The 57,671-nt window shown below is 44.5% G+C and carries 60 protein-coding genes and 1 riboswitch (2 of these 61 cut by a window edge); of the genes, 4 read left to right on the plus strand and 56 right to left on the minus strand.

Translation table 11 applies throughout. The features are described from left to right. The 10 genes from R2J37_RS09145 to R2J37_RS09190 all read right to left on the minus strand — a co-directional run. Window positions 1-129 carry the 5' end (the start) of a DUF2953 domain-containing protein gene (locus R2J37_RS09145; protein ID WP_316264659.1) on the minus strand. 855 nt of this gene lie to the left of the window's left edge, so only the first 129 of its 984 coding nucleotides appear in the window; its start codon is at window positions 127-129; the stop codon falls past the left edge of the window. 1 nt (window position 130) lies between these two features. Continuing rightward, window positions 131-454: a hypothetical protein gene (locus R2J37_RS09150; protein ID WP_230106063.1), complete on the minus strand. Its 324-nt coding sequence runs from the start codon at window positions 452-454 to the stop codon at window positions 131-133. A 14-nt stretch (window positions 455-468) separates the two neighbouring features. After that, window positions 469-1,809, minus strand: a complete 1,341-nt coding sequence (locus R2J37_RS09155) for a peptidoglycan D,D-transpeptidase FtsI family protein (protein ID WP_230107615.1) — start codon at window positions 1,807-1,809, stop codon at window positions 469-471. 37 nt (window positions 1,810-1,846) lie between these two features. Then, on the minus strand, window positions 1,847-3,322 hold the full coding sequence (locus tag R2J37_RS09160; RefSeq protein WP_230106062.1) for an FtsW/RodA/SpoVE family cell cycle protein: 1,476 nt from the start codon (window positions 3,320-3,322) through the stop codon (window positions 1,847-1,849). An 8-nt stretch (window positions 3,323-3,330) separates the two neighbouring features. Continuing rightward, entirely contained in the window at window positions 3,331-5,613 is a 2,283-nt protein-coding gene (locus R2J37_RS09165) for a U32 family peptidase (protein ID WP_316264661.1), read from the minus strand. 57 nt (window positions 5,614-5,670) lie between these two features. Then, window positions 5,671-6,084: a cell division protein ZapA gene (locus R2J37_RS09170; RefSeq protein ID WP_230106060.1), complete on the minus strand. Its 414-nt coding sequence runs from the start codon at window positions 6,082-6,084 to the stop codon at window positions 5,671-5,673. Window positions 6,085-6,149: 65 nt separating this feature from the next. Next, complete coding sequence (gene ruvB / locus R2J37_RS09175) at window positions 6,150-7,157, minus strand: Holliday junction branch migration DNA helicase RuvB (protein WP_230106059.1); 1,008 nt, start codon at window positions 7,155-7,157, stop codon at window positions 6,150-6,152. Between the two features lie 16 nt (window positions 7,158-7,173). Beyond that, a complete protein-coding gene (gene ruvA, locus R2J37_RS09180; protein WP_230106058.1) occupies window positions 7,174-7,788 on the minus strand; it encodes a Holliday junction branch migration protein RuvA in 615 nt (204 codons plus the stop codon). 1 nt (window position 7,789) lies between these two features. Next, window positions 7,790-8,278, minus strand: coding sequence for a Gx transporter family protein (locus R2J37_RS09185; RefSeq protein ID WP_230106057.1), 489 nt, complete (start codon window positions 8,276-8,278; stop codon window positions 7,790-7,792). 12 nt (window positions 8,279-8,290) lie between these two features. After that, a complete protein-coding gene (locus tag R2J37_RS09190) occupies window positions 8,291-8,662 on the minus strand; it encodes a NusG domain II-containing protein (RefSeq protein WP_230106056.1) in 372 nt (123 codons plus the stop codon). A 236-nt stretch (window positions 8,663-8,898) separates the two neighbouring features. Between R2J37_RS09190 and R2J37_RS09195 the strand changes: the two genes are divergently transcribed. Next, a complete protein-coding gene (locus R2J37_RS09195; protein WP_230106055.1) occupies window positions 8,899-9,882 on the plus strand; it encodes an FAD:protein FMN transferase in 984 nt (327 codons plus the stop codon). An 87-nt stretch (window positions 9,883-9,969) separates the two neighbouring features. On the opposite strand, the gene R2J37_RS09200 is transcribed toward R2J37_RS09195, so the two are convergent. The 24 genes from R2J37_RS09200 to R2J37_RS09315 all read right to left on the minus strand — a co-directional run bounded on the left by R2J37_RS09200 (window position 9,970) and on the right by R2J37_RS09315 (window position 32,576). Continuing rightward, on the minus strand, window positions 9,970-10,392 hold the full coding sequence (locus tag R2J37_RS09200) for a hypothetical protein (RefSeq protein ID WP_316264664.1): 423 nt from the start codon (window positions 10,390-10,392) through the stop codon (window positions 9,970-9,972). A 62-nt stretch (window positions 10,393-10,454) separates the two neighbouring features. Further along, window positions 10,455-10,910 (minus strand): DUF2752 domain-containing protein, encoded by a 456-nt coding sequence (locus tag R2J37_RS09205; protein WP_316264665.1) that lies wholly within the window; start codon window positions 10,908-10,910, stop codon window positions 10,455-10,457. A 19-nt stretch (window positions 10,911-10,929) separates the two neighbouring features. Beyond that, the gene (locus R2J37_RS09210) at window positions 10,930-11,721 is read right to left on the minus strand and encodes an RnfABCDGE type electron transport complex subunit B (protein ID WP_316264666.1); all 792 of its coding nucleotides are present in this window, start codon (window positions 11,719-11,721) and stop codon (window positions 10,930-10,932) included. A gap of 13 nt (window positions 11,722-11,734) precedes the next feature. Beyond that, complete coding sequence (locus R2J37_RS09215) at window positions 11,735-12,310, minus strand: electron transport complex protein RnfA (RefSeq protein WP_230107614.1); 576 nt, start codon at window positions 12,308-12,310, stop codon at window positions 11,735-11,737. Window positions 12,311-12,321: 11 nt separating this feature from the next. Then, on the minus strand, window positions 12,322-13,038 hold the full coding sequence (rsxE, locus tag R2J37_RS09220) for an electron transport complex subunit RsxE (protein WP_316264667.1): 717 nt from the start codon (window positions 13,036-13,038) through the stop codon (window positions 12,322-12,324). 12 nt (window positions 13,039-13,050) lie between these two features. Beyond that, complete coding sequence (locus R2J37_RS09225; protein WP_316264669.1) at window positions 13,051-13,635, minus strand: RnfABCDGE type electron transport complex subunit G; 585 nt, start codon at window positions 13,633-13,635, stop codon at window positions 13,051-13,053. After that, on the minus strand, window positions 13,635-14,522 hold the full coding sequence (locus R2J37_RS09230; protein WP_416386689.1) for an RnfABCDGE type electron transport complex subunit D: 888 nt from the start codon (window positions 14,520-14,522) through the stop codon (window positions 13,635-13,637). The genes R2J37_RS09225 and R2J37_RS09230 overlap by 1 nt, the downstream gene beginning before the upstream one ends. Window positions 14,523-14,613: 91 nt before the next feature. Beyond that, complete coding sequence (gene rsxC / locus R2J37_RS09235) at window positions 14,614-15,933, minus strand: electron transport complex subunit RsxC (protein WP_230106048.1); 1,320 nt, start codon at window positions 15,931-15,933, stop codon at window positions 14,614-14,616. A 205-nt stretch (window positions 15,934-16,138) separates the two neighbouring features. After that, window positions 16,139-17,218, minus strand: a complete 1,080-nt coding sequence (rpsA, locus tag R2J37_RS09240) for a 30S ribosomal protein S1 (RefSeq protein WP_230106047.1) — start codon at window positions 17,216-17,218, stop codon at window positions 16,139-16,141. Beyond that, entirely contained in the window at window positions 17,199-18,053 is an 855-nt protein-coding gene (gene ispH / locus R2J37_RS09245; RefSeq protein WP_230106046.1) for a 4-hydroxy-3-methylbut-2-enyl diphosphate reductase, read from the minus strand. Before ispH ends, rpsA begins: the two co-directional genes overlap by 20 nt. 15 nt (window positions 18,054-18,068) lie before the next feature. Beyond that, complete coding sequence (gene cmk, locus R2J37_RS09250; RefSeq protein WP_316264671.1) at window positions 18,069-18,725, minus strand: (d)CMP kinase; 657 nt, start codon at window positions 18,723-18,725, stop codon at window positions 18,069-18,071. 24 nt (window positions 18,726-18,749) lie between these two features. Then, on the minus strand, window positions 18,750-19,193 hold the full coding sequence (locus R2J37_RS09255) for a YcxB family protein (RefSeq protein ID WP_230106044.1): 444 nt from the start codon (window positions 19,191-19,193) through the stop codon (window positions 18,750-18,752). Between the two features lie 2 nt (window positions 19,194-19,195). Further along, window positions 19,196-20,449: a BaiN/RdsA family NAD(P)/FAD-dependent oxidoreductase gene (locus tag R2J37_RS09260; RefSeq protein ID WP_230106043.1), complete on the minus strand. Its 1,254-nt coding sequence runs from the start codon at window positions 20,447-20,449 to the stop codon at window positions 19,196-19,198. After that, window positions 20,446-21,375, minus strand: coding sequence for a MurR/RpiR family transcriptional regulator (locus R2J37_RS09265; protein WP_230106042.1), 930 nt, complete (start codon window positions 21,373-21,375; stop codon window positions 20,446-20,448). The genes R2J37_RS09260 and R2J37_RS09265 overlap by 4 nt, the downstream gene beginning before the upstream one ends. Before the next feature lie 201 nt (window positions 21,376-21,576). Further along, entirely contained in the window at window positions 21,577-22,992 is a 1,416-nt protein-coding gene (locus R2J37_RS09270) for an oxaloacetate decarboxylase subunit alpha (protein ID WP_230106041.1), read from the minus strand. Between the two features lie 23 nt (window positions 22,993-23,015). Beyond that, complete coding sequence (locus tag R2J37_RS09275) at window positions 23,016-24,167, minus strand: sodium ion-translocating decarboxylase subunit beta (protein WP_256193604.1); 1,152 nt, start codon at window positions 24,165-24,167, stop codon at window positions 23,016-23,018. Between the two features lie 55 nt (window positions 24,168-24,222). Further along, a complete protein-coding gene (locus R2J37_RS09280) occupies window positions 24,223-24,603 on the minus strand; it encodes a biotin/lipoyl-containing protein (RefSeq protein WP_230106039.1) in 381 nt (126 codons plus the stop codon). A gap of 27 nt (window positions 24,604-24,630) precedes the next feature. Next, window positions 24,631-25,431, minus strand: a complete 801-nt coding sequence (locus R2J37_RS09285; protein WP_230106038.1) for an OadG family transporter subunit — start codon at window positions 25,429-25,431, stop codon at window positions 24,631-24,633. 14 nt (window positions 25,432-25,445) lie between these two features. Then, window positions 25,446-26,885, minus strand: a complete 1,440-nt coding sequence (locus tag R2J37_RS09290) for an acyl-CoA carboxylase subunit beta (RefSeq protein ID WP_256193602.1) — start codon at window positions 26,883-26,885, stop codon at window positions 25,446-25,448. Between the two features lie 231 nt (window positions 26,886-27,116). Further along, window positions 27,117-29,105 carry a 2-isopropylmalate synthase gene (locus R2J37_RS09295; protein ID WP_256193601.1) on the minus strand — a complete coding sequence of 663 codons (1,989 nt, stop codon included), beginning with the start codon at window positions 29,103-29,105 and terminating at the stop codon, window positions 27,117-27,119. 151 nt (window positions 29,106-29,256) lie between these two features. Beyond that, the gene (locus tag R2J37_RS09300; RefSeq protein WP_316264677.1) at window positions 29,257-30,462 is read right to left on the minus strand and encodes a D-alanyl-D-alanine carboxypeptidase family protein; all 1,206 of its coding nucleotides are present in this window, start codon (window positions 30,460-30,462) and stop codon (window positions 29,257-29,259) included. Window positions 30,463-30,548: 86 nt separating this feature from the next. Beyond that, complete coding sequence (gene scpB, locus R2J37_RS09305) at window positions 30,549-31,070, minus strand: SMC-Scp complex subunit ScpB (protein ID WP_416386688.1); 522 nt, start codon at window positions 31,068-31,070, stop codon at window positions 30,549-30,551. Window positions 31,071-31,145: 75 nt separating this feature from the next. Beyond that, on the minus strand, window positions 31,146-31,898 hold the full coding sequence (locus R2J37_RS09310; RefSeq protein WP_256193600.1) for a segregation and condensation protein A: 753 nt from the start codon (window positions 31,896-31,898) through the stop codon (window positions 31,146-31,148). Window positions 31,899-31,991: 93 nt separating this feature from the next. Continuing rightward, entirely contained in the window at window positions 31,992-32,576 is a 585-nt protein-coding gene (locus R2J37_RS09315; RefSeq protein WP_230106032.1) for a TetR/AcrR family transcriptional regulator, read from the minus strand. A gap of 121 nt (window positions 32,577-32,697) precedes the next feature. Here R2J37_RS09315 and R2J37_RS09320 point away from each other — a divergent pair, with 121 nt between their 5' ends. Further along, the gene (locus R2J37_RS09320) at window positions 32,698-33,576 is read left to right on the plus strand and encodes a DegV family protein (protein WP_230106031.1); all 879 of its coding nucleotides are present in this window, start codon (window positions 32,698-32,700) and stop codon (window positions 33,574-33,576) included. Here R2J37_RS09320 and R2J37_RS09325 read toward each other — a convergent pair. The 3 genes from R2J37_RS09325 to R2J37_RS09335 form a co-directional block, all read right to left on the minus strand. Further along, window positions 33,573-34,448 carry a metallophosphoesterase gene (locus R2J37_RS09325; RefSeq protein WP_316264680.1) on the minus strand — a complete coding sequence of 292 codons (876 nt, stop codon included), beginning with the start codon at window positions 34,446-34,448 and terminating at the stop codon, window positions 33,573-33,575. The genes R2J37_RS09320 and R2J37_RS09325 overlap by 4 nt on opposite strands. Further along, window positions 34,448-35,095, minus strand: coding sequence for a deoxyribose-phosphate aldolase (deoC, locus tag R2J37_RS09330; protein ID WP_316264682.1), 648 nt, complete (start codon window positions 35,093-35,095; stop codon window positions 34,448-34,450). Before deoC ends, R2J37_RS09325 begins: the two co-directional genes overlap by 1 nt. A gap of 149 nt (window positions 35,096-35,244) precedes the next feature. Beyond that, window positions 35,245-36,462, minus strand: a complete 1,218-nt coding sequence (locus tag R2J37_RS09335; RefSeq protein WP_230106028.1) for a D-alanyl-D-alanine carboxypeptidase family protein — start codon at window positions 36,460-36,462, stop codon at window positions 35,245-35,247. A 129-nt stretch (window positions 36,463-36,591) separates the two neighbouring features. Between R2J37_RS09335 and R2J37_RS09340 the strand changes: the two genes are divergently transcribed. Next, window positions 36,592-37,719, plus strand: a complete 1,128-nt coding sequence (locus tag R2J37_RS09340; protein ID WP_316264684.1) for a DUF4317 domain-containing protein — start codon at window positions 36,592-36,594, stop codon at window positions 37,717-37,719. A gap of 102 nt (window positions 37,720-37,821) precedes the next feature. Here the strand turns inward: R2J37_RS09340 and R2J37_RS09345 are convergent, their stop codons facing one another. Continuing rightward, the gene (locus R2J37_RS09345) at window positions 37,822-38,364 is read right to left on the minus strand and encodes a prolyl-tRNA synthetase associated domain-containing protein (RefSeq protein ID WP_230106026.1); all 543 of its coding nucleotides are present in this window, start codon (window positions 38,362-38,364) and stop codon (window positions 37,822-37,824) included. A 125-nt stretch (window positions 38,365-38,489) separates the two neighbouring features. Here R2J37_RS09345 and R2J37_RS09350 point away from each other — a divergent pair, with 125 nt between their 5' ends. Beyond that, complete coding sequence (locus R2J37_RS09350; RefSeq protein WP_230107613.1) at window positions 38,490-39,071, plus strand: Maf family protein; 582 nt, start codon at window positions 38,490-38,492, stop codon at window positions 39,069-39,071. Between the two features lie 73 nt (window positions 39,072-39,144). Here the strand turns inward: R2J37_RS09350 and R2J37_RS09355 are convergent, their stop codons facing one another. The 18 genes from R2J37_RS09355 to R2J37_RS09440 form a co-directional block, all read right to left on the minus strand. Beyond that, complete coding sequence (locus R2J37_RS09355; protein WP_230106025.1) at window positions 39,145-40,002, minus strand: rhodanese-like domain-containing protein; 858 nt, start codon at window positions 40,000-40,002, stop codon at window positions 39,145-39,147. Between the two features lie 153 nt (window positions 40,003-40,155). Then, entirely contained in the window at window positions 40,156-41,622 is a 1,467-nt protein-coding gene (locus tag R2J37_RS09360) for a sulfurtransferase (protein WP_316264686.1), read from the minus strand. Further along, entirely contained in the window at window positions 41,573-42,181 is a 609-nt protein-coding gene (locus R2J37_RS09365; RefSeq protein WP_316264688.1) for a hypothetical protein, read from the minus strand. The genes R2J37_RS09360 and R2J37_RS09365 overlap by 50 nt, the downstream gene beginning before the upstream one ends. Next, complete coding sequence (locus R2J37_RS09370) at window positions 42,178-43,185, minus strand: phosphotransferase family protein (protein ID WP_316267021.1); 1,008 nt, start codon at window positions 43,183-43,185, stop codon at window positions 42,178-42,180. Before R2J37_RS09370 ends, R2J37_RS09365 begins: the two co-directional genes overlap by 4 nt. Before the next feature lie 59 nt (window positions 43,186-43,244). Further along, complete coding sequence (locus R2J37_RS09375) at window positions 43,245-44,576, minus strand: TIGR04283 family arsenosugar biosynthesis glycosyltransferase (protein WP_316264690.1); 1,332 nt, start codon at window positions 44,574-44,576, stop codon at window positions 43,245-43,247. Window positions 44,577-44,578: 2 nt separating this feature from the next. Continuing rightward, window positions 44,579-45,007, minus strand: a complete 429-nt coding sequence (locus R2J37_RS09380; RefSeq protein WP_316264691.1) for a C-GCAxxG-C-C family protein — start codon at window positions 45,005-45,007, stop codon at window positions 44,579-44,581. 34 nt (window positions 45,008-45,041) lie between these two features. Continuing rightward, on the minus strand, window positions 45,042-46,025 hold the full coding sequence (gene arsS, locus R2J37_RS09385; protein WP_316264692.1) for an arsenosugar biosynthesis radical SAM (seleno)protein ArsS: 984 nt from the start codon (window positions 46,023-46,025) through the stop codon (window positions 45,042-45,044). A gap of 4 nt (window positions 46,026-46,029) precedes the next feature. Beyond that, window positions 46,030-46,362 carry an arsenosugar biosynthesis-associated peroxidase-like protein gene (locus R2J37_RS09390; RefSeq protein ID WP_230106019.1) on the minus strand — a complete coding sequence of 111 codons (333 nt, stop codon included), beginning with the start codon at window positions 46,360-46,362 and terminating at the stop codon, window positions 46,030-46,032. Then, window positions 46,362-47,069, minus strand: coding sequence for a TVP38/TMEM64 family protein (locus R2J37_RS09395; RefSeq protein WP_316264694.1), 708 nt, complete (start codon window positions 47,067-47,069; stop codon window positions 46,362-46,364). The genes R2J37_RS09390 and R2J37_RS09395 overlap by 1 nt, the downstream gene beginning before the upstream one ends. Then, window positions 47,066-48,046: a (Fe-S)-binding protein gene (locus R2J37_RS09400; protein WP_316264696.1), complete on the minus strand. Its 981-nt coding sequence runs from the start codon at window positions 48,044-48,046 to the stop codon at window positions 47,066-47,068. The genes R2J37_RS09395 and R2J37_RS09400 overlap by 4 nt, the downstream gene beginning before the upstream one ends. Window position 48,047: 1 nt before the next feature. Beyond that, a complete protein-coding gene (locus R2J37_RS09405; RefSeq protein WP_230106016.1) occupies window positions 48,048-48,722 on the minus strand; it encodes a TVP38/TMEM64 family protein in 675 nt (224 codons plus the stop codon). Window position 48,723: 1 nt separating this feature from the next. Next, a complete protein-coding gene (locus tag R2J37_RS09410) occupies window positions 48,724-49,158 on the minus strand; it encodes a hypothetical protein (RefSeq protein ID WP_230106015.1) in 435 nt (144 codons plus the stop codon). Between the two features lie 145 nt (window positions 49,159-49,303). Continuing rightward, window positions 49,304-50,389: a sulfurtransferase gene (locus R2J37_RS09415; protein ID WP_230106014.1), complete on the minus strand. Its 1,086-nt coding sequence runs from the start codon at window positions 50,387-50,389 to the stop codon at window positions 49,304-49,306. Window positions 50,390-50,655: 266 nt separating this feature from the next. Continuing rightward, entirely contained in the window at window positions 50,656-50,832 is a 177-nt protein-coding gene (rpsU, locus tag R2J37_RS09420; protein ID WP_004054229.1) for a 30S ribosomal protein S21, read from the minus strand. Window positions 50,833-50,946: 114 nt separating this feature from the next. After that, window positions 50,947-52,290 carry an APC family permease gene (locus R2J37_RS09425; protein ID WP_230106012.1) on the minus strand — a complete coding sequence of 448 codons (1,344 nt, stop codon included), beginning with the start codon at window positions 52,288-52,290 and terminating at the stop codon, window positions 50,947-50,949. Between the two features lie 110 nt (window positions 52,291-52,400). Further along, window positions 52,401-52,499: riboswitch (glycine riboswitch) on the minus strand. Between the two features lie 201 nt (window positions 52,500-52,700). Then, the gene (gene alaS, locus R2J37_RS09430) at window positions 52,701-55,340 is read right to left on the minus strand and encodes an alanine--tRNA ligase (RefSeq protein ID WP_230106011.1); all 2,640 of its coding nucleotides are present in this window, start codon (window positions 55,338-55,340) and stop codon (window positions 52,701-52,703) included. Between the two features lie 104 nt (window positions 55,341-55,444). Next, entirely contained in the window at window positions 55,445-56,959 is a 1,515-nt protein-coding gene (locus R2J37_RS09435; protein WP_256193585.1) for a 4Fe-4S dicluster domain-containing protein, read from the minus strand. 99 nt (window positions 56,960-57,058) lie between these two features. Continuing rightward, on the minus strand, window positions 57,059-57,671 hold the final stretch of the coding sequence (locus R2J37_RS09440) for a homocysteine S-methyltransferase family protein (RefSeq protein WP_316264720.1). The gene runs 1,775 nt beyond the window's last position; the window shows 613 of its 2,388 coding nt (coding positions 1,776-2,388); the start codon falls outside the window, past its right edge; the stop codon is at window positions 57,059-57,061.

A 57,671-nucleotide genomic window follows, 5' to 3' on the forward strand; every position in this document is an offset into this window, starting at 1 on the left:
CGTTTTCCCCGACACCTGATAACAAACCGGCACAAAAAGTACAATGCAGAGCAATACTATCAGTATACCCAGTATGATCGCCAGTATGATACCTGCAATTTTTAAAATCAACAATAAAAGATGAAGCATATTATTTTTCCCGCTCCCTGTTTTCTAAGAATGCGCATATATCGTCTTCCATTTTGCTTTCATATGCATCCTGCAGGATTATTCTGACCAATTCCAGTGCATCATCATAGTTCCCTGCCATTCCCGCAATCAAAATGTTATCCTTCGGGCATCTGTACTGCATAAATTCAAGAGAGGACACGATTTCCAGCCTTCTTGTCCCATAGTCCGTCAGCACAAGAAAGTAAAGGGGCCTTGTTAATTTCCCCTCTCTGATCCGGGAGACTATCTTTTTCTCTTTTTTTTCCAGTTCCGCAGATACATACAGATACCTTGCAAATCTCATATTTTTTACCCTTTCTAGTTATAATAATAACTGTCCAGTATCTGTTTTGCAACATCAACCGCTCTTACATTTCCGTCGGCCTCCTCAATGATCACACTGATCACAAGTTCCGGGTTATCAACATTAGTAAATCCCACAAACCAGGAATGGTTTTTGGATGAATCGCCGTCGCTGTACTCAGCTGTTCCCGTTTTTCCAGCGACACTGTATCCCGATCCGGCAAAAACAGAGCCTGTTCCATAGTCTGTTACATTCTGCATATAAGCCTTAAGCTGTGCCGCTTCCTCTGAGGTCATCAGTTGCCCATAGCTTTCCGGATCAGTCTCTTCTACAATTGTGCCGGAATAGTTTGTCACTTCTTCTACAAGATAGGGTTCCATCAGCCTGCCTCCATTTGCGACCGCTGAAGTGATAAGCGCCATATGATAAGGACTTACAAGGGTTTCTCCCTGTCCCATGGCCGTCATCATCCGGTCAGAGGAAGTAGCATTATTATCCAGTGCAAAACTGCTTTTGTTATAACTGATATCTTTTCCGGGAAGAGCGCTATTGAAGAGCAGCTCTTTAGCGGTATCACTATATTTTGACAGATCAAGCTGAAGTCCGATATTGCAGAAAGACGCGTTACAGGAGTAGGCAAAGGAGCTTGCCAGATCTTCCTGCCCGTGGACCTGCCCTCCGGCACAGGGGATCGTCACACCGTCATAGGTGATAGAGCCGCTGCAATTGTAAGTATAAGAGGAATAATCGCTATGTTCCCGCATATATTCCAAGGCAGTAACAATCTTAAAAGAGGATCCCGGTGCATACTGTCCCTGAGTTGCACGGTTCAAAAGACTGCTGCTTTCATCTGTGTTCAGCCATTCCCAGTTTTCGCTTACAGTGTTGGGGTCGAAATCCGGTTTAGACAGCATCGTACGGATCTTCCCTGTGGAAGGCTCCATAATCACAACTGCCCCCCTGCTGTCCCCCATGGCGTCGGATGCCGCCTGCTGAAGCGAGGTATCCAATGTTGTCACTATGTTGTCTCCTGTATTTTTCTGATCCTGAAACTCATTGCTTAATTTTTCCAGGAAAAAAGCATTGGAAGTAAGAAGTTCAAAATTTCTTGTAGATTCCAATCCGGACTTTCCCTGGGAGGAATATCCTACTACATGTGCATACAGATTTCCGTAAGGATAAGAGCGGTATTCGCTGCCGTCTTCCGCTGTTTCTGTCTGGGCAAGAACATTTCCGTCTTTATCCAGTATTTTTCCCCGCACAACCCGGTCAGCCATAGAATCCAGACGGGGATTATAGGGACTGTTGATAATATCCTCACTCTCCACTACATTGAAATAGCCAATATACCCCATCAGCACAAGGAACAATGCAACGAATACGTAGGTTACCCTAGCGAATTCTTTGTTTACTTCTCGCTTTTTCTTTTTCTCTTTCTTTTCCAGTTTTGACTGTTCTTTTCTTTCTTTGCGGCTCATCTGCGATCTTTCCTGCTTCTTTTGCTGTCGCAATTCTTCTTTTCTTAGCTCGTAACTGTTGTTCTTTTTTCTTTCTTTCAATGCTTTCTTCCTCGTCCTCTCTTACAATATAAAGTCCCTGGATGATTGCAAACATAATTAATGTGCTGAGCAAAGAGCTTCCGCCATAGCTCACCAAAGGAAGGGTTACTCCTGTAGACGGAATAAATTTTATAACACCGCCTATATTCAGAAACACCTGGAAAATATAACAGGTTCCAAGCCCCAGCGCCACCAGTTTATAAAATTGATTGTGGAGCTGCATGGCAATGTTAAGAAACATTATATAGCAGCTGACAAATATAAGGATCAGACACAGGGCAAATATAAGTCCCAGCTCTTCGGCAATCGCCGAAAAAATAAAATCTGAATCTCTGACAGGGATACTTTCCGGCGATCCCTGGCAAAGGCCCATTCCAAACCAGCTTCCTGTCCCTATGGCAAACAGCGACTGCGCCACCTGATAGCCCCCGTTGTCGTAAGTTGCAAATGGATCCCGCCAGACATTTACTCTCGTCCGGACATGACCAAACAAATAATATCCGATCACAGACGCCCCTGCCCCTGCTCCCAGTCCGGCCAGCATATAAAGAGGCTGGCGGGTGGCAACATAGAGCATTACAAGGTACACAACAAAAATGATCAAGGCAGCTCCAAGGTCTGTGGAAACCACAAGGATCAGCACATGCAGGGCGGCGATCATCGTTGTGATCACCACGTTTTTAAAAGCAATAGATTCCTTCAGACTTGCCGCAACATAAAAGACAAAAATGATCTTCACAAGCTCGGAAGGCTGGATGCTGATACCGCCTATAGAAAATCCAAGCTTCGCTCCGTAAGATACCTGTCCCAGAACTGCTACAACTGCAAGTGATACCATTCCTGCAATGGCATAAATTCTCCTTAGCTTCGCCAGGCTTTTTACTTTTCGGATAATGACAGGAACAATCAGACTTAACACAATACCTGCTGTTGCAAAAACAAACTGTTTCATTGCCGTCTCATAATCCAGCCGCGTCAGCATAACAAGTCCGATGCAAAGAAGCATGCACATATTATTGACTACCAGTCTGGATACCTTCGGATAAATATGAGTATACAGAAGGATCGCAGCTCCAAGAAGGACAACCTGTGCAAGATAGAATGCTGCTATTTTGATATCTTCTGTCTCCAGATAGAGAATGATAAACGCGATCAGTTGGAACAGAAACATAAGCACATTCTGTCTTCGCAGCATTCCCTGCTTTTTTTCCATATCATGATACCCGAATATCGTAAAGCAAAGATACGTGTACATGATGATCAGAAGGATAATCAAATATTTTGAAATTTCTACAATAATATTTACCAAACTTTCACCTACTTCACTCCCCGCTTAAAATGTCCTCTTGTAAAGTAGCCTTCCCATGTGCCGGGATCTTTCTGCCCCTCTGTCACTTCACTGAACCATTCCAGAATACGGCTCATCTGGCGGCTGCTTTCTCTGGAAAAGGCGAAAATGAGAGCTGACGGACGAAGCTTTTTAATCTCTTCTCCTTGATCTGCCAGCAGTGTGGGCGCTGTATTATATATGACATTATAACAATAAAGACATTCGTTTTTTACGGCAAATTCTTTTTGATAGCGATCTGACATCGAAAGCCAGCCGCTTTTCTTCGTACACTTGGACGTATGACGGCGGACACAGCCGGCACTTACCATAACAGGTGCATACCCATATACAGGCAGTTCCATCCTGCTTCGATCCAATTCCTCAAGTTCAGACACATTCAGTTCCAGCGGGGCCACAAATCCATCCGCCCCGGATGTTTTCCAGAAATACTGTGATCTCCGGTTCCACTGATAGGCCGAAGAATCTGCAATAATAATCCCTTCATATCCCTCTCCTCGCAGAATGCGCAGGCTTTCCATATTGCGTATCAGCATACCATCTGCAATGGAACATAACATTTTCAAACTTTGCCTGTAGATATGTTCTGCCTCGCTCCGGAAGATTCTTGCCATAGCAAAAAAGACTTCTTTTCCTGCTGTTTGCGCCTGGCAGATCTCTGTCTTTAACTCTTCTTTTTTCTCATTTGAGACTCCCAGATAGAGCGTGTCTTCCACATAGATCCTTTCCACGAAGGATATTCGGGCCGCACATTTTAATTGCTCTTCTGTCTCCACAGATACATAGATTGGCACCCGTTCTTTGGAATTGTCATCTGACTGCTTTGAAGAGGACTCTTCTTCGCCGGATGCTGCCGAAGCACCCTCTCTTTCCTCCCGCTCTGTAATCTTCTGATCACGGCGGTATGTTCCGACAATCTCATTTTCAAGCCTTTCAAGCGCCGCTCTTCTCAGCTCATTAACACCCTGTATTGGCAGAAATACATCTCCATCCATCTCAATGGAAAGTTCCTCGAATGCAAAAGGCGTCCCACCGGTTTTTCTAAGCTGGCGCTCCAGCCTTTCTTCCGATATCGGCTGTTTCAAAGCTTTTTGCACCAATGCACCCTCGCTCACTGTCTCGATCCGTCCGTATTCTCCCTCGACAGACAAATATAGTTTAGCACTTTTCCCTTCGGAAAGTATTAATTTCCCATTAATTTTTTCCTGTAATTCTCTTTCGTTACAGGCATCTGCTTTCTTTAAGGTCTCCCTGGCATCCGGTCTGGCAAGAGAGAGCATCTCTTTTCCATTGTGACGGCGGTAGTACCCATCCGTATAGCCTCTTCTCTGGTAAGCACTCTGTAAAATATCCAGGTCATTCTTGCTCACCAAAAACTGCTTTTCAGTTCCGGAAGCCTTCTGTTCCAGATACAAATCCACATATTTTCGATACATTTCCACCACTGTTTTCACGTAAGAAGCCTGTTTCATTCTCCCTTCGATCTTGAAGGAAGTGATGCCCGCCTCTATAAGTTCCGGTATCAGATCAATGGTGCACAGATCTTTAAGGCTTAAATAATCTCCTGATTTCTCATTTGTTTTTCTACCTTCTTTTTGACTATTGTCGCTGCTCCCTTTTATCGCCCAGGGAAGTCTGCAGGGCTGAGCACACTGCCCGCGGTTTCCGCTTCGCCCTCCGATCATGCTGCTTAACAAACATTGACCAGAATAACAATAGCAGAGAGCTCCATGCACAAAACACTCGATCTCCAAATTTGTACGGTCTGCGATTTTTCGGATCTCCGTCAAAGAAAGCTCCCTGGCCGGCACGATACGAACCACGCCCAGTTCTTCTAAATACCCGGCCATAAGAGAATGGGTGACCGTCATCTGGGTACTTGCATGAATGGGAAGATCCGGGAAACGCTGACGGATCATATCCATAACTCCAAGATCCTGCACGATAACTGCATCCAATCCCTGCTTATAAAAAGGGAGAAGATAACGGAACACATTTTCCATCTCCCGTTCTTTTACCAGAGTATTGACTGTTAAATACAGTTTCTTTCCATGGAGATGCACATAATCGATAGCCTCAAGCAATTCTTTTTCCGTAAAATTCTGCGCAAATGCCCTGGCCCCGAAACAGCTGCCTCCTGCATACACTGCATCTGCTCCGGCATTGATGGCTGTTTTCAAAATATCATAGGACCCTGCCGGAGATAAGATTTCTATTCCGCCGTTTCCTGTTTTTGCAGTTGTTCCCGCCATGTTTTCCCTCCGATATCTATCCGAATCATATCATAAAATAAGCTGTCCTTGGACAGCCTATTTTTTCTGATTATTTTTCATTTCTGTTTCCAGTTTTACAATTTTCATCTGCAGTTCTCTGTTCTCTTCTTTCATTTTATCGAGAGCCTTCTCTGCATTTTCCAGTTTGATCTGAACAGAAATCAGTTCGTGCTTCAGATCATACATCTCTTTATCTTTTGCTTCAATATCACTTTCCAGGGTGCCTCCCTGCTTCTTTGCTTTAAAATAGTCATCCGCAATATTCAGCGCCAGCAGTATGCTTCTTGTTTCCGCGCTCTGTTTACGGTATCCTTCGCTGTTCGTACATTCTTCCAGTTTATGATTCAGATAGGTGGAAACCCTCTGCAGATATTCCTCGCTCTCAAATCCGCTCAGGGTAAAAACCTTTCCCCCTATGAGAACTTCTGTAAAATTTTTTGATGATGCCATAAAAGACCTCCCGCTCTTTCCTCTTATATGAGATTTATTATAAACTATTCGTCAATAAAAACCAACTATTTTTCATGATTTTGATATGAAATTCCCAAATGACTGTAGGCCAGGTCTGTCACCACGCGGCCTCTGGGCGTACGCTGTATAAATCCGTTTTTCAGAAGATACGGTTCATATACATCCTCTATCGTACCTGCATCTTCCCCTACAGATGCCGCCAGCGTATCCAGCCCCACAGGTCCTCCCTGAAACTTCTCGATCATTGTCAGAAGAAGGTTTCTGTCAATATGATCCAGCCCGTATTTATCTACATCCAAAAGATCCAGCGCATAGTCCGCCACCTCTTTTGTAATAACTCCATCATATTTCACCTGTGCAAAATCCCGGACACGCTTTAAAAGACGGTTCGCCAGACGCGGAGTTCCTCTGGAACGCCTGGCCAGCTCCGTTGCCCCCTTTTCTTCGATTTCTACACCCAAAATCTTTGCCGAATGCAGGATAATGGTCTGCAGTTCCGAAACCGTATAAAATTCCAGATGATTTACGACGCCAAATCTGTCTCTCAAAGGAGCTGTCAGCATACCCGCACGGGTAGTTGCCCCCACCAGCGTAAAGTGAGGAAGATCCAGACGGATCGACCGCGCCCCGGCTCCTTTTCCGATCACAATATCAATGGCGTAGTCTTCCATTGCCGGATAGAGCACTTCCTCTACCTGGCGGTTCAGTCGATGGATCTCGTCTACAAAAAGAACGTCCCCTTCTTTCAGATTGTTGAGGATCGCTGCCATCTCCCCCGGTTTTTCAATCGCCGGTCCGGATGTCACTTTCAAGTTCACCTGCATTTCATTGGCGATAATTCCGGCCAGTGTTGTCTTTCCAAGACCCGGAGGCCCGTAAAACAGAACATGATCCAGCGCTTCCCTCCGTCCTTTTGCTGCTTCTATATAGATTTTCAAAGTTTCTTTTGCCTTTTCCTGGCCAATGTAATCCTTTAAATACTGCGGCCGCAGACTGTTTTCTATTTTGATATCTTCTTCCAGATTCTCTGTTGTAATGATTCTTCTGCTCATATTTCTCCCCTGCTCTTTAGAACACCATCAGTTTCAGCGCCTGCTTCAGAACCTCTTCCACCTGTGTGTCCTCTGTGATCTCAATCTGCTTGACAGCACGAAGAGCCTCTGTATTTCCATATCCAAGGGCAACCAGAGCCTGCACAGCCTCGCTTTGGATATTTCCCTGTACATTCCCGTAAACCGGATCCGCTCCCTCTTTCCCGTCATTATGGTTCAGCGTATCTTCCAGCTTCAACTTGTCTTTTAATTCTAAAATCAATTTTTCCGCCGTTTTTTTCCCGATTCCCGGAGCTGCCGATATCGCTTTTACATCCCCCGACAGCACGGCAAAACGCAGGTCATCGGGCGTAAGCTGGGACAGGATGTTCAGTCCGCCTTTAGGTCCGATCCCGTTCACACCGATCACAAGCCGGAATACTTCCAGATCGTCTCTGGTGAGAAAGCCAAACAGCTGCATGCAGTCTTCTTTCACATTCAGATAAGTATGGATCTTTACCTCTGTTCCTACAGGGGGCAGCAGTCCAATGGATGCTCCCGGCATAAAAATGCCATATCCCACCCCCGCCACATCAACAATCACCCTGTCTTCTTCCACAGAAGCCAGTTCTCCCCGTATATATGCAATCATTTTATATCAGCTCCTTAATTCTTTTCAGCGTTTCATTGGCGGCAATTCCTATCAGCAGCCCTGTGATCACCCCTGCAATTAAAAGGACTGGAATATAGTACGCCACACTGAATGTTTCTACAACGATCATCGCGATGATCAGCTGTCCGATATTGTGAAATACTCCTCCGGCTATACTGACTCCCATTACACTGAATCCTCCTGCCTTCTTCAGGACTGCCATTACAGTAAGACTTAAAAGTCCCCCTGCAAGGCTGTAGAGGATAGCAAACATATTTCCGAACAGGAAGCCGGACAACACAACCCTTGTTATGGACAAAAGATAGGTCTCTTTCAGGCTCATCTTATAAAGCGCAATGACGATCATCAGATTGGCAAGTCCCAGTTTCACACCAGGGATCCCGATCTGGATAGGGATCAGTGATTCAACATAGCTGAATATCAGGGCCAGCGCTGTAAAAACACCGAAATATGCAACCCGGCTTTTCACACATATCCCTCCTTAGTTCGTCATGCCGTCCAACTCACTGTTGATATTTGATTCCACTTCCACAATAACCCGATTAGGCAGGCAGATAATATTCTCTCCGCTGGCGGACACTGCCTTCTGATGTACACAGAGCTGATCCGGACAATCCGCCTCCGTCATCTTGGCCTTTCCGTTTCTGATCTGCAGAATATTACTTCCATTATTTATGGTTATCTCCCGATCCTCATTCAAAGGATAGGTCCCTTCTATTTTTCCATCCACCTTGACCACAGCGCTTCCCGAACCGGAATCTTTCAGTACCTGATGCAGTAAAAATGCACCAGCCGCAACTACAAGGATAATAATGATCAATACAATATCTTTTTTGCTTAATGCCTTTTTCATGTTTTTGCTACCACTTTCCTACCCCGCTTTTTCTCTGTCAAAATACGTTTTCAAAAGCAGAATATCGATATTCTACCCTATTTTAGCATAACCGGCTTTTTTGTGCAATCACATGTTCGATTCCCTCCATATTGCAGGAGAATGCAATAATATGCTATAATAGCATGGTGTCCTGCCGGATACGTAATTATGGGAATAAATTGGTTTTTATCAAAGATATTTATAAGGAGAACTTTATGAAAAACAGAATAATTGCTGCTCTTACCGCGGCAGCTTTCATATGCATATCTCTGTCCGGATGTGCGGCTGCTTCAAAAGAGCCCATGACCTATACGGATACCGTATTTGACACCGTAGTTTCAATTACTGTCTATGACTCCACGGATCAGGAAATCCTGGATGAATGCAAATCGATGTGCCAGAAATATGACGCTATGTTTTCTGCCACAAATCCTGACAGCGAGATATCCAGAATTAACCAGGCAGGCGGCAATCCGGTGGAGGTGTCTTCCGAGACAGCAACCCTGATCAAAAAAGGATTGTACTATGGTAAGCTTTCTAACGGCGCCTTTGACATTACCATCGGTAAAGTTTCCAGCCTGTGGGACTTCAAGGCAGAAAATCCGTCAGTCCCCGATTCCGCTGCTATTGCTTCCGCCCTTGAGCATGTAGACTATCAAAAAGTACTGGTCAGCGGAAACACTGTCACCATGCAGGATTCTCAGGCTGCCATTGATCTGGGTGCAATAGCCAAAGGCTATATTGCAGACCGTCTTAAGGACTATTTGGAGGAAGAAGGAATACGGCATGCCAACATTAATCTCGGCGGAAATGTTCAGACAATCGGCGGAAAGCCTGATGGCTCCGCTTTCAACATCGGTATCCAGGAACCCTTTTCCGAAAGCGGGATCCCTCTTACTTCTGTTAAGATCAAAGACCAGTCCATTGTCACTTCCGGGACTTATCAGCGATATTTTGAAAAGGATGGAACCATCTATCATCATATCCTTGATCCAAAGACCGGTTATCCCTGCCAAAATGGTCTTTCCAGCGTTACGATCATCACAGACTCCTCTCTGACCGCCGACGCCCTCAGTACCACCTGCTTTGTACTGGGGCCTGAAGACGGACTGAAACTTGTCAATCAGCTGGATAATGTAGACGCCGTCTTTATAGACAGTGAAAACGAGATCACTTATTCTACCAATTTTATGAAATAGGAGAATACAGTAAAAGCTCTGCTTCAGATAGGGATTTTCCCTCTGAAGCAGAGCTTCTCTTTAGAAATTTTCTTTGTTCACCGTTGTCTAATAAACTCCATATTCCGGGATCATAGTTGCCACGGAAACTCCGAGAATAACAAAGAGTATAATACTCAGCACAAATACGACTGCATAAATGATCAGCCACGCCCGGCAGAAATTTCTTCTGTTTACATTTCCATTCTTTCCAAATGCCCACACAAGATACAGCACCAGACCGACACATGGAATCATCCACGCAAGAATTGTCAGCACCCAGTCTCCCAAAGTCATCGGACTTTGATCCATGTTAAACTGATTATCTACATGATAGTTTCCATTATCTCCCTGATAATAGTGATAACCGCTGTTATACTGATAACCTGCATTTGGATCCGTATAAGTCTGGTTCTGGCTGCTTTGCTTATTCTGATTATCTGAGTCTGTCTTTTCTAAAATATCCGGTGTATTTTCAAAATTATTATCCATTTGCAGCTCCTCCTGTTTTCTTTTATCACGCCTATTGTATCACAGGTATGGTACAAATACAATTATTGTTTCACCAGCTCCCAAATATGATACAGCAGATTGTCATAATAATAAGTCATAGGCGGGCAGTTTGGAAAATAAACATACATACGATAAATATAAAACAGGACCATACCTGCAATCAGCGCTCCTCCCGCCAATTTCAGATGAAAGGAAAGCCCGTCTCTCCCCTTTCCATATCTTTCATAAGCGGCGGCAAGCACCCAAAGGCCGATCAGAAATATAAAAGGATGCATTTCCCACGCTCTGCCAAAATCCAGATGCAGAACAGCAAGTCCTGCTCTTGTCAGTCCACAGGATGGGCAGGGAAATCCTGTCATATATACCAGCGGACATACACTTCCCAAAATTCTTCCTGACAATGCAAAATAGGCGATCACTGCAATAATCGCCCATTTTAACTCTGCAATATCTTTTTTTACCCGATAGCTTATCAGCTTCCAATTTTCTTTTTTCATAAGCTTTTGTATGAAAATTCTATAAGATAATCTTTTTCGGACATTTCTCTGCACATTTTCCGCAGTTTGTACATTTAGCCGGATCAATGTGTGCAATATTATCAACCACTTTAACAGCGTCGAATTCACAGACTTTTTCACACATCTTACATCCGATACAGCCTACAGAACATACGCTCATAACATCTTTCCCTTTATCTTTGGAGCTGCAGTTTACGAGATGCTTCTGTTCATACGGAACAAGTTCGATCAGATGTCTCGGACACGCTTCAATACATTTTCCACATGCCTTACATGCATCTTTATCTACTACTGCCACTCCGTCAACAACATGGATCGCATCAAACGGACAGGCTTTCACACAGGATCCTTCACCCAGGCAGCCATAAGCACAGGATTTCGGCCCGCCGTTCTGCATCATATTGATCATAACACAGTCATGGAGTCCGTAATACTCATAGCTCTGTTTTGCCTTTTCACATGTTCCGCCGCATTTTACAAATGCAACCTCATGTATCTGCTCTCCTGCTTCTACGCCCATAATATCCGCAATTTTAGCAGCTATCGGAGCGCCGCCTACCGGGCAGGCATTTACCGGAGCTTCCCCTGCTGCGATTGCTGCTGCAAGTCCGGAACATCCCGGATAACCGCATCCACCGCAGTTGTTTCCTGGCAGTACGCCAAGAACTGCCTCTTCTTTTTCATCCACTTCTACTGCAAACTTTTTGTCTGCAAGCCCGAGAAAGATACCAATGAATAAACCAGTACCGCCTACAATGACTGCAGCCAAAATAATTCCTGTCATACTCATGTTACTCTTCCTCCTATATCAATCCTGAGAATCCGAAGAATGCAATCGCCATCAATGTAGAAGTCAAAAGCACGATCGGCATTCCCTTAAAGGACTCCGGAATATCATTGTATTCCATTTTCTCTCTGATTCCTGCCAGAAGTACGATGGCGATCAGGTAACCAACGCCGGTGGCAAATCCGTTTACCACACTCTCGATCAGATTATAGCCGTCCTGAGCATTGTTGATCGCAACACCAAGCACTGCACAGTTTGTTGTGATCAGCGGCAGATAAACGCCCAATGCATTGTAGAGAGATTTTACAAACTTTTTCAGGAACATCTCCACGATCTGAACCAGAGCAGCGATTACAAGAATAAAGACAATTGTCTTCAGGTAATCAAATCCTAACGGTTCCAAAATAAAATCATACAGGAGGCTGGCAACCAGAGAAGCCAGCGTAATTACAAAGATAACAGCTCCGCCCATGCCGACAGCAGTCTCAGTCTTTTTGGAAACGCCGAGGAAGGAACAGATTCCAAGGAACTGGCTGAGCACGACGTTACTTACAAGTGCAGAACCTACTGCAATTAAAATCAAATTTCCCATCATTTCCCCTCCTATTCCTTATCTTTTCCGGCCGCTGACGGACATCCGCCGCATGTCTGGCAGTCCGCGCCGCATCCGGACTGGATTTTGGACGCATCTTTGCCTTTCTTTTCCATGTTGATCTTCACTTTGTTCTGGATTGCCGCAAGAAGCGCTAATACAAGGAATGCCCCAGGCGCCAGGATAAAGATCGTGATCGGTGTGTATCCTGCTGCTCCTGTCGCCTCATCTGCCAGAGGGAGGATCTGATAGCCAAAAGCCTGTCCTGCTCCGAGGATTTCCCGCACAATACCGATAGCAATAAGGGCAACTGTGAATCCAAGTCCCATTCCAAGTCCATCAAAAATGGACGGAAGGACAGGATTTTTGGATGCATAGCTTTCTGCACGTCCCAGAATAATACAGTTTACTACGATCAACGGAATATAAAGTCCCAGCGAATCGTAAAGATCCGGGGTAAATCCTTCCATCATGAAATCAACAATTGTTACAAAAGAAGCTACAACTACGATGAAAGCCGGCATCCGGACAGAATCCGGAATAATCTTGCGCAGCATGGAAATCAGCATGTTGGACATAACAAGCACGAAGGTGGTGGAAAGTCCCATACCGATACCATTCATGGCAGAAGTTGTTACAGCAAGTGTCGGACACATACCGAGCAACAACACAAAAATAGGGTTTTCATCTATAATACCATTTTTCAGTCTCTCGCCACATGTATTCATCTCAACTACCTCCTAAAATGCATTCTGGAAATAAGCGATTGCTGCGTTTACACCGCCTGTCACCGCTCTTGATGTGATAGTGGCACCGCTGATAGCATCGATAGGTTCCCCTTCTCCGCCGTCTTTGGAAACGTAGAACTGATCTGCCTGTACGCCTACATACTGTCCGTAAAAGGACTCTTCCCTTGCTTTCATACCGAGACCTGCTGTCTCAGATATTGAAAGGAAAGAAATTCCGCTGATGCTTCCATCGGCTGTGATACCCACTGTCATCTGGATATCTCCGCCGTAACCTTCCCCGTCTGTAACCGTAATGACATATCCTGCTTCACCGCCGTCCACAGCGCTTACTTCATCAATCGATCCCTCAATTCCCGCGTCGGAAATTGCCTGCTTTGCGATATCCTGATCTACATCTACTGTCTCAAACGCATCAATATCAGCGTCCGGGAATACCGCCTGCCATGCTTCCTTCTTTGCCTCCTCGTTCGCCTGAGCGATCGGATCCTTTGTCACTTCATATGCCACTCCCAGCAAAAGTCCGGAAATCAAAGTAATAACTGTAAGAATAATCGTATTTCTGATAATCTTGTTCATTATTTTTCTCCTCCTTTACCAAATGGTTTTGGAAGAGTAACCTTCTCAATCAACGGAACCAGAAGGTTACTGATGATGATTGCATAGGACACACCTTCTGCCGATCCGCCGAAAATACGGAACAGACCTGTCAAAAGACCAAGCACGATACCATAGACATACTGTCCTTTCTTCGTGATCGGTGATGTTACATAGTCTGTTGCCATGAACCATGCACCAAGCATCAGACCACCGCCGCACAGATGAGCTGTGATATACTGCGGATCAAAAAATCCAATCTCCGGATGCGCTACATGTCCGAAAATTCCTACAAAAATCACGAATGTCACAATATATGTACCTGGGATCCTAAGATCAATGACTCCCATTAAGATCAGGAAAATAGCTCCGATCACAATGGCAATCACAGAAGTCTCACCAATGGTTCCCGGAATATTTCCGATCAGCATATCCATTGTGTTGACCTGATCCAAAGCGCCCTCTTTTACATAGGCAAGTGGGGTCGGTCCGGTAATGCCGTCATAGACAAAGCTTGTCATTGGTCCGGTAAAGGAAAGCAAAAGGAAACATCTTGCTCCCAGAGCCGGGTTCATAAAGTTCTGTCCAAGTCCTCCGAAAAGCTGTTTTACAATAAGAATACCGAATACGCTTCCCAGCGCGCCCATCCAAAGCGGCGCTGTCGGAGGCATGTTAAGCCCCAGCAGAAGACCGGTCACAACAGCACTGAAATCTCCTACCGTTACTTTTTTGTGCATAAGTTTCTCATAAATAAATTCTGTTAATACTGCCGCTGCCGTTGTGCTGATCAGCATAAGCAGAGCAGGTACGCCAAAGTTATATACTCCGAAAGCAGATGCCGGAAGCAGTGCAATAACTACCATGAGCATGATATTGCCAGAAGTAACCTTGGAACGTATATGTGGTGAAGACGAAATATTTAACTGATTCTCCACTTTTGTTCACCTCTTCCTCTCTTTATTACTTTTTCTTGCGGTTCGCAAGAGCAATTTTCCTCATAGATCCTATAGACTGTTTCAGCTGGCGTTTTGCCGGACATACGTAACTGCAGCAGCCGCATTCCACACATTCCAGCCCATTCTGCTTTGTAAAGAGCTCTTCATCATGATGCTCTGCATAATCCGCAAGTCTGGAAGGGATCAGCCTGCTCGGACAGACCTCTACACACCTTCCGCAGTTAATGCAGGCTGTCGGCTCAAATTTCGCCACCTCGTCTTTTGAAAGACAAAGGATAGATGAAGATGTCTTTGTCACAGGAGTATCCAGAGTAAACATAGCAAATCCCATCATCGGACCGCCGGAGATGACCTTCTCCGGTTCACCCTTGAATCCGCCTGCAGCTTCCACAAGTTCCATCTGGTTTGTTCCAAATAAGGCCTTAAAATTGCCAGGTTCATTCACTCCATCGCCGCTGACTGTTACAACTCGCTCCATAGACGGGATACCTTTTACAACTGCCTGGTATACATTGATCATTGTCTCAACGTTGTCTACCACGCATCCTGCATCGGCCGGAAGCATAGTGGAATTAATTGCCCGTCCGGTTGTTGCATAGATGAGCTGACGCTCTGCTCCCTGGGGATACTTCGTTTTCAGAGGCATAACTTCCATGCGTTTCTCATCTTTCACAAGTTCCTGAAGCTTTGCGATACAGTCTGGTTTATTATCTTCTACAGCAAAAATACCTTTTGCATTGTCAAACAGAGATAAGATCACCTTCATTCCGCCTACAAGCAGCTCCGGCGTCTCGATCATTCTTCTGTAGTCAGCAGTGATGTACGGCTCACATTCCGCACAGTTTGCTATAATGTAGTCAATTTTATCAGGCTCTTTCGGGGACAGTTTCACTCTTGTGGGGAATCCTGCACCTCCCATACCTACAATACCGGCTTCGCCGATCGCATTTAAGATCTCTTCCTTTGTCATTTCTTCCAAAGGCTTTACAGGGCCGTATTCTACTTCTTCGTACTGTTCGTCATTTTCAACTACAATACAGTTTACTTTTGCTCCTGTAGGATTAAAATGAGGCTCGATCGCTTTCACTGTTCCGGAAACAGATGCATAGATCGGAGCTGAGACAAACCCGCCGGCCTCCGCAATTTTCTGCCCCCTGAGTACATGATCACCGACAGACACAACCGGAGCTGCCGGAGCACCGATATGCTGTGAGAGCGGATAAACCAGGTTCCCTTTTGGCTTAACTTCAGTAATCGCCTTGTCCTTGGCCAGGCGCTTACCATCATCGGGATGAATACCACCCTTAAATGTTAATAATGCCATCTCGTTTTCCTTCCTTCCTAACTTTAATCTGTATATACTATACAAGAAAACGCCGACTCTATCTAGCTTTTTTCGGCAATTTTATTGTACATTTCCAAGTACATCTTGATGTTTGTTTAACAATGTCTCACACACAAAGATAGAGACTATATTCTAGTCTCTATCCGAAAACACTTTATGATATTCCATACGGTTTATCAGTTACTTATTCATCAGATCCTTCTTCTGCTTCAGCAGGCTCCAAAGCCTTCATACTCAGACTGATCTTCTTCTCTTCCACATTGAGATCAACGATCTTTGCAGTAATCTCCTGTCCTACTGTCAGAACATCTGATGGTTTTTCAACATGCGCTCTGGAAATCTGGGATACATGAAGAAGTGCGTCCACTCCTGGTGCAAGTTCAACAAAAGCTCCGAAATCTGTCATTCTGGCAACCTTTCCTGTAATCTCCTTGCCAACCGCATAATCTTCCTGTGCATTTGCCCAAGGATTTGTCTCCGGGAATTTCAGGCTGAGCGCAATCTTTGTATCATGAATATCTTTTACAAGAACTGTCACTTTCTCGCCAACCTGGAATACCTTCTTCGGATTTTCAATTCTGCCCCATGACATTTCAGAAATATGAAGGAGTCCATCCACACCGCCAAGATCGATAAATGCTCCAAAATCTGTCACATTCTTTACTGTTCCTTCAATTCTGTCACCGATCTGCAATTTTTCAAAAAGCTCTTTTTGCTTTTCTGCCCTTTCTGCTACAAGAAGCTGTCTTCTGTCACCGATAATACGGTTGCGGCGAGGATTAAATTCACTGATCACAAATTCAATTTCCTGTCCCTGATACTTGCTCAGATCTTTTTCATATGTGTCAGAAACCAGGCTTGCAGGGATGAATACTCTGGCTTCATCAACAACCACACTGAGTCCGCCGCCCAGAATCTGTGCGACAGGTGCCTTCAGTACTTCTTTGTTTTCAAACGCTTCTTTGAGGCGCTCATTTCCTTTCTCAGCAGCAAGCCTTCTATAAGTAAGCAGCACCTGACCTTCTCCGTCATTAACCTTTAATACTTTTGCAGTCATTGTATCACCAACAGAAACAAGAGTAGTAAGGTCCACACCCGGCTCATTCGTATATTCGCTTCTTGTGATGATACCGTCTGCTTTGTAACCGATATTCAGAATGATCTCATCCGGCTTTACATCAATGACTGTACCGTCAACCACCTCTCCGTTTCGTATTGTCTTGAATGACTCGTCTAACATCTGTTCAAATGTTAATTCTGACATTATTTTGAACCTCCTCAATTATTTTGTTGGGCGTGGATGCCCCTGCTGTAATACCTACTGTTTCCACGGACCTTAATTGATTCATATCCAAATCGTCAAGTGTCTGTATGTAGTACGTATTGTTACATGCATGATTACATATTTCAAATAACTTCTGGGTGTTTGAGCTCTTTTTGTCGCCAATCACGATCATTGCATCCACCTCTTTTGCAATACGTTCCGCCTCCTCCTGACGCTCTTTTGTCGCACTGCAAATCGTATTTAAAACAGTTATATCATACCCCTTTTTCGAGATAATTTCAACTAAATCTTTGAATTTATTGTAATTATATGTCGTTTGGGCCACTACGCACACGGGTTTTCCCTCTTCTACCGTAACAGCCTGTGCATCTTCTGCTGTAAAAACAACCTTTACATCTTCTTTTGCCCATCCCTGTATCCCTTTCACCTCCGGGTGGTCGGGATTTCCGATGATAATGATATACGCGCCTCTTGCACTTTGTTCTGAAACAATCCGATGTATTTTTTTTACAAACGGACAAGTAGCATCTACATAAGGAATCCCTTTTTTTTCAAGCATACTGCAGACTCTTTTCGGAACGCCATGGGAACGTATGATAACAACACCATCTTTCACTTTCCCCAGTTCTTCTTCTGTTTCCAGGACACAGACTCCTTTTTCTTTCAGATCTCGGATCACCTCATCATTATGGATAATAGGTCCGTAAGTGTAGATTTTTTGTTCCTTTTGTTCCCGGATCTGTTCATAGACAGTCTCTACCGCCCGCTTTACACCAAAACAAAATCCTGCTGATTTTGCCAGTTTTATTTCCATCTTGTTCTTTCCTTTCTATTTGCAAAGAGAGAGTATTTTTGAAACCACTTCCGGTATGCTCATATGAGAACTGTCGATCAGCACAGCATCTTCTGCCTGCTTAAGAGGAGCAGTCTCCCGATTCATATCCCTTTCATCCCTCTCCCTGATATCCGACTCGATTTCATCCAGATTACAGGAAATTCCTTTGGCAGTAAGTTCATCATACCGTCTTTTTGCCCTTGTTCTTGCGTCAGCTGTCAAAAAGACTTTCACATCTGCCTGGGGCAACACGTTAGTGCCAATATCCCTTCCATCCATCACTACATCTTTTTCTGCTGCAAGGGTTCTTTGCAGATCCAGGAGTTTCTCTCTTACTTTGGGGACTGCCGAGCTTTTAGAGGCCATATTCCCAACCTCTTCCTGCCGAAGCCTCGAGGTAATATTTTCTCCATTCAGATAGATCTGCTGGTTTCCGTCTTCATACCCGATTGTCACTTCCGCATTCCGGCATGCTTCTTCGATTTCTTTTGTATCCTGAGGATCAATCCCACTCTGAAGAAAATGTACGGCAAGCCCGCGGTACATTGCCCCTGTATCTACGTAAATAAATCCTTTTTCTTTTGCCACCTGTTTGGCAATCGTACTCTTTCCGGCTCCGGCCGGTCCATCGATCGCTATATTATATCCCATTTTTTCTCCTCACTCACTGTATTTTTATTCCAGATATGTAATCTTCGTTATCTTCGGACATTTTTCCAAAAGGAATGCTTTGAGATCTGCAAGGCTCCTGCCTTTTACACTTCCCTTCTTCAGTCCGAGAAAAGCATCTTTCTTACGCTTTTTACCTGCTACCAGAACAAAGGTGGTATCCGTCTCGCAGATTGCCTCCAGTTCATCATATCTGTATTCCTGCTTCACATCACCAGTGACACAGGAAAAAGAATCTTCATAAAATTCCACTTGCACTGTTCTTTCTTTTCGGCTGATCATTTTAATCTCTTTCCAGTGCTTCTGGGTTTTCTCTTCCGCTTTTGCCTTTATATCGCTGATCTTAAAAGGTCCCCACGCTTTCAGATTCTGATACTTATAATAAGCAATAAACATTTCCAGCACTATTTTTCTGGATTCTTTATATTCCATATAAAATAGAGGTTCCATAACTACTCTCTCCTGTCTGTGTACTTATTTTCTAAATTTGACGCTGCCGCATATGCAGTAGACCAGGCAATCTGAAGATTAAAGCCTCCTGTCACCGCATCCAGATCCAGCACTTCTCCGACAAAATAAAGATTTTTTATTTTTCTCGATTCCATAGTTCCGGGATCAATTTCCTTCACGGATACACCACCTTTTGTAATAATGGCCTCGTTCCATCCTCTAAGATTTACTGCTGTCATTTCCAGATGTTTAATGAGATAAACCAGCCTTCCTCTTTCTTCTCTGGAAATCTCGTTAATTTTCTTTTCCGGAGGTATTTCAGATAACTTTACGATAACAGGGATCAACTTTGAAGGGAGCAGCTTTCCAAGGGAATTTTTGAACTGCTTGTTTTTCTGCTCCTGAAAATCTCTTAAGATCCGCTGGTCCAGGCGTTCTTCCGAAAGAGCCGGCTTTAAGTCCACTGAAAGTTTCAACTTCCTTTGCTCCAATCTGGCACCTACATCCGCGCTTGCACTGATAACAAGGGGCCCGCTGACTCCATAATGGGTAAAGAGCATCTCTCCCATTTCGCAAAAAAGCTGTCTTTTTCCATCTAAGACCTTAAGTTCCACATTGCGAAGGGAAAGACCCATAAGCTGGGGAACCCATTCTTCTTCTGTCTGTATCGGAACAAGAGAAGGCTTAAGTTCTGTAATGGCATGGCCCATTTCCCCTGCGAAACGGTAGCCGTCTCCGGAAGCACCTGTAGAAGGGTAGGACATTCCTCCGGTCGCCACAATACATGCATCTCCCGTTTCCATCGTACCGTCTGCAAGTAAAACTCCCGTAAACGTTCCATTTTCCTGGCAAATTTTTTCCACCCGGCAGTTCAGCCTAAGTTCTACCTTCAGACGTTTCATTTCCTGCTCCAGTGTCCGGATCACATCTGACGAGTGGTCGGAAGCCGGAAACACTCTGCCTCCCCGCTCCGTTTTTGTCTTCATACCGAGTTCTTCAAAAAAATCGATCACATCCTGATTTGTATGGGTGTAAAAGCTGCTGTACAGAAATTTAGGGTTGCTTCTTGCCGCCTCAAACAAATCCTCTACATCGCAGGCATTGGTAAGATTGCAGCGTCCCTTTCCGGTAATAAACAGTTTTTTTCCGGCTTTTTCATTTTTTTCAAACACGCACACTTCCTGTCCATTCCGTGCCGCCCATACAGCAGCATACATTCCGGCTGCTCCGGCGCCGACGATCAGAACTCTGCTCATCTTTTTTCCTCCCCGCCGCTTATATCTCCTGTAATCTCTACACTGTCTCTTACCATATTCAGCTCATCGCCGCTGTACACCTGGTACTCATCCCAGATCTGCTCCAACATTTCCAGCGTAGACACTACTTCTTTCTGCTTTTTCATACAAAGGGCAACTACAAGGGCATTTACCACACTCAAGGGCGCCACAAGGGAATCTACAATAGATGCCATATCACTTCTTGCGATCAGGTTGCAGGAAGAATAGAGATTCATCGGGGAATGGACGCTGTCTGTCAAAGTGATGACTTTAGCCTTCCGGTTGCTTGCAAATTCCAGCGCCTTCAATGTACGCATGGAATATCTTGGAAAGCTGATTCCTATGATCACATCCTTTTCTCCGATGCGGATCAACTGTTCGAATATCTCACTGGCACTGTTTGTATGAACTGCAGTTACATCCCCCCGCAGAAGATTCAGATAAAAACTTAAAAAGCTGGCAAGCGGAGCACAGCTTCGTATTCCCACTACATACACCTTTCTTGCAGAAAGAATGGTTTCTACGGCAAGCTCGAACGCTTCCTGATCAATACTTTCCATTGTCATTTTGATCTTTTCAATATCTGACTGAAGAACGGATGCCAGTATCTCTCCCTGGCTGATCCTTCCGTATGTTACTTCCATCCGCTGAATAGAATTCAGTCTTGTACGGACAAGTTCTTCCAGCGCTTTTTGAAATTCCGGATATCCCTTATATCCCAGGGCTGTAGCAAAACGCACCACTGTCGATTCACTGACGCCTACGACTTCTCCCATTTTCGCCGCTGTTAAAAAAGCAGCTTTATCGTAATTTTTGCGAATATAATCGGCAAGCTTTTTCTGTCCCTTACTGAATTTAAGATACCCCTGGTCTATCTTTCGCAGTAATTCATTATTAATTCCCATTTTATCGATCCTTTTCCTGTATTTCATCCTGTATATTATCAAACAGCAGGTCCGCTTATACAGATCCAAAGACATTCTACTATATTCGCCCCCGGATTTGCAAGGGTATGGCGTAATGACTTATTTCACCAACCAAAAAAATCCGGCGAAAGCAGCCTCCAAGAGGCATGCCTTCACCGGATTTTTTCAACATTATACCGATTATACCGGATAACTTCCGCTCTTTGTATCTGCCATATCTACATCTATCTTTGTCTGCTGTGCTTCACGGTACTTGAAGAAATCCGTTGCAACCTGCGGGAATAATGCGTAAGTCAGGACATCCTCATCCTGCTGAATCCACTGTTCACACTCTTTGCGGAGCGTATCCAGCTCATCCTCAAGAAGGTCTGCCGGACGGCAGGTAATGATCTCCGGATTATCTCCCAGAACTTTCTTTACAACATCCGGATTAAAAGGCTTAACTGTAGCGCCGTATTTTCCGCTTAGCACATCCTTTGTCTCCTTTGTTGCCATCTTATATCGTTCTCCCATCAGAACATTAAACACAGCCTGTGTTCCTACGATCTGTGAAGAAGGTGTGACAAGAGGCGGTTCTCCAAGATCCTTTCTTACTTTCGGAACTTCTTCAAGCACTTCATAGTAACGATCCTCTGCTCCCTGCTCCTTCAGCTGGGAAGTCAGATTGGAAAGCATTCCTCCAGGCACCTGATAGAGAAGTGTCTTGATATTTACTCCAAGGTTCTTCGGATTCAGAAGTCCGCTGTCCAACGCTTCGTCGCGGATCGGACGGAAGTAATCTGCAATCTCTGCAAGAAGTTTCTGATCCAGCCCGGAATCATAAGGAGTTCCGCGGAAGGTCTCTACCATAACTTCCGTAGCCGGCTGTGAAGTTCCAAGCGCAAACGGAGACATTGCAGTATCGATCACATCCACACCTGCCTCTACTGCTTTCAGATAAGTCATAGATGCTACGCCGGATGTGTAATGTGTATGCAGCTGGATCGGAAGATCAACCGCCTCTTTCAGCGCGGTAATAAGCTCTGTAGCCTCATATGGCAGAAGAAGTCCCGCCATATCCTTGATACAGATAGAATTTGCACCCATATCCTCAATTCTCTTGGCAATATCTACCCAGTATTCCAGTGTATAGGCATCCCCAAGGGTATAGGAAAGCGCAACCTGTGCATCTGCCTTTTCCTTATTTGCTGCTTTTACTGCTGTCTGCAGATTACGAAGATCGTTCAGACAGTCAAAAATGCGTATAATATCAATTCCATTTGCTACAGATTTCTGAACAAAATATTCTACAACGTCATCTGCATAAGGACGGTATCCAAGAATATTCTGTCCCCGGAAGAGCATCTGAAGCTTGGTGTTCTTAAATCCGTCACGGAATTTACGAAGACGGTCCCACGGATCTTCCTTCAGGAAACGAAGGGACGCATCAAAAGTAGCACCGCCCCAGCACTCTACAGAGTGATAGCCTACTTTATCCATTTTATCAATGATCGGCAGCATCTGTTCCGTTGTCATGCGGGTAGCGATCAGAGACTGATGGGCATCACGCAGAATGGTTTCTGTTATTTTAATTGGTTTTTTCTGAATTTCTGCCATTATTTCTTCCTCCATTTATCTTATTACATTACACCGAAAATAGCCATGAATGTTCCGGCAACAACTGCCGTACCGATTACACCTGCAACGTTTGGTCCCATAGCGTGCATCAGAAGGAAGTTTGTGGGGTCAGCCTCTGATCCGACCTTCTGTGAAACTCTGGCCGCCATAGGAACTGCCGATACTCCCGCAGAACCGATCAGCGGATTAACCTTGCCCTTTGTCAGTACGCACATCAGCTTTCCAAGAAGGACACCGGCTGCTGTACCGAAAATAAAGGCGATCAGTCCAAGGGCTACGATCTTAAGGGTATCCAGATTCAAAAATGCCTCTGCACTTGTAGTCGCTCCTACTGATGTGCCAAGCAGAATAACTACGATATACATCAGTGCATTGGATGCAGTCTCCGTAAGCTGTCTTACCACACCGGATTCGCGGAACAGGTTGCCAAGCATAAGCATACCAACCAGTGGTGCCGTTGTAGGAAGAATCATACAAACAACGATCGTTACGATGATCGGGAACAGGATTCTCTCCAGCTTGGAAACAGGACGAAGCTGCTCCATCTTAATCTTCCGCTCTTTTTCCGTTGTCAAAAGCTTCATAACAGGCGGTTGAATAATAGGAACAAGCGCCATATAGGAGTAAGCCGCTACGGCAATCGGTCCCAAAATAGCTGTTTGCTGCAATTTACCTGCAAGGAAGATAGAAGTCGGTCCGTCTGCCCCTCCGATAATTGCAATAGCCGCTGCAGCTTTGTCTGAAAAGCCCATAGCCATCGCTCCCAGATATGCTGCAAAAATACCAAACTGCGCCGCTGCCCCGAGAAGAAAACTCTTCGGATTTGCGATCAATGGTCCAAAGTCTGTCATCGCTCCGACACCCAGGAAAATCAGTGACGGAAGGATAGACCATTCATCCAACACATAGAAATAATAGAGAAGTCCACCTGTACCGTTAGCAGCCTCATCTGCATGCAGCATAATATCGGGATAGATATTAACAAGCAGCATACCAAAAGCGATCGGCACTAACAGCAGAGGTTCAAATCCATGTCTGATTGCAAGAAACAGGAAAAAACATGCAACAGCAATCATGATAAGATTTCCCCATGTCAGATTGAGGAAAGCTGTCTGCTGCACGAGGTTTCCCAATGTTGTTATAATATAATCCATTTTTTAACCTCCAGTCGTGTTTCAAAAGTACCTCTGCAGTGCTCACATATACTGCCTAGTTTAAGGTAGCCAGCACTGCTCCAGCCTCAATCGCATCACCGACAGCCACATCAATGCTTGCAACTGTTCCGTCTTCTGGTGCCACAACCGGAATTTCCATTTTCATGGCTTCAATAATGACAACAGCGTCACCTCTTTTTACATTCTGTCCGACATTTGCCTCGATTTTAAATACTTTTCCTGCCGCGCCTGCTTTTACCTGGATTGCTCCCGCTCCTGCTGGTTTTGCAGCCGGTTTCGGTGCCGGCGCCGCCTTCGGACCCGCCGGTGCTTTCGGAGCCGGCGCTGCGGCTGGTGCCGGTGCTGCTCCGCCTGCGTTTTCTTCTACAGTTACATCATATACGTTTCCATTCACAGTAATTGTATAATTTTTCATTTTTATATCCTCCTGATCCGGTTATCCTTAATTCCATTTATTTGACCTGCGGCGACGAATGCTCCGAACAACAAAGCCGTCGGTACTTGTACCTTCTGATGCCGCGATCGCTGCTGCGATGACTGCTACAAGTTCTGTGTCATCTTCCTGTGTTTCTTCTACAACAACTTCCTCCGCCACTTCAGCCGCCGGCGTTTCAGAGACTGATGCCGGTGCCACCTGCTGCGGCTCTGCTTTCTTTGTGAAAGCCGCCTGAAGTTTCGGAATATATTTCAACAGAGAAATAATAACAGAAATAATAATCAGTACAACGAATACAGTTCCCATTCCAAGAAGAGTATTCAGTCCTGCTTTCTGAAGGATTTCTCCCATGGAATATTTTCCGCTCACCGTCAGACTGTCCAGCTGAAGATTTCCCCGAAGGTCTGTCTCGTAAATGATCTCAAGATCCGCCTGCCGGTCTTCAAACTCTGCTGTCGTTGTAATTGAAAGTTCTGAATTGCCTGCCTCATAAGTCAGGTCGCCGTGCCCGATGTAAGCTCCGCACTCCTCAACTCCTGCCTGCCATGCATCCATTGAGCTAAGAAAACTTTCCGCTGTAAAAGGATATCCTGACTGCATAAGCTGATAGTTCAGCTGCTCGTCTGTCAGACTCTTCCACTGCTCAATCGTGGCGTCATCTACACTGGAACAGTAGGCGATCAGAAACTCGGTAGCTTCCTCCATCGCCGCCTGATCATATTCTACACCTGTTTCATTATTGCTACATCCGGCCAGGGTAAATACAGCAGCAAGCATACACATTAATAAGCTAATTTTCTTCTTCAATTTGTTTCACCTCACTAAACTGTTCCATGTTTCTTTGCCGGACGATCCTCTCTTTTTGTAAAAAGCATCTCAAATGCTCCAATAATATATTTTCTTGTATCTGCCGGACTGATCACTGCATCCACATAGCCGTGTCCCGCCGCTGAAGCCGGACTTGACTGAAGAGCACGGTATTCTGCCGCTTTCTCTCTTTGAGTCTGCATATCAGAATCTGCATACATAATCTTTGCAGCCAGATCTGCATCCATCATGCCGATTTCCGCATTCGGCCATGCGTAAACCATATCTGCTCCAATGGATTTGCTGTTCATCGCCACATATGCGCTTCCATAAGCCTTTCCAATGATCACGTTCACTTTCGGCACCGTCGCATCAGTAAAAGCATAGATAAGTTTTGCTGTCTGTGCAGCCAGCGCTTTTTCTCCGCATGTTGACGCATCAAATCCCGTTACATTTGTAAGAGTAAGCACAGGAATATTAAATGCATCGCAGAATCTTACAAAATCCGCCGCTTTTCCTGCTCCCGCTGCTGTCAGCGATCCGTCAAATTCAGCAGTCACTTCCGCATCCTCATTGTAGACCTTAGAACGGTTTGCCACTGCACCTACTGTCATTCCATTCAGGCGGATAAATCCTGTAACCATGTCTTTTGCGTAATCCTTTTTCACTTCAAAGAAAACACCATTGTCAGAAATAGAGGACAGAGCGACAGCCGTATCTTCTGCAGCATTTTCGATACCCTCACACAGACGGTTCAGGTCATCGGTGCATTCCTCATAAGATACATCTTCTTCATTGTTGCACGGCAGCATACAGATCAGAGCCCGGATCTTCGCCAGAATTTCCTCTTCTGTTCCTGTTTCGTCAACAAGACCGGCCTCACTGCTCTGAAACTTGGCAGAAGCCGTGTTGCATTTCTGGACAGTATTTCCCGGGATCGCATTAGGGGAATTGACAAATAATTTTGCATGCTCTGTTTCCATAAATGTGAAATCTGTCAATGCCGGAATAACAGCCAGTCCACCGCCGCAGTTTCCGAAAATCGCAGTAATCTGCGGGATCACACCCGACGCCATAGACTGTTTCAGATAAAGCTTTCCAAATCCGTCCAACGCATCTGTCGCCTCCTGAAGCCGGATTCCGGCACAGTCAACCAGTCCGATCACCGGCGCTCCCATTTTCATTGCCATGTCATAAAGCGCTGCAATCTTTTTCGCATGCATTTCTCCGATCGATCCGCCCAACACAGACGCATCCTGGCTGTATACATATACCAGATTGCCATCGATCACTCCGTAACCGGTAATGACGCCATCTCCCGGCGTTTCTGTTTTCTGCATGTTGAAATCAGTCGCTCTGGCAGTCACGCCGCCGCCGATCTCAACAAAGCTGCCTGCATCAAGTAGGGAGGCAATTCTCTGACTTGCTGCATTTTCTGTTGCCATGTTGCTCATAACCTAGCCCTCCATTTTCTTACATATTTAAATCAGGTTTTCTATTGCATATAGTTGCGTCAGAGCCGCTAACGCCAGACAATTGCAAAAAGTTAAACCAAATTTTCTGCCGATTATATTATATATTCTTTTTCTGCATTATTCAACTGTTTTTGAAAAAATCGTTAAAAAATTAGCAAAAAAGAAGACGCCAAAAATCCTTCTCTTTTCAGCATCTTCTTTCCTTTTGATCTACTTCTGATTTCTGAATTGTACCGGAGTCATATCGTATGCTTTTTTAAACAGTCTGTTAAAATGCTCCACGTTTTGATAACCCACGGACAAAGCAATATTTTCTACTGTCATACTGCTGCTTTTCAGCATTGCTCTGGCTTTTTTCATCCGAATCTTTTTCACAAGTTCTCCAAAAGTCATTCCGGATTTTTCTTTAATATATTTGGAAAGATATGGCTTGGAAAGGTAAAACTTTTCTGCCAGATCATCCAAAGTAACGTCTATATAATTTGCCTGCAGATAATTCATGATCTCAATCATTCTTGCATCTTTACACGGATCAGCATTTCCGATCTCTTCAATTTTGTTGACAGCCACGATCAGAGCTTCTATGGAAGCGCGGATGATATCAGCATCGATTCCCACTCCCCAGCATGTCTTTCCATGAGCAATGATCCCCACGTAAGCCACTGCTTTAGAAGAAGATCCTCTTGTCAGGGAATGTTCCTCATAAAACGTCAGCTCATAGCTGATATTGAAATACTGTTTAATGGCATTGCTCACTGCATCCAGCCGTCCGTTCCCCGATGCAGTTACCACTCTTTCATCCTTTCCATGATGGATGGTGGCGTCAGCGATAATACCGTCTGCCTGGTGGAAATGACATTCATCAATAGAAAATACTGTTTTAGCATTCACATAATTATCGGTAAAGATCTGATAAATCCATTCCGGAGTCAGCTCTTTATGAGCTTTGTCAGATACCCCTTTTACCAGATATCCTACTTCCTCCCTCATTTTTTCCGGAAGGTTAATGCCATAGCTTTGTTTCAGGATATAGTTTACGCCGCCCTTTCCGGACTGGCTGTTGATACGGATCACATCAGAGTCATATTTTCTTCCCACATCCTGCGGATCGATCGGAAGATAAGGTACTGTCCATGTATTGCATTTCTTCTCATCTCTCCATGCCATTCCTTTTGCGATCGCATCCTGATGTGATCCTGAAAATGCAGTAAATACAAGTTCTCCTGCATAAGGCTGCCGCACATCGACCGTCATTCTTGTCAGCCGTTCATAAGTCTCTTTGATTTCTTCCATGTTGGAAAAATCAAGCTTGGGATCAACACCGTGAGAAAACATGTTCATTCCCAATGTAATGACATCTACATTTCCGGTTCTCTCTCCATTCCCGAACAGTGTTCCTTCAATCCGGTCTGCCCCTGCCAAAATGCCAAGCTCCGCAGTTGCAACTCCGCATCCTCTGTCATTGTGAGGATGAAGAGACAGAACAACATTTTCCCGGTAAGCGAGATGCTTATGTACATATTCTAATTGAGATGCGAACACATGAGGCATGGCATTTTCCACTGTAGTCGGAATGTTAATAATGGCTTTATTGTCCGCCTGGGGATTCCAGACATCCAGTACTGCGTTACATACCTCTACAGCATAGTCAACCTCTGTTCCGGAAAAACTCTCCGGACTGTACTCGAACGTAAAATTACCTTCTGTTTCATCTGCCAGTTTTTTTAACAGCTTCGCCCCGTCAACGGCAATTTTTTTCACCTGTTCCTTATCTTTTTTAAATACCTGTTCCCTCTGCGCAACAGATGTGGAGTTGTAAAGATGGATCACAGCGTGAGGAGCTCCTTTAACGGCTTCAAATGTCTTTTTGATGATATGTTCTCTTGCCTGTGTCAGTACCTGGACTGTCACGTCATCAGGAATCATCTTCCGCTCGATCAATGCTCTCATAAAGCGGTATTCTGTCTCAGAAGCAGCCGGAAATCCCACTTCAATTTCCTTAAAACCAACTTTTACAAGCAACTCAAAAAATTCCAGTTTTTCTTCTAAGCTCATAGGTTCGATCAGCGCCTGGTTTCCGTCTCTAAGATCCACGCTGCACCAGATGGGCGGCTGATCAATGTATTCCTTCTTTACCCAGTCATATGTTACTTCCGGCGGCATAAAATACTGCCGTTCATATTTTTCACAATTTTTCATCTTGCCATCTCCCTTACTATCTTCCAAAAGTTAAATATTAATCAACTTTCTTGTCTTTTTTTAATACTTGTTTATCCTAACATACATATTCAAAAAATAGAAGTGACAAATTTAATCATTTTAATTGATTTATTTTAATATATTTTCATTTTTATATCACGAAAAACAATTCTGTTATCTTTGTAAAACACCAGAAAAAATCCCGTTTCAAAATCGGCTCTGCCGCATATATTTCATCACCGGATACCACAAAATCATCCACAATATAGCGTATCTTTCCAACTGTCTCTCCCTTTTCAACCGGGGCTTCTATATAGTCCGGAAGAGTCACAACTGTCTCCACTTTTTCGTCTTCAGCCATCAAAAACAGACGACTATTTCCCTTTACGGATAAGCTGACCCTGGAATCTCTCCCAACTCCTCTGTCCGGCACTCCGTTTCTGACCGGAAGGTCCGGCAGCGTATCTGCCCTCTCTATTTTTTCATACTGATAATTATCAATTCCGTACTGCATCAGTTTTTTTGTATCAGACCACTTATAGTTTTTATTGTTGGGCCATCCGCATGCAAGCAGGGCAACAATGAAGGTTCTATTGTCCCTCTTTAATGCCCCTACATAACAGTAGCCTGCAGCCGCGGTAAATCCTGTCTTTCCGGTAAGGGCCCCCTCCATCATATCAAGAAAGGCATTATGATTTAAACAGGAGAAGCTGCGGTTTCCTGAAACATCTGTAAACTGATAACTTTTTGTTCTGGTTATTTCGAGAAACCGTTCTCTTTCCGGCGAAATCTTAATACAATAACGCATGATGCGCGCAAGATCAGCGGCTGTTGTCCCATGAATGTCTTCTTCGTCTTTCCCGTCCAGTCCGTTTGGGGTGACAAAATGTGTATTTTTGCATCCGATTTCTTTTGCCTTTTTATTCATTTGATCTGCAAAAGCTTCCACGGTTCCGGCCTGATTTTCCGCCAGGACCACAGCGCTGTCGTTATGAGATTCCAGCATCAGGGAGTAGAGAAGATCCTCTGTAAAGTACTGTTCCCCTTCTTTTACTCCAAGTCGGACCTGCGGCTGTGACGCTGCATGATCAGAAGCTGTGCAAATCTCCTCCATATCGGATTCCAAGACAAGAATACAGGTCATAATTTTTGTTGTACTTGCCATGGGGCGAACAGTCTTTTCTTCTTTTCCAAATAAAACACGCCCGCTGTCAGCGTCCATCAAAACCGCTGACCGGGCGTAAAGCTGTGACAGTTCTTCGGGAGTCTTGCTGGCTTTTGCCTGAGCCGGGGCAAAGAAAACTTCCAGTAAAAGAACTGCTGTTGCCAATATCATTTTATATTTTGATCTCACCATCTTAAGTCACACCAGATTCTTTTTATTCTTTTCCAGTCTATGCGCCTGCAGCTGCTGATATTCCGAATCTGCTATGAAATTCTATATCAGATATCCAGTTTCATCTGTACCTCTTCCTCTGCTTCATGTTTAAAAGTTTCTACCTGTTCTGAATTGAGGCTTGGAAGTTCATCCAGCGAATGGATGCTGAATCTTCTAAGGAACTCCTCCGTTGTCCCAAAGAGAAGCGGACGTCCGGGAGCGTCCAGTCTGCCTACTTCACATACAAGATTATACTCAACCAGACGGTTTACTGCATGATCCGACTTTACTCCTCTTATCTTTTCGATCTCCAGTTTTGTCACCGGCTGCTTATATGCAATAATAGATAAAGTCTCCAGCTGTACATCCGTCAATACATATTTTCTGGGCTGTCTGGCCACTTTGATCAAATATTCATACATATCCGTTTTTGTACACATCTGAAAGGAATTTTCCAGCTCTATGATCCGCATTCCCCGATCAGACGCCTCATATTTATCCATCATATTATGTATGATCTTTCGTGTCGTATCCTCATCGTGTTCAATGGCCGCCGCAATCCTGGACAGCTCCACTGAATCTCCCATTGTAAAAAGAATGGCTTCTATTATACCTTCCAGTCTGCTGATCTCCACTTTTATACTTCCCTTTCTATATTCGGCTTATTGCCGATACACCATTGATGTAATACAGATATCATCAAAAGGCTGTTTCTGTTCTATTTTGATTTTTCCGGTCTTCATCAGTTCCAATACAGCAAGAAATGTCACCACAAGCTGCACTTTCGATCCCTGCTTTTTCAAAAGCTGCCGGAAACTGAATACAGAGTGGTTTACTGCGTATTCCTCCACATAATCCAGTTTTTCCGGAAGCGATACTTCTTCTTTTTCTATTTTTCCAAATCCGCTCCGGATCGGATCGATCTTTTCATCCTGCCGCCGCATAACATCCCTGAAGATGCGGTTCAGCTTTGCCAGGGTCAGGTCTCCGAGAAGTTCTTCCAGGTTTACCGGCTCCACATATTCCTGAACCTCCTCCGGTATATCCGGTTCCCGATAGATTGCTCTTTCTCCCTCCACCTGCCTGTCGCGAAGTTCGTAAGCCATATATTTATACATCTTATACTGCAAAAGCTGCTCTACCAGTTCCTGCCGGGGATCTTCCTCCTGCCCCTCTTCATTTATCTCTTTCGGAAGCAGCATCCGGCATTTGATGTCCAGGAGAGTAGCTGCCATGAGGAGAAATTCACTCATAACATTCAAATCTTCCTTTTCCATAGCCCGAATGTATTCCATATACTGATTGGTGATCTCCACGATCGGTATATCATAGATATCTATTTTATTTTTATCAATCAGATGAAGGAGAAGGTCAAGCGGACCTTCAAACACCTGAAGCTTAACCGGTATACCCATAAATCCTCCGCCCTTTTTCTAACCATCCTATTATATCGGACTTTTTGTCTTTATACAATATCTTTTTCTCCTGGCGAAAATCCCCTCTGTTTTCTACAGACGAATCAGGGCTTTCGAACCCAGGACTCCTACCAGCAGTTCCCTTGCCTCCTCCCGTATCTGTTCTACAGGAACCTTTTCTTCGTGACTTTCGTTAATAAATCCGATCATTCCATAGCAAAGAAATCCCGCAATCTTTTTCGCGGAATATTTCAAGGGCGTACGCGATTCCATCCGCCTTGTATGTCCTTCCACTGTTTCCAGAATAATACTATAAAGCGCGAAAGCCAAATAAGGGTTTTTATCCGGAGCTGTGTGACGGAAAAAGTCAAAATTTCCATAATATATATCCAGGATACTATCCAGAATATTGCAGTAACTCTTTATTTCATTACGGTCAGGATTCGTTTCATTTTGCTTTTTTTCATATTCCTTTGTCCCGAGAACTATCATATCCTGAAACATCTCATCCACAAGGGCATATTTATCACTATAGTGAGAGTAAAAAGTAATCCTGCTGATTTCTGTGCGGCTGCAGAGCTCAGTAATGGTGATCTTCTCAAAAGGCTGCTCTGCCAGCATATCAACTAATGTATATTTTAAATTCTTTTTTGTTTTTGTGATTCGCTTGTCTTCCATTTTACACTTTCCTTATTTTGTATAAATAACTTACAAATAGCAGGTTTTGTCAATTGAGATTCCATATACGTTTTGCTATAATTTTAACACCTGTTAAGATTACAGTCAAAAGGAGATTTTTATGTCAGAAATAGCAATCATGACGGACAGTAACTGTGGAATTATGCCAGGCAGTGAACCCCGCCCGAATATTCATATTATTCCTATGCCCGTACTAATTGACGGAGAGATCTTTTTTGAAGGAACCAGTATCACAACGGATACGTTTTACCAGAAACTTTCCGGCGGTTCCAAAGTCAGCACATCCCTTCCCTCTCCGGGGGATGTGATCAGTATGTGGACAGCCCTCCTGAAATCCTATGATGAAATCGTGTATATCCCCATGTCCAGCGGACTTTCCAATTCCTGCGCAAATGCAGCTATGCTGGCTTCTGACGAACCTTTTGCAGGGCGGGTACATGTGGTGGATAATCATCGGATTTCCGTCACGCAGATGCAGTCTGTTCTGGACGCCTGTGATCTTGCCGCTGAAGGATTATCCGGCAGGCAGATTCAGGAAACACTTGAGAGGGAATCCCTGGATGCCAGTATCTACATTGCAGTAGATACATTGGAATATCTGAAAAGAGGCGGCAGAGTCACCCCTGCCGCTGCCGCGATCGGAACTGTATTAAATCTGAAGCCCGTTCTTACTATTCAAGGCGACAAGCTGGATGCTTTTGCTAAAGTACGGGGGATGAAGTCCGCTTTCCGCACCATGTGCAAAGCAGTACAGCACGATATGGATACCCGTTTTCTTCCTCTGAAAGAGAAAGGACTTTTAAAAGTCGGTATGGCCGAAACTCTCATGCCGGAGAAGGAATTCGCCTCCTGGAAGCAGCGTTTCCAGGAATATTTCCCGGACATGGAAATTGTCCACTACCCTCTCACTATGAGCATCGGCTGTCATACAGGCCCGGGCGCTCTTGGCGTAGGCGTTTTTCGCGTACACACCCCTTAATCCTGGGACTTGCTTCCATAAAAAGTAACGGCAGTCAGTTCTGCCGGATTAAAGAGACGGACATTGACCGTGTGGGTCCCAAGCCCTTTGCTGACAACGGAAATATGTCCGTCTTTTTGATACATATCTCCGGAATATCTTGGGAACAGCTTAAACTGCGGCGTAATAACGCCGCCGATTCCCGGGATTCGGACGATTCCTCCATGAAGATGTCCGGACAGCACAAGATCTGCCCCCCACTCCCAATACTGTGAGATAAAGGCCGGATTATGGGCAAGCAGAATCTGGTATTCTTCTTTTTCAGATACTCCGACTCTCTCTGAAATCTGTGAAACCCGCAGCTCCTCCCTCTTCACCCGGCTGTAACAGGACAGAGGGATCTCCAGACCGGTGACTTTTACCGGCTGTCCCCCCAAATGCAGGCTGACGGAATCGTTTTCCAGCAGATGCACCCCTGTACTTTTTACCGCTTCTTTGTATTTTTCATAACGAGTTCCATAATCTTCCAGGTTCTCTTTCATTTTCTGTTCGTGGTTTCCGTTTGCCGCATAGACCGGGCAAATACCGGCAAGATGAGAAAAAAGCCGTAAAGCTTTCTGCTCTGTTTCTTTTTTTGTCCTTGTCAGCATATCTCCGCCGATGAGTATATAGTCCGGCTTCTCTTCCCGAATTTTCTTTATCAGTCTTCTATTCTCTTTTCCGTACTCTTTCCCGTGAAGATCTGTTAAAAACAAAACTTTTCTTTTCTCTTCTTTTTTCATTTTTGGAAGAGGAATACTGTAATGGCGCACCTCAAAAGTGTGAAGCTCCCGAAGTATCTCCGCACTTGCCAGGATGCATGCCACCGTTGCTCCTGCCAGAAAGTTTTTCATCACATTTCCTCCACAATCCGAATTCCAGAGCTTGTACCAATCCGGTCAGCTCCCGCCTTTCTCATTTCCTCCGCCTTTTCCCTGGTGCGGATTCCTCCGGAAGCCTTTACTTTCATGTCCTTTCCAACCGTTTTCTTCATAAGGGCAATATCCTCTGCTGTAGCACCGCCTGTAGAGAATCCGGTGGACGTTTTCACATAATCTGCTCCTGCCTTTTTCGCCAGCAGGCAGGCTCTTATCTTTTCTTCTTCTGAGAGCAGACATGTTTCAATGATTACCTTCACAGCTGCTTTCCCTCTGGCTTCTTCCACGACAGAATGAATATCCTGCTCTACATATTCATTGTTCCCATCTTTCAGCATCCCGATATGAATGACCATATCCAGTTCTTCCGCTCCGTCAAGAATAGCCTGGCGGGCTTCCGCTGCTTTTGCCGCCGTTGACATTGCCCCCAGCGGGAATCCGATCACTGTACATACCTTAACTTCAGTATCCCTTAAAAGTTCTGCACACAGTGGTACATAGGATGAATTTACACATACAGATGCAAAACCATACTCCCTGGCCTCCCGGCATATTGTTTCCACCTGCTCTTTGCCTGCTTCTGGTTTCAGTATTGTATGATCGATCAATGATGCAAGTTTCATTTTAATCTCTCCTTTGCCGTTTTCCCTAATATCAGTGCGCAATCAAAAAGGAGAAAAACGCCCAAAACCTTTTTCTCCTTTTGCTGGCGCTGTGTCCTGAATGATATATGTATACTGATTATATAATTATTCCCCGGCAATTGTAAAGTTTATCCGATAAAAAATGACTTCAAAACCTTTTCAAGTATACTTGTATAAGTCGCTTCTCTGACATTTTCCACTGTAATAACATCAATGCTTCCAATCGTCTTCCCTTCCAGCGTATAGACAACGCTTCCCGCCTTCTCTCCTGTCTTTACAGGAGCCTTTAACTTTTCAACTGTCTGGTAATCCTTTTCAATCGCTGTCAGATCTGCCCCTTCTGTATCAATATAAGAGAACGATTCTTTCTGCTTCACCGGCACCTGATCCTTCATCCCTCCTTCTACTTTTACCGGTTTCATTCCCTCCAGACCGTCATCCGTATACTTGACACAGGATGCAAATCCGTGATCCAAAAGTGTAACTGCATCCTGAAATCTTGACTTGGAATCTTTGGCTCCCATGACCACCGCTATCATCTGCATCTGATTTTTTTCAGCTGTCGCTGACATGCAAAATCCGGCTTCCCCTGTGGAGCCTGTTTTCAGCCCGGTAGCATAGGCGTACTGCCGGATTAGTTTGTTCGTATTTGCAAGACCGAACTCACTGGCACCCTTTGCCGTTGTATGAGTAATATTTTCCATCCATATCGTGACGTAATCCCGGATCTGCGGGTATGTAAGAATCAATTCTCTTGACATCAGAGCAATATCTCTTGCTGTTGTCAGATGCCCTTCTGTGTCCAGACCATTGCAATTTACGAAGCTGGTATTTTCCATGCCCAGGCCCTTCGCTCTCTCATTCATATGTTTTACAAATTCTTCCTCGCTTCCCCAGACAAATTCCGCCATGGCCACGGAAGCGTCATTTGCGCTGGCTACGGCAATACATTTGATCATCGTATCGACAGTCTGCTCTTCTCCCGGTTCCAGAAACACCTGGGAGCCTCCCATAGAGGCCGCATACTCTGAGACCGTTACTTTGTCCTCCAGAGAGATCTTCCCCTCTTCTAATGCATCAAAAATGAGAAGAAGGGTCATAATCTTTGTTACACTTGCAGGATGCCTTTGCTCATCTGCATTTTTTTCATAAATCACTTTCCCGGTGGATGCTTCCATGAGGAGCGCCGACGGAGCGCTTACCTTATCTTTTTTTGCTTCTGTATTCTCTGTATTCTGTATCGCATCCGTTTCTTCTTCAAACTGCAGGATACCTGCCGCCTGGACTTCTCCTGCCTGCTGTATGAGCAAAAAAGCACATACCAGCGCTGCCAGGACTCTTTTCATTCTTACCTCTCCTTAGCCTAGTCGTCTGTTAACAATATATTGTAAATTCACCTTCAATATGCTAAGATTATTCCTGTCATTTTCCCCGTACATAGGGGAAAAACAGGTAAATGAAAAGGGGTTTTGTATATGAATAAAAAGGAAGTCCTTGAAATCCGTAAACAATTCTCACCTCAGAACTGTGCGATCACAAGACTCTGCGGCTGCTATGTGAACGGGGACAAGGAAAAGAAACTGGAATTTAAAGAAGCATTCCTCTCTCTGCCGGAAGAGGAAGCTTTTAAATACTTTGATCTTTTTAAAAAGACTCTCTCCGGCACTGTCGGAAAAAATCTCATCAACATGGAATTTCCGCTGGAACAGGAAAAAAGCGGCGGAACTCAGGAATTTTTGCTGCAGCTCCGGGACAGCCGTCTGACGGACGATATGCTTCTTTCGGAATTCTATGACAAAGTGATCGAAAACTATGACTTTGCCGAGCACTATCTTATCCTGCTGATTCATGCCGCCTACGATGTGCCTGGAAAAGCTTCCGACGGAACGGAAATGTTTGATGCTTCAGATTCCGTCTACGATTATATTCTCTGCAGCATCTGCCCGGTAAATCTTTCCAAAGCCGGACTGTGTTACAATGCAGAGCACAACAGCATTGAGGATCGTATCCGGGACTGGATCGTCAATGTACCGGCGAACGGTTTTCTGTTTCCTGCCTTCCATGACCGGGCCGATGACATACATAGCGTCCTGTACTACTCTAAAAAACCGGAAGAACTTCAGGATACCTTCCTTGAACAGGTACTTGGCTGCACAGAAGTGATGAGTGCCGGTTGCCAGAAGGAATCTTTTCAGACTGTCATTGAAGAAACGCTGGGGGATGACTGTGAATATACTGTCATACGGAACATCCATGAAAATCTCAATACTTTAATCGAAGAAAATAAAGAGGCGGAGGAACCTCTTGAACTGGGGAAACAGGAAATGAAACGCCTTTTTTCTTTGAGTGGTGTGCCGGATGAAAAGCTGGAAGATTTCGAAAAAGACTTTGACGAGACTGTGGGGGCCAAAACTTCTCTTCTTGCCTCCAATCTGACAAATACAAAGAAATTTAACATCAGGACGCCGGACATTGTCATTAACGTGAATCCTGAACGCACAGATCTGGTAAATATTCAGATGATCGACGGGCGGAAATGCCTTGTGATCCCTGTAGATGATCAGGTGGAAGTAAACGGTATGGAAGTAAAGGTAACATTATAAAAGGCAGAGCTGGTACAAAGAGGCAAATATGAATATTGGGAATATACGCTGCTTTTGTACCGGCTCTGCCTCTTTTCTTTTTAAAAACTGATTGCCTGTTTTCTACAGATCAACGATCCTTGGTCTGTGATGGGTATAAGGCAGGAATTTTTTCAGCAGATCCTGAGTCTTAAATTTCAGATGGGTTGTATTGATACCGGTATTGCAGACAAACCACTCCGCTTCCGCCACTTCCTTATCAATAATCAGCTGCACATAGTCATCTTCATCATTTAAAAGCCCCACTACACTGGCTGATCCCGGCGTACATCCGATATGTTTTTCCATGAGTTCCGGCGGTGCAAAAGACATATGAGAAACTCCCAGCTTTTTGCTGAAAGATGCGGTGTCAAAGGCTTTATCGTCCGGCATTAAAAGCAGAAAGAATGACGTCTTCTTCTGATTACACAAAAAAACGTCCTTGCGGACCGGCGCCTGAAGCACTTCTCCTATTTCGGCACATTCCTCCATGGAGGAAGCCGCATCATTGTCAACCCGCTCAAATTTAATTCCCAGTTTTGTAAAAACCTTATACACTTCCTGTTCCAGCGGCGCTCTTTCTTTTACATTGTCAGGCACTGTTGTCGTAATTTCACTGATATACACAGGGTATTCCCTCCCTTTCATTTTTATTTTATAATAGACATTATAGAGGACAACTCTTCCGTTGGCAAGAACAAGGGACGGAAGAATTTTTTCGAAAAACAGGAAAGAACGAGGTTGAAAATATGATGAAATACATACTTGCATCTGCATCACCCCGCCGAAAAGAACTTTTGAAACAGGCAGGAATAGACTTTGAAGTTTACCCGTCAGATACGGATGAAAAAATCACTGTGGAGGATCCTGCGGCAGCAGTCATGGATCTGGCTTTTCAAAAGGCAGATGATGTTTACAAAAAACTGGTTCCCTCTCTTGACGGAGATTTTACCGTTATCGGCGCTGACACAGTGGTTGTTTACCGGGGCGAAATTCTCGGAAAACCTGAAGATGAATCGGAAGCCATGGACATGCTTTCCATGCTTTCAGACCGTACACATCAGGTATATACCGGAGTTTCCCTTCTATCCCGCCGAGGCGGCAGGTATCATACCTGCAGCTTCGGCGAATGTACAGAAGTTACTTTTTATCCCATTTCAAGAGAAGATCTGAAAAGCTATATTGCTACCGGCGATCCTATGGATAAAGCCGGCGCTTATGGGATCCAGGGAAAATTCGCGGTTCATGTAAAAGGAATCCGCGGCGATTACAATAACGTCGTGGGGCTTCCCATCGCAAGATTATATCAGGAACTCAAAAAAACCCACCCTTAATCGCAATTTGGGACACCGTTTAATGCAATTTGGGACGTAACAAACTTTAAAAGTGTTACGTCCCAAATTAATACTACTCTGTCACAAAAGCAGCCGCTACATCAGCATCTTTTGCTCCGTTTTCAATAATATAAAGATTGGATACATCATATCCTGCATCTTTCAGTACAGAAATACCCGTCTTTGCACAGTTATTTCCGCTGTAGCACAAAAGATATACCGGTTTCTCCGGATCCATCTCCGATGTAGCCATTTCATAGAGAGCAGTCTGTGCATCTGCATCCTCAATCTCCTTCAGATTGCACTGCAATGAACCTTCCAGATGCCCTTGCGCATATGTATCATCGTCTCTTACATCCAGAATCTGAATGTCTTCATTTCCAACGGCTTCCACTGCTTCCGCACCGGATACATACTGCCACTCAATACTATCCTCCGTACGATTTGTAGTAAGCGCGCCGCTCTCCTCTGCCAGAGCCTCCGCCCCGCCTTCTACTGTATAAATGCGGGAAGCGTCAATACCTGCATCTTCCAGAACACCTGTTGCCTTCTGTGCTCCACGCTGTCCGCTGTTGCAGATAATATAAATATCTTCATCATCTCCAAAGTTTTCTTCTGCATAGGCAGTCATTGTCTCTACAAGAGAGTCATCTTCCAGAGGGAAAATCGGACACCATTCAGAATTTACTACTCTTCCGCTCACATAATTGTTCCATTCGCGAACATCCAATACATGAGTCCCTCCCTCTTTTGCTGCAGCCACAGCATCAGCGGCAGACACATACTGGTAATCCCCTTCCGTACTTTCACTGCCTGATTCGGAATCTGTAGATTCCTCTGAAGTTGTCTGTGTTTCTTCTGATCCACATGCTGTAATCATTGCGGATGCCATAGCAGCCGCCATTAAAATTGCCACAATTCTTTTTTTCATAAAACCTTTCCTCCTTATCTTTCGGTTTATAAGAATTATAAAAGGTTATTCTTTTCCATTCAAGCGAATTGTCAGAATTGTTTATAGATTTATGACATATTAATATAGGCTTTTTCAATAAGTATAGCGTTGGTGTACAAGGGGCAATGCCATTTATTCTGAAACAATAAAATATTCCTGTGGTTCCTGTTCCGGTGCATCATCCGGAAGTCCGTCAGCTTTTCTCGGACTGTCGGCAATTTTATGCCATTCATACCAGCCTCCGTCATATACATGAATGTCCTCCCAGCCTAATGCATACGCATAAAAATAGGTTTCACTTGCTCTCCAGCCGGTTCCGCAGTGGAAGGACACCTCTTTATCTGGTGTGATTCCCCATAATTCCCAGCGATCTGCGATCATTTCATAGTTGAACATTGTATTGTCAACATTTCTGAAATCTTCCATGCTGTAAGGATCGGATCCTGCATAACCAAAGCGTGCATTGGCAATATCTCCTGCTTCTCCTATATAAGTATAACCGCTTACTTCTCCTGTGTATTCCGGCCAGCTTCTGATAGACGCAACAACAGCGTTTTCATTGTTTACAACTTCCAGCTCTTCATCGTAGTCATAAATAACTTCAGGATTTACAGGTACTTCTGCACCAAATTCCACGTGTTCCGGTTCGTGTTTCTCTGTATCCAGTTCTCTTCCTTCCAATGTCCACAGTGTCTTTCCACCATTCAGAAGTCTGATATCCTCAACACCTGCATATTTCAGGATCAGTCCCATTCTGGCTGATGCTGTAGTCGCTGCTGTTGTACCATAAAGCACTACTGTAGTGTCTTTTTGGATTCCCAGATCTTCCAGTTTCTTCTGTATCTCTTCGTCAGAAGGACGGTTCCAGTATTTTAACTGTTCTTCCATCGGAATTACTTCATAATCTGCAAGAGCACGGGGACCCGGCACATGATTGATCTCATCTGCGTTTACGTTGATAGCTCCCGGTATATGACCATTTGCATATTCATCCTCTTCGCTGGCCAAAGACACTTCTATGATCTGGAAATCACCTCCATCGAAAGTCTCAGGATTTTTACCGTCTGCAAGATCCTGCACCCACTGCGGATACACATACATCTCATAATGTTCCAGACTTTCCGTTGCTTTTCCGCTTTCCACATATGCATTGTATCCGCCGTCCAGAACAGATAAATTTTCAAAACCGATAGCCTGATACTTTTCTGCTGTCTCCTGTGAAACAGTATCATTATCATAGAGAACCGTTTCTTTTGTCACATCCAGTCCGCGTCGTTCCAATTCCAGCTGCATGGTCGTTCCGATAGCTGCTTCCTTCTCTAAATCCATATCCAGCCAGCTTTCCGGAAAATCCACAGCATTTTCAATATGTCCGCCAGATCCTTCTTCTGTTGTCCAGCCGATATACTGTGCTTCTTCTCTCACATCAATAATCTGCACCTTTTCCGGATCCAGATCATCAATTGTAACTGTTGCTATTTCACCTGTTGCTGGCGTGATTGTTTCTTCACTTTCTTTTTCCGTTTCCTGCTTTCCGCATGCCGCCACACTAATAGCTGTCAGCGCGGTGAGCACTGCAATTAATACCTTCTTTTTCATTTGTTTTTCTCCTTTTTTCCATTTTTTCAAATATCATATCCAAAATATACTGAAGTATATAGGCTATGATAATTCCGGTTGCATATATGATCAGTGTATCTGTCCACCCATTTTGAAGATAGAGAAGATAATTACTTTTCATATATTCCAGAAATGTTATATCTCCCAATATGCTGCTGTTGAATATATAGAACAGCATATATGAAAGCGGTTTTAAAAGGAAGGTTCCTCCAATTACTGTCAATAAGTATCTCCCCATATGCATACGCTTTTTATGCCATAGAAGACCCAGCAGTCCGGCCTCCACAATCTGAAACAGCAGAACATAAAGAAGTACCCCGCTTCCCATTCCGATATTGTTTAATATAAAACTCGACAGTATTGTATAAACGATACCTGCTACAGGTCCTAATTCCATTCCAATAAATATTACTGCAACATTATTGGCGTAAACTGCTTTTCCCACTGAAGCCACAATTGGTATAATGGCTGTCAGCGCGGTAATGACCGCGGCAATTATCAGCGACAGTATTCCTTTTATGATGTTCCGTTTTTTCATTTTTCAATAAACCTCTTCATTTTCCCCAGAAATTCATCTGTCAAATAAGCCTCCAGCTTCCGCCAGGTCGATTCATTGACAAGTTCCCTCCCCGGCTGCTGGTATTCCACCCAGGCCATGGCACACCAGGTAATTCCCCTAAGACAGGTAACTGTCATATAGGTGTTTGTCCTCTCCCACAGATCATTTACCGGAAATCTCCCATTCACTTCCTCTATATACTTCTCTACAAATGCCCTCATCTCCTTCTCATCAAGGATAACATCCGTCTTCCAGAAGGTAGTGGTAGGCGCAAGAAAATGTCCCAGATCCTGGGCCGGTTCCCCGCAGATCGGTTTTTCCCAGTCGATCAGATAATCCGGGCCTTCTGTTCCATTCATGAGAAAATTGGTGGAATTGAGTTCTGTGTTGATGCAGCACTGATAGGAAGCCGCGGCAAGTGCGTCCGCCTGTTTCCAGGCAAGATCAAGCAGCAGACGTATCTTCTGCTTTTTATCCGCATCTGCCAGATTGCTTTCCATATAAGTGCATACCATCTGTTCGCACTCTTCCAATATCGCTCGGACTGGATTTTCAGGCACTATCAGATGGGTGCATTTCGGAAGAGAAACGCTGTGTATATCTGCAAGACATCCCGCTGCCCGAAAAAGTTCTGTGTGATAATCCAGTGCATGTCCCGGCAGATATTCCATAACCATAACCCCATTTGTAAAATCTTTCAGACTTCCATCTACATAGAAAGGACGCGGCGTACGTCCTGATTCTTCCAGAAGCTTCAGCGCATTGTACTCATATTCAATCTGATGGGCAAGGTGCATCTGACTTCCAAAATTAATCCGCAGAACCAGCTTTTGTCCCGTCACAGGGTGTGTAAACAAATAGTTTCTGTTGTATTCTCCCTGTCCCAGCAGACTGTACTCTTCCTGCACATTATCAGGAAGATGAAGCCCTCTTCTGTAGCCTGCTGTTTGGATATAGCTGCTTAGACCTTTTGTCTTTTCGATGTCTTTTTCTGTACTGTTTCCTTTCTGACTTTCCATAATCTTTCTCCCTGTATACAGCGCTACCTTACATCCCGGTACATTTGAGCAATCTTTTCTATATCTTCCTGGTCTCTGTACATTTTCCTTAATCGATTCATTCTCCACATAAGTTTCAATTTCGGAATCGTCCCTTTCGGAAACCTGCGATCTGACGTGTAGATACGCCTGTCTGCCATCCCAAGCTTTACTCCCATCTCTTTTAAAGTAAGAGAAAACTGATAGTCTTCCATGATAGGTATCTCCGGAAATCTCCCTGCTTCAAAAAAGAGATCTCGATCCAGAAAAATACCCTGATCCCCGAACATGACTTTGCGATCTTTGATCCTGTGATTAGAGATCACCCTGCATGTAAACATGAAGAAATTTCTGGAGTGGAAAGCAATACCGAAACACCCTGCCCCGTAATCTCTCATGACCTTGCGCATTCTCTCCAATGGATGATCCGGCAGCTCGCTGTCGCAGTGCAGGAAAAACAGAATATCTCCGGTACTTTGCTCCGCCCCTTTATTCATCTGCCAGGCCCGGCCTTTTTCTGACCGTATAATCTGGAATCTAGGAGAAATTTTCTCCAGTGTATCGTCTGTGCTTCCCCCGTCCACAAATAGAATCTCACACTTTCCAAGAAGAGGCAAAAGCTGTCTTTGCATTTTTTCAATGGTACGGCTCTCATTGTAGATAGGAATGATAATGGAAATCTTACTGATCTTTGCCAGATATCTGCCTGTAAAACTCTCCTTCAAACGAACATCTTCCAGCATCCGCTTTTTATAGCCTCTTAAGTCCTTTGGTGTATCCATATCGGATAACGTGTCTGTAAATCCAACGGAAAATCCGGCCGATTCGATTTTTAACACTGTCTCTTCCAGTACCTTCCCATGTCCGTAAGTATCCAGGGAAAAAGCTTCTTTCACAGGCTGTTTCATTCCTGTCAGATAATACCCTCCATCTACGGTTTTTCCAAAAACTACATCTTCTGTTTCAAGTACATCAAACGCTTTTTTAAGAATTTTAACCTCAAGTTCCGGTACATCGGCACCTATGAGAAGACAGGAATCATATTTCTGATCCAGCACCTCTTTCATAGCTCCATACATCCGCTCTCCAAGATGCTTTCCTGTCTGCGGAATCCATCCCTTTACCTCTCCCAGAATGTTTTTCAGTGTTTTCCACCCTTCTTCCGGCGTATAACTGACAAAGACATCCGCCCCGCCGTTTCGGCACTCCATAACAATATCTTTGAGAAAGCAGGTGTGAAGACGGGCGCACTGAACCGGGGAAAGATGAGGCATCATCCTGGTTTTCGTCTTTCCCGGTTCTGGAACTCTTGTAAAAATAATGACTGCTCTTTTCATTGTTACAGAATCTTCTCCAGTATCTCAATTGTATCTGCTACCACTTGAGGGCAGAAATCAAACAAAAGTCCTTTTTCCAGAACTTTTTCCATTTCACCCGGCTTTGATATGTCATGTCCGAGAAGTTCTTTGCACATGCAGGAAGGATACTTTTGAGCAAAAAGCCGTTTAAATTCTGCTATTTTGGCAGTCATCCTGTCCTTTTGCTCCTGATCCCCTTCCCTGCTGTGCCCATAGACCATACCGATGACCATCAAAGCTCCTGTCACTGCCCCGCATGTTTCTCCGCACATCATGCCGCCTCCAAAACAGGCAGACACTTTTCTTGCCTGTTCTTCTGTCAGCTGCATTTTTTCTGCGAATTCTGTTGTCACCACCTGGGAACAGTCAATTCCCTGCATAAAAAGATCTTTAATCTCTTCTTTTGTCATCTTCTTCTCCTTTTTATCCTGTCTGTCTTTTCCTTTATTCTGTAGCGCCGCCGCAGCTGGATCCCTGTCCTGCAGTACATCCGTAACAGTGATTTGCCAGACAGATTTTCCGCTTTTTGAAAGATTTCCCAACCATATTAAAAATTGTCTCCCCCGTCAGGACCGGCAGGTCCGCAGCCTGATTGAAATCACAGTCATATACCTGCCCGTCATAACCTACTGAAATCTGAAAACGGCACATAAGCCCCGGAAGGGTAGCCGCGTTAAATGCGTCAGACAATTTTTTCATATAACTTTCCAGATTTCCGCTTCGTTTCAGGAAAGCCTCAAAACGCCCCGTCGGGTTATTGGTTATAGTAAAGAGATTGTGAAACACTATTTCATAATCCTGCCACAGTCTGGACTTGTACTCTTTCTCCATGGCACTTTGCACAGGAGGGAAAAAGGCTCCGGCCGGGTTGTAGACCATATTAAGCACCAGATCGTTCTCTTTCCCGTATCCCAGCTCATTCAGCTCCCGGATCATTTCAATAGCTGTCTCAAATGTTCCCTCTCCTCTGACACGATTCATTTCTTTTGCGCGGTAGTAGGGAAGCGAACAGACAATCTCCACCTTGTGATCTGCATAAAATTTCGGCAGATGCCTGTATTTCTCTTCCTTTAATATAACAAGGTTCGTCCGTACAATTACATGGCTGCATATTTTGCATGCCTCATCTACCAGCCATTCAAAATTCGGATTCATCTCCGGCGCACCGCCGGTAATATCGATTGTTTCTACCTTCTGCTCTTTGCATACTTTAAGACAGGCTTCCATCACTTTCCGGTCCATAACCTCTATCCTTGCAGGCCCTGCTTCCACATGGCAGTGCTTGCAGGCAAGATTGCAGAGCCTTCCCACATTAATCTGCGTCACTTCCAGCCTGTCAGTCGTATACCTGTACTCTTCTTCCGTGATCCTCTCTTCAAAATCCGGAATATTTGTCAAATTCTTTAAATCTTCCAATGCCTGATTCATACCCTTACAGCTCCAGTTTCTTTACAATATTTTTCATCTGTACTCCGTGTACCAAAGTGGCCCCTCCTCGGATTGCAGCAGCCACATGTACGGCTTCTGTCATCTGCTCCTCACTGACTCCTTTATTGAGGCAGTCATTTGTGTAGGAGTCAATGCAATAAGGACACTGCACTGCATGAGCAACCGCAAGAGCGATCAAGGATTTCTCCCTGGCTGTCAAAGCTCCTTCTTCAAATACAGCTCCATAGTAATCAAAAAATTTCTCTGCCAGCTGTGGCGCTTCCTCGCCGATAGTCCCAAATTTCGCAAGATCTTCCGGGTTATAATAAGTTTCCATTATTCATTTCCTCCTTTTGTCTTTTTCTGTCTGTCCATGTATATCTTCCTTAGCATTACAATAAGGGCTGATAAGGCAAACAATATCAATAGTCCTGTCATCAGAAGCTGTGCTCCTCCTGTCAGCATGCCTCCCACATAAGAATACACAATAGTGGCCGGCAGCTGTCCGATGCCTGTAGCAATAAAAAATGATTTAAAAGACATAGAAGTAAGTCCCGCAGCATAGCTGACAATGTCAAAGGACACAAAAGGCAGAAGACGGCAGATCAGAATCGTATTCCTTCCGTATTTTTCAAAAAAGGTATCGATCTGTGCGATCCCTGCCTTGCTGGTCAGCTTTTCTGCAACATCCCTCCCCAATATACGGGCAATAAAGAAACACACAGCTGCCCCTGCCATAGCGCTGCTCCAGGAAAGGACAGCCCCCTGCCACCATCCAAAAAGATTGGCATTTGCCAAAGTAAGCAGGAAAGCCGGAAGCGGCGCCGCCACAGACTGGAAGATCATAAGGAGGAAGGACACCAACGCTGCATAGCCACCATAGGATGCCACAAACTCTCTTACTACATCAAAATCTCCACTGGCAAACATGCTGAATACCTTATTCATACCGCTTTTTACCGGCGGCACAAAAAAATAAACCGCCGCACATACAAGAATGATCCCCAGTATGATTCCTTTTTTTACCCAGTTTTTCTGTTTCATCTTTTTTTCTTCCTCCAGTACCTCGACTTTACTCTGTTTAAAAGAGATTTCTTCACATCGGCTGTCTCCTCTCTTCCCAGTATTTTTAAAAGCAGATGTTCTGCTTTATATCCTTTTCTTGTGAAAGCCCCGCTGCAGGATGCACAATAAGTATATACTGTCTGTCTCCTGTCAAGATCCTCCGTTATTTCTGCCGCAAGCTTTGGTTCTTTCACACTCGCACATCCTCCCAGACCACAGCACTGAACCTTTTCCTCCAGGCACGGTTCACCTTCCAAAAATACAGACATTTTTTCAAGAAGCTCTTTTCCTTTACGGTCCGGACATGGCGGAAAAATCTGGATCTCACCGGAAATTTTTCTGCCCAGCCCCAGCTCCAGCAGTTTACTGTAAATATCTGTCACCCTGGCATGAAGACGCCCTTTCAGAAAATGATAACAGTTGGGGCAGACCATAACTACTTCTTCCGCTCCAAGCTGATCCAGACGTTTATTCATATCTGCCAGAATTCTTTTTTCCTCTTTCTCTAACCCCAACTCTGATACCGGCTTTCCGCAGCAATCAAAAACAATTCCTATATCTGCCTCTTTTTTCAGCAATTCAGCCAGATATTTTGTTGTCTCCGGGTAAAAGGACGGGAAGTTACATCCGGGAAACAGCACGCTTTTCCCACCGGCATTTTTATAATTCCGAAAACGGTAATTCCTCTTTTCCCAAAGCAGCATACCATATCCTTTTTCCGCCGGTTTTTCCCCATTTTCTGTTGCTGCCTGCCTTCTCATCTCCAGAATGATCTTCCTTCCATCAATTCCTTTAGGGCAGACCCTGGTACATTTTCCGCACAAGAAGCAGTGCATGGAAAGCTTTTTTAACTTTTCGGTATCACCGATATCTATTTTATATTTTGAAAGAAACATACAGTTCTTTTGGCACAGGTGGCAGTGAATACATGCCTCCCCGGGATATCTGCTTTCCATCTTATTCCTCCACATTTTCTATATAGCGTTTCTTCAAAAACACTCCTGCCAGGATCACCACTACCGCTATTATTACAGCAATTCCAATGTACATTATTCTGTTTTTTGCATCTGCAAGTCCGGCAGTTCCGATTGTGTACATAGCCGTCCCCGGAATCATAAATACAAAAGAACCTACTGTATAAGCAACAAATCCGATATCTGTTACACCATAGGCAAAATTCTGCAGATTATAGGGAAACACCGGCACAAGCCTTGTGATCATAAGAACGAAAAGCTGATTTTTCCCCGATTCATCAAACAGCCATTTTTTCAGATATTGGTTTTTCATGGCTGCAGGCCTTATACTGTCCCTTAAAAAAAATCTTCCTGCAAGAAATGCCAGGACGGCACCTGCTGTGGCAGATATCGTACATAATATTGTTCCCAATACAGGACCGAACAAAAGCCCTGCCAAAATGGCAAAAGTAACGCCCGGCAGTGCCAGAACAACACTTCCTACAATCGTTACCAGCATATAGATTGCAATGGCTCCCGCCAGATTATCCTGTATCATTGCTTTCAAAAATGTCAGATTATCGGTGTCTCCAAGATAAGAGGACCATTTAAATATGTGATTGAGTATCAGGATCAGAATCACAAGGCTAATGAAAAGCCAAAGTTTCTTATTTTTCACTTTACTTTCCCTCTTCTCCTCTTTTTGCCATCAACACTGCGATGCCTGTTTTAACGATCTGAATTACAGCCGCCAAAAGAAAGAGAATACTGATAAAATAATAATCTGCCATAGTGTCAGTAGAGTTTATAAGTGTATATCCCCCGTACAGCGCAGTCAGAGCAATCATACAAATATTCATAACCATTGTAAGCCGGGAAACTTCCTTTCTTTTCTTCAGAAAGAGAAGGAAAATAAGCACCGTTAATACTGCAGCTATTAGTAAGGATACTGTTTTCAAAGTACCTACAGGATAATCCCGCTCCCATGTCATATTCTTATAATTCAGATACCGAACCATTCCCAGTTTCCGTTCTGCAAAATAGTGTATAATACCGGCGCCGGTCAGAGCAGCAATCTCCAGAATAAGCGCCAAAATATATGCTATTTTTTTCATAATTTCCTCCATATTCTTTTCTTGGCATATTACATAGATCTCCCAGAGGATTTTCGCGTAGGAGTAAACACAGATGGCATTTCTATATGGTAGAATAAAAATGCTGCCGCTTTACTTGCCGGCAGCATTTTGTTATTAATCATATCTATTTGGCAGCTTTGCCTGTCGGAAGCTCTCCTACAGTTGTGTGCTCACAGTCATCACTTGCAGGATCGCCTACCTGTACCGGATAATCATCATGCATCAGCCATTCATACCATCCGCCATCATATACCGAAATATTTTCATAACCGTTCTCATAAAGAACAAGGAAAGGAACACATGCTCTCCATCCTGTACCACAATAGAAAGAAAGTTCATTATCTAAAGTAAAATCCGCATCAGCCCATACATCTTTTTTTACTTCCTCCAAGCTTTTTACTGTACCGTCATCGTTTTTATATGCATCACTGTCTTTCCCCCATACGGCGCCTTCTGGTTCTCCCGCCTTATCCATATAGTTATATCCGCTTGTTTCTCCAAGCCATTCTTCTTCGCTCCGAATACTGACAAGCTTAAAATTATCATCTGTTTCCAACTTTTCTTTTGCAGTTTCAATACTTACCCAATATTCCGGGTGTACGGGAGCTTCTGTTCCAAAATCTTCAACCGGCTCGCCCTCGTTTGCTTCTGTCTCTGTGTCATATCCTGCACTCTTCCAAGCATCAATGCCGCCATTAATAATCTTGACATCCTCAACACCTGCCCATATATATCCGTAAGCCTGTCTTTCCGGACAGCCCGAACCATAAAGTACTACTTTTGTATCTTTAGTAATACCATGACTCAAGAGATTATCTACTACTTCATCTGCTGACAAGAGATTATATTTTCCTTCCTCACTTCCTGTGGCATCCTCAACTTCACAAAGATCCACATATATGGCTCCCGGAATATGACCTTCCTGATATGACGTACTGTCTGCCACATCGCCATATCCTACCTCCGCAATCAGAATGTCCTCGTATCCTTCCTGCTCGCCATTTAATGCGCTGTTTACCCACTGTGGGGTTACGTAGACAGTTTTTGTCTCCACTGCCTCTACAGGTTCACTTTCTGCGCTCTCATCTGTTGTCTCATCCGTAGACTCCTGGGTAGTCTCCTCCTCTGTGGATGTGTTAGAGCCGCAGCCTGCCAGTACGGAAGCTGTCATAGCCATACATAAAAATGCAGCTAATACTCTTTTTTTCATAATACCTTTCAAACCTCCTTGAGACTAATATATCCTCGTTTATTATAGCTATACAGCTCGTCTTCGTCCAATAGATAAGAACAATATATAGTTGTGTATATAGATTTCATCTATATGTTGTGATATTTTCAAAAAATCCCACCCTTATTCTCAATTTTGGACACCATTTACTGCAATTTGGGACGTAACAAACTTTAAAAGTGTTACGTCCCAAATTGCGCAAAAAAAGATGGCACTTAATCGTGCCACCTTCACTTTTGCACATATTAATTATACTTACGTTTTCTAGCTGCTTCAGATTTCTTTTTACGTCTTACGCTTGGTTTCTCGTAATGTTCTCTTTTACGAATCTCCTGCTGAATACCAGCTTTCGCGCAGTTTCTTTTAAATCTGCGTAAAGCACTATCTAACGTCTCGTTTTCTTTAACGATTACATTTGACATAGTCTCACACCTAACCTCCCCTCCAGCCCTATATTGTGCATCATACGACTGTTCGGGTATATTTATTGCACTACATAAGATTATAGCACATTTTTCCTGTACGTCAATGGTTTTTTATCGCTTTTTTTCCTGCAGCACCGCTCTTTTCCTGACATTCCTGTACACCGGAATGCCAATAAGCGTCACAAGTATGCTTCCGGCAGACAGTAGTGTAGACTGTATTCCTGCAAGGAAAATCTGATTTATGATTACATAAATGCCGCTTACGATCGCAATAATAGGAACCACCGGATAAAGAGGAACTTTATATGTGCGGACAGCGTCCGGCCAGTCCCGGCGAAGTTTCATAACACCAATAAATGTCAAAGTATAGAACATCCAGCTTGATATGACCGCCAAGTCTGTCAGGAGATTAAATCTTCCGCTGACTGCATATATGCAGCCGATTCCTCCTACAAGGATAATGGAGTTGACCGGTACCTGCGCTTTATTAAGAACAGCCAGTGTGTCTGAAAACGGAAGGCTCTTTGTTGCTGCCAAGGAATATGCCACTCTGGATCCGGAAAGTACAAATCCGTTGCAGGCTCCAAATACAGAAATCATAATTCCTACTGCCACCAGCTTTCCGCCCATCTCTCCAAACAATTCAAGCGCCACCGCCGAAGCCGGAGCTGAAAGAGACGCCAGCTGATCTGCCGGAAGTACCCAGAGATAAGCGATATTGATTACAAAATAAACTGCCATGATCACAGATACGCCACCTACAATTGCAATAGGAAGATCTCTTCCCGGCTTTTTCATTTCTCCTGCAATAGCCCCTACATTTGTCCATCCTTCAAATGCAAAAAGAATTGCAACCATCAGCTGCCCCAGCACAACTGCCGGATTCAGTCCCTCTCCCACCATTGGAGTAAAGATTGCATTTCCGCCGCCGCCTTTCAGGAAACCAAATACCATAAGAAGAAGCAGAGGAATTAATTTACATACAGTAAAAATAACCTGCACGCCGCCACCCACGCTGGAACCGAGGCTGTTAAGAAAAATAATAAGAATGATCACACCCACAGCAATGGGGATCATAAAGCTCTCACCCACAAACAACGCCGCCTGCTGGGCAAAAGCCACTGCCAGCGCGGAAATCATAGCCGGATAAAACACCAGTGTCTGTATCCATCCTGCAAGAAAGCCAACAATCGGACTATAAATCTCTTCCAGATAGGCCACCATCCCTCCGGTCTTTGGTATCATGATCGCAACTTCTGCAAAGGTAAGAGCCGCTGCAATACTGGCAAGTCCTGTGATCACCCATGCCAGTATTCCCAGCCCCGGTGCACCTCCAGTCACCGTATAGATTGCCTGTGGCTTAAAAAACACGCCGGAGCCGATCACACAACCTACTACTGTGGCCATCGCGGTAGCCACTCCAAGATTTTTTTTCAATCCTTTGTTCTCATTCATTTTTCTCATCTCCTTTTCTTTTGAAATCACCAATTCTTCTTCCGGCGTGCTCCGCGCCGAAATGAACCTTAAAAATGCGCACAAAAAATACAGGGCATCAAAAAGGAACACCCTGTATCTCTGTTTCTTTTACCTGAAAGCATTACCCCGTCGGTGCCTGCACCTGACAACTGCAAGGAATCGGCGCTGGTCTTTCCAGAGTTCCATCAGCAGCAGGTACAGTACCTGAAAGTTTCTCTCAAGCCCCGGGCAGAGCTTCGAAATTGCTTCGTCGGTTTTCCGTCTGCACAGCGGAAATCTCCCTTACTGCTTCATCTGGTCTGATCTCTTTTGTGTGTCCAGTATAAAGGATGAAACTCTATTCGTCAACCATTGTTATTTTCTTACCACTTATTGATGCTTTTATCGATTTAAGAAATCTGCTCTGCCAGCACTTCCTCTGCCTTTTCCAGCGCTTCTGCAATACCGTCCGGATTTTTTCCTCCGGCCTGAGCCATATTCGGACGTCCGCCTCCGCCTCCGCCTACAAAGGAAGCGATGGCCTTAATGAGATTTCCTGCATGGGCACCTGCTTTTACAGCGCCTTCTGTGGCAGTAGCCATAAGATTAACTTTGCCGTCAATCTGAGAAGCGATCACCACAACTCCCTCTCCCAGCTTTTCTTTCATCTGATCCCCAAGATCACGAAGTCCGTTCATATCCACTCCGTCTGTACGCACAGCCAGAAGTTTCATGCCTGCCACTTCCTTCACCTGATCTGTCACATCTCCCATGGACTCTTGAGCCAGCTTGCTCTTCAGACTTTCTACTTCGCTGTGAAGTTCCTTATTTTCTGCAAGAAGATGGGAAATCTTTTCTGCAAGATGATCCGGAGACGCCTTTACAAGTTTGGCAGCCTGCTCCAGTTTTTCTTCCATTTCATCGTAATATTTCAGCAATCCCTTTGAGGTCAGTGCTTCTATCCTCCGTACTCCGGCAGCAACTCCGGTCTCGGAAATGATCTTAAATGCTGTGATCACTCCAGTATTGTCCACATGTGTTCCGCCGCAGAACTCTTTGGAAAATTCTCCCATGCTGACAACCCGGACAATATCACCGTACTTCTCTCCAAAAAGAGCAGCAGCACCTGTCTTTTTTGCTTCTTCGATAGGCATATTTTCTGCTTTTACCGGCAGAGCGTTCATGATCTGCTCATTAACAATCCGCTCTACTTCTTTGATCTCTTCTTTTGTAAGGGCGGAAAAATGCGTAAAGTCAAAGCGCAGTCTGTTCTCATTGACAGAAGATCCCGCCTGCTCCACATGGGTGCCAAGTACCGTCCGCAGTGCCTGCTGCAATAAATGTGTAGCACTGTGATTCCGTGCGGAAAGCGCTCTTTTCTCCTGATCGATTTCCAAAGAAACATGGTCGCCTACCTTCAGCATGCCGCTTACAACATGTCCTACATGACCGATCTTACCGCCCAGAAGCTTAATTGTATCTTCCACCTCAAACACGCCGTCCTTGGTACGGATAAATCCTCTGTCCGCTTCCTGTCCGCCGCTTGTGGCATAGAACGGTGTCTCTTTCACGAAAACAGTTCCCTTCTCCCCATCGGAAAGGGCATCCACAATCGCATCATCTGTTGTCAGAACAATAATATCAGATTCCCAGGAAAGGTGCTCATAGCCGACAAAGGTTGATGTGACAGACGGATCAATAGACTCATAGATTGTCACATCAGCTCCCATGTAGTTTGTCTCTCCGAAGGTTCCCTTAGCAGTCTCTCTTTGCTCTTCCATCGCTTTTTCAAAGCCTTCCTCGTCGATCTTCATTCCCTTTTCTTCCAGAATTTCTCTTGTCAGATCAACCGGGAAGCCGTAAGTGTCATACAGCCGGAAAGCCTCTGTACCGGAAAGTACCTTTGTATGCTCCTTCTCCATCTTCTCTTCCAGTCCTTCCAAAATGGAAAGTCCCTGATCAATAGTCCTGTTAAACTGTTCTTCTTCTTTTGTAATAACCTTAAAGATAAAATCCTTTTTCTCTTCCAGTTCCGGATATCCGTCCTTGGATCCATCGATCACTGTCTGCGCAAGCTGAACCAGAAATTCTCCCTCTATGCCAAGAAGGCGTCCATGGCGGCAGGCACGACGCAGCAGACGGCGAAGAACATAGCCTCTTCCACTGTTGGAAGGAAGGATCCCATCGGAAATCATAAATGTGACAGAACGGATATGATCTGTGATCACACGTACTGATACATCGGTTTTATATTCCTTCCCGTATTCCTTTCCTGCAATCCTGCAGACATGCTCCCGAAGGTCACGGATCGTATCCACATCAAACATGGAATCCACATCCTGTACCACACACGCCAGACGTTCCAGTCCCATTCCCGTATCAATATTTTTCTGTTCCAATTCTGTATAATGATTATGTCCGTCATTATCAAACTGGGTAAACACATTATTCCAAATTTCCATATAACGGTCACAGTCGCAGCCTACTGTACAGTCAGGCTTTCCGCATCCATATTCCTCTCCGCGGTCATAGTAAACTTCCGAGCAGGGACCGCATGGACCAGACCCATGTTCCCAGAAGTTATCTTCTTTCCCGAAACGGAAAATCCGATCTGCCGGAATACCAATCTGCTTATTCCAGATCTCCCATGCTTCGTCGTCTTCCAGATAAACAGACGGATAAAGCCGATCCGGATCAAGTCCTACTACCTCTGTTAAAAATTCCCATGTCCAGGCAATGGATTCTTTTTTAAAATAATCGCCAAAAGAAAAATTCCCAAGCATCTCAAAAAATGTACCGTGGCGTGCTGTTTTTCCCACATTTTCAATATCTCCTGTCCGGATGCATTTCTGACAGGTTGTCACGCGTTTTCTCGGCGGGATTTCCTGACCTGTAAAATATGGTTTTAATGGCGCCATTCCCGAATTAATAAGTAAAAGACTTTTATCGTTGTGAGGCACCAGTGAAAAACTTTTCATGGCAAGATGATCCTTACTCTCAAAAAACTCAAGGAACATTCTTCTTAGTTCATTTACACCGTATTTCTGCATAATTTCCTCCTAAATTTTTCAACTATTTCCTAATTATAAAGAGAACCCTGACGTTTGTCAACGTCAGGGTTTCATTCCCTTGGCATTCCTTTTGCCGTTTTACTCTACTTCAGTTCAATTTCTTCCAGTTCTTTTGGCGGAATCTGCCTGGAGGAAGCTTTTACAAAATCTTTAATCTTTTTCTGTGCTTTTGCCACCGGAATATTAGTTCCTGCTCCTGCTACACATCCTCCCGGACAGCCCATTCCTTCGATAAGGCATCCGTTCATCTTGCCTGCCTTTGCCAGAGCCAGTACCTTTTTACATTCCGCAAGTCCTTCCGCATGTTCAATCTTGACCTCCACATCCGGATAATAGGCGTTGATGCATTTTTCAATCGCTTCCGCAACGCCTCCCGCTACGGCATAGCCACGGCCTGCACCTGTTGCATTGTGGAACGAGGACTCTGCCTCATATTTCTCCAGGTCGATTCCCTTGGCGTCAAACATAGCCTGCAGTTCTTCAAAGGTAATGACAAAATCCACGTCACTTCGCACAGTACGCCGCATTGCCTCCAGTTTCTTGGCCGCACAGGGACCTATAAATACAACTTTGGAATCCGGGTGCTGCTGTTTGATGGTACGCGCCGTTGCCACCATAGGCGTCAGCTCCTGTGACACCTCTTCAATCAGATCCGGGAAATATTTCTTCGCCAGCATCGCCCAGGAAGGACAGCAGGATGTCAGAAGGAAAGGCAACTCTCCTGTCGTCACCTTGTTCACATAGTGGTGGGCTTCCGCAACAGCTCCGATATCCGCTCCCAAAGCCACTTCATAAAATCCTTCAAATCCCAGCTCCTGAAGCGCTGCTTTTAAATTCCTTGGAGTGATGTTGTCTCCAAACTGCCCTGCATATGCCGGCGCAATCTCAGCAATCACCTTATCTCCCTTCTTTAACGCATGTGCAAGCTGGAAAATCTGTGACTTATCGGAAATAGCACCAAATGGGCAGTTTACCATACACATACCGCAGGATACGCATTTCTCTGTATTAATATAGGCTCGTCCCATCTTATCTGACTCAATAGCGCCTACTCCGCAGGCTTTCTGACAGGGACGCTCTTTCTTGGAAATCGCATCATAGGGACAGACTGCTTTACACTTGCCGCATTTGATGCATTTCTCCTGGTCAATATAAGATCTGCCTTTCACAAAAGAAATCGCATTTTTCGGACAGACTTCCATACATGGGTGAGCAAGACATCCCTTACACATGTTGCTGACTTCGTACCCTCTCTCCTCGCAGGCCTCGCACGCCGATGGAATTACCTGCATAAGAGGCGGCTCATAATATTTGTCGGAAATATTGCTGGCTTCTACTCCGGCTGTCAAATGTACCGGACGGTTTTCCGGCCGCAGAGAAAGTCCCATTGCAAGCCGCAGACGCTCACGCACAATCGCACGTGCACGGTACACGCTTTCCCTGTATTTTACTTTTGAATCTTCATTAACAATTGCATACGGAATCGCTTCCATGTCATCGTTGAGCGTTTCGTCATTGGACTGGAATCCAAGACGGGCCACCTCCTCAAATACCTTTCTGCGTATCTGACGGACTGTGGTATTCAGACCTCTCATCATAGAACAGTTTCCTCCTATTCTTCTCTCATCTTTCACTCTCACTATAGACAAACGTTAATTTTCTGTCAATACAACTGCATGTACAAAATTAAAAACATATCATTCTCCGAAAAGTTCCTGTGCGTAATAGACAGACTGCATCGCATCCTTTCCATAGAAATCGGCGCCGATCATATCCGCATATTCCTGGTTAAGTACTGCTCCTCCCACCATGACTTTGCAGTCCGGCTTTGCCTTACGAAGCTGCTTTATGGTTTCTTCCATGCTTCCTACCGTTGTTGTCATCAAAGCGCTTAATCCTACAAGGCGTATATTCTGCTCCACTGCTTTTTCCACGATCTCTTCCGGAGGAACGTCCTTTCCCATGTCGATGATATCAAAACCGTAATTTTCCAGAAGTACTTTTACAATATTTTTTCCAATATCATGGATATCGCCTTTTACTGTTGCAAGAATAATCTTGGCCTTCTTCTCTTTTTCTTTTCCCTCTGCAGCCATTTTATCTTTCAGAACTGCAAACGCCTCCTTGGCGGCATCTGCACTCATCAAAAGCTGCGGAAGAAATACCGTACCTTTCTCGAATCCTTTCCCCACCTGGTCGAGAGCCGGAATCAATTCCTCATCTATTATAGAAAGAGGCTGCTTTTCTTCCACCATCCTTGCTGTGAGCAAATGGGCTTCTTCCTTCAGTCCTTTTTCTATGGTCTGCTTC

Origin of the sequence: Claveliimonas bilis (assembly GCF_030296775.1) — a bacterium.
GTDB classification, from domain to species: domain Bacteria; phylum Bacillota; class Clostridia; order Lachnospirales; family Lachnospiraceae; genus Claveliimonas; species Claveliimonas bilis.

Bases quoted from the DNA above. Each gene is read 5' to 3' on its own strand.
- R2J37_RS09195 (WP_230106055.1), top strand. From the start codon at position 8,899: ATGAAAAACAGAATAATTGCTGCTCTTACCGCGGCAGCTTTCATATGC.
- R2J37_RS09165 (WP_316264661.1), bottom strand. From the start codon at position 5,613: ATGGCGGGAACAACTGCAAAAACAGGAAACGGCGGAATAGAAATCTTA.
- R2J37_RS09380 (WP_316264691.1), bottom strand. From the start codon at position 45,007: ATGACAAAAGAAGAGATTAAAGATCTTTTTATGCAGGGAATTGACTGT.
- R2J37_RS09270 (WP_230106041.1), bottom strand. From the start codon at position 22,992: ATGGCAGAAATTCAGAAAAAACCAATTAAAATAACAGAAACCATTCTG.
- R2J37_RS09190 (WP_230106056.1), bottom strand. From the start codon at position 8,662: ATGAAAAAGGCATTAAGCAAAAAAGATATTGTATTGATCATTATTATC.
- ispH (WP_230106046.1), bottom strand. From the start codon at position 18,053: ATGGAAATAAAACTGGCAAAATCAGCAGGATTTTGTTTTGGTGTAAAG.
- R2J37_RS09260 (WP_230106043.1), bottom strand. From the start codon at position 20,449: ATGAGCAGAGTTCTGATCGTCGGCGCCGGAGCAGCCGGAATGTATGCT.
- R2J37_RS09390 (WP_230106019.1), bottom strand. From the start codon at position 46,362: ATGGAAACTTATTATAACCCGGAAGATCTTGCGAAATTTGGGACTATC.
- cmk (WP_316264671.1), bottom strand. From the start codon at position 18,725: ATGGGATATAATATAGCGATCGATGGACCGGCCGGAGCCGGAAAGAGT.
- R2J37_RS09255 (WP_230106044.1), bottom strand. From the start codon at position 19,193: ATGGAACCTCTATTTTATATGGAATATAAAGAATCCAGAAAAATAGTG.
- R2J37_RS09205 (WP_316264665.1), bottom strand. From the start codon at position 10,910: ATGAAAAAAGAAAATTGGAAGCTGATAAGCTATCGGGTAAAAAAAGAT.
- R2J37_RS09335 (WP_230106028.1), bottom strand. From the start codon at position 36,462: ATGAAAAGAGTCCTGGCAGCGCTGGTATGTGCTTTTTTGCTCATACAG.
- ruvB (WP_230106059.1), bottom strand. From the start codon at position 7,157: ATGAGCAGAAGAATCATTACAACAGAGAATCTGGAAGAAGATATCAAA.
- R2J37_RS09320 (WP_230106031.1), top strand. From the start codon at position 32,698: ATGTCAGAAATAGCAATCATGACGGACAGTAACTGTGGAATTATGCCA.
- R2J37_RS09155 (WP_230107615.1), bottom strand. From the start codon at position 1,809: ATGGGGTATATTGGCTATTTCAATGTAGTGGAGAGTGAGGATATTATC.
- deoC (WP_316264682.1), bottom strand. From the start codon at position 35,095: ATGAAACTTGCATCATTGATCGATCATACAATACTGAAACCAGAAGCA.
- scpB (WP_416386688.1), bottom strand. From the start codon at position 31,070: ATGGGAGATTCAGTGGAGCTGTCCAGGATTGCGGCGGCCATTGAACAC.
- R2J37_RS09310 (WP_256193600.1), bottom strand. From the start codon at position 31,898: ATGGGTATACCGGTTAAGCTTCAGGTGTTTGAAGGTCCGCTTGACCTT.
- R2J37_RS09170 (WP_230106060.1), bottom strand. From the start codon at position 6,084: ATGGCATCATCAAAAAATTTTACAGAAGTTCTCATAGGGGGAAAGGTT.
- R2J37_RS09315 (WP_230106032.1), bottom strand. From the start codon at position 32,576: ATGGAAGACAAGCGAATCACAAAAACAAAAAAGAATTTAAAATATACA.
- R2J37_RS09230 (WP_416386689.1), bottom strand. From the start codon at position 14,522: ATGCTCATGGTAGTTATTGCACTGCTTCCGGCATCTGCTTTCGGAGTA.
- R2J37_RS09435 (WP_256193585.1), bottom strand. From the start codon at position 56,959: ATGATGAGAGGTCTGAATACCACAGTCCGTCAGATACGCAGAAAGGTA.
- alaS (WP_230106011.1), bottom strand. From the start codon at position 55,340: ATGCAGAAATACGGTGTAAATGAACTAAGAAGAATGTTCCTTGAGTTT.
- R2J37_RS09275 (WP_256193604.1), bottom strand. From the start codon at position 24,167: ATGGATTATATTATAACAACATTGGGAAACCTCGTGCAGCAGACAGCT.
- R2J37_RS09295 (WP_256193601.1), bottom strand. From the start codon at position 29,105: ATGAAAAATTGTGAAAAATATGAACGGCAGTATTTTATGCCGCCGGAA.
- R2J37_RS09400 (WP_316264696.1), bottom strand. From the start codon at position 48,046: ATGGAAAGCAGATATCCCGGGGAGGCATGTATTCACTGCCACCTGTGC.
- R2J37_RS09425 (WP_230106012.1), bottom strand. From the start codon at position 52,290: ATGAATGAGAACAAAGGATTGAAAAAAAATCTTGGAGTGGCTACCGCG.
- R2J37_RS09290 (WP_256193602.1), bottom strand. From the start codon at position 26,885: ATGAGCAACATGGCAACAGAAAATGCAGCAAGTCAGAGAATTGCCTCC.
- R2J37_RS09410 (WP_230106015.1), bottom strand. From the start codon at position 49,158: ATGAAAAAAATAGCATATATTTTGGCGCTTATTCTGGAGATTGCTGCT.
- R2J37_RS09415 (WP_230106014.1), bottom strand. From the start codon at position 50,389: ATGAAAAAAAGAGTATTAGCTGCATTTTTATGTATGGCTATGACAGCT.
- R2J37_RS09395 (WP_316264694.1), bottom strand. From the start codon at position 47,069: ATGAAACAGAAAAACTGGGTAAAAAAAGGAATCATACTGGGGATCATT.
- R2J37_RS09210 (WP_316264666.1), bottom strand. From the start codon at position 11,721: ATGAGTATGACAGGAATTATTTTGGCTGCAGTCATTGTAGGCGGTACT.
- rpsA (WP_230106047.1), bottom strand. From the start codon at position 17,218: ATGTCAGAATTAACATTTGAACAGATGTTAGACGAGTCATTCAAGACA.
- rpsU (WP_004054229.1), bottom strand. From the start codon at position 50,832: ATGTCAAATGTAATCGTTAAAGAAAACGAGACGTTAGATAGTGCTTTA.
- R2J37_RS09265 (WP_230106042.1), bottom strand. From the start codon at position 21,375: ATGGGAATTAATAATGAATTACTGCGAAAGATAGACCAGGGGTATCTT.
- R2J37_RS09280 (WP_230106039.1), bottom strand. From the start codon at position 24,603: ATGAAAAATTATACAATTACTGTGAATGGAAACGTATATGATGTAACT.
- ruvA (WP_230106058.1), bottom strand. From the start codon at position 7,788: ATGATTGCATATATACGGGGAGAACTGGCTTCTGTGGAAGAAGACAGG.
- rsxC (WP_230106048.1), bottom strand. From the start codon at position 15,933: ATGGCATTATTAACATTTAAGGGTGGTATTCATCCCGATGATGGTAAG.
- R2J37_RS09300 (WP_316264677.1), bottom strand. From the start codon at position 30,462: ATGGTGAGATCAAAATATAAAATGATATTGGCAACAGCAGTTCTTTTA.
- R2J37_RS09350 (WP_230107613.1), top strand. From the start codon at position 38,490: ATGAAATACATACTTGCATCTGCATCACCCCGCCGAAAAGAACTTTTG.
- R2J37_RS09150 (WP_230106063.1), bottom strand. From the start codon at position 454: ATGAGATTTGCAAGGTATCTGTATGTATCTGCGGAACTGGAAAAAAAA.
- R2J37_RS09360 (WP_316264686.1), bottom strand. From the start codon at position 41,622: ATGAAAAAGAAGGTATTAATTGCAGTGCTCACCGCGCTGACAGCTATT.
- arsS (WP_316264692.1), bottom strand. From the start codon at position 46,025: ATGAATCAGGCATTGGAAGATTTAAAGAATTTGACAAATATTCCGGAT.
- R2J37_RS09365 (WP_316264688.1), bottom strand. From the start codon at position 42,181: ATGAAAAAACGGAACATCATAAAAGGAATACTGTCGCTGATAATTGCC.
- R2J37_RS09340 (WP_316264684.1), top strand. From the start codon at position 36,592: ATGAATAAAAAGGAAGTCCTTGAAATCCGTAAACAATTCTCACCTCAG.
- R2J37_RS09375 (WP_316264690.1), bottom strand. From the start codon at position 44,576: ATGAAAAGAGCAGTCATTATTTTTACAAGAGTTCCAGAACCGGGAAAG.
- R2J37_RS09325 (WP_316264680.1), bottom strand. From the start codon at position 34,448: ATGAAAAACTTTCTGGCAGGAGCAACGGTGGCATGCATCCTGGCAAGT.
- R2J37_RS09215 (WP_230107614.1), bottom strand. From the start codon at position 12,310: ATGGGAAATTTGATTTTAATTGCAGTAGGTTCTGCACTTGTAAGTAAC.
- R2J37_RS09355 (WP_230106025.1), bottom strand. From the start codon at position 40,002: ATGAAAAAAAGAATTGTGGCAATTTTAATGGCGGCTGCTATGGCATCC.
- R2J37_RS09225 (WP_316264669.1), bottom strand. From the start codon at position 13,635: ATGAACAAGATTATCAGAAATACGATTATTCTTACAGTTATTACTTTG.
- R2J37_RS09200 (WP_316264664.1), bottom strand. From the start codon at position 10,392: ATGGATAATAATTTTGAAAATACACCGGATATTTTAGAAAAGACAGAC.
- rsxE (WP_316264667.1), bottom strand. From the start codon at position 13,038: ATGAATACATGTGGCGAGAGACTGAAAAATGGTATTATAGATGAAAAC.